The 45,490-nt window shown below is 39.6% G+C and carries 39 protein-coding genes, 1 tRNA gene, 2 rRNA genes and 1 pseudogene (2 of these 43 running past the window's edge); 23 read left to right on the top strand and 20 right to left on the bottom strand.

Annotation, left to right across the window (positions count from 1 at the left end; translation table 11 throughout):
- Together J8Z28_RS17730 and rrf are read left to right on the top strand one after the other, a co-directional pair.
- Positions 1-867: ribosomal RNA gene (locus tag J8Z28_RS17730) — 23S ribosomal RNA — on the top strand; it begins 2,016 nt to the left of the window's first position.
- Between the two features lie 126 nt (positions 868-993).
- A 5S ribosomal RNA gene (rrf, locus tag J8Z28_RS17725) occupies positions 994-1,108 on the top strand.
- A 343-nt stretch (positions 1,109-1,451) separates the two neighbouring features.
- Here the strand turns inward: rrf and J8Z28_RS17720 are convergent.
- The 5 genes from J8Z28_RS17720 to J8Z28_RS17700 form a co-directional block, all read right to left on the bottom strand.
- On the bottom strand, positions 1,452-2,168 hold the full coding sequence (locus J8Z28_RS17720; protein ID WP_062566388.1) for a hypothetical protein: 717 nt from the start codon (positions 2,166-2,168) through the stop codon (positions 1,452-1,454).
- 91 nt (positions 2,169-2,259) lie between these two features.
- Complete coding sequence (locus J8Z28_RS17715) at positions 2,260-3,537, bottom strand: LysM peptidoglycan-binding domain-containing protein (protein WP_062566387.1); 1,278 nt, start codon at positions 3,535-3,537, stop codon at positions 2,260-2,262.
- A gap of 118 nt (positions 3,538-3,655) precedes the next feature.
- Positions 3,656-4,195 (bottom strand): hypothetical protein, encoded by a 540-nt coding sequence (locus J8Z28_RS17710; RefSeq protein ID WP_156426500.1) that lies wholly within the window; start codon positions 4,193-4,195, stop codon positions 3,656-3,658.
- A gap of 85 nt (positions 4,196-4,280) precedes the next feature.
- A complete protein-coding gene (locus J8Z28_RS17705; protein WP_062566386.1) occupies positions 4,281-5,585 on the bottom strand; it encodes a sensor histidine kinase in 1,305 nt (434 codons plus the stop codon).
- Positions 5,586-5,588: 3 nt separating this feature from the next.
- Entirely contained in the window at positions 5,589-6,992 is a 1,404-nt protein-coding gene (locus tag J8Z28_RS17700) for a sigma-54-dependent transcriptional regulator (protein WP_062566385.1), read from the bottom strand.
- Positions 6,993-7,222: 230 nt separating this feature from the next.
- Between J8Z28_RS17700 and J8Z28_RS17695 the strand changes: the two genes are divergently transcribed.
- The 4 genes from J8Z28_RS17695 to J8Z28_RS17680 all read left to right on the top strand — a co-directional run bounded on the left by J8Z28_RS17695 (position 7,223) and on the right by J8Z28_RS17680 (position 12,188).
- Positions 7,223-8,476 (top strand): efflux RND transporter periplasmic adaptor subunit, encoded by a 1,254-nt coding sequence (locus J8Z28_RS17695; protein WP_054552245.1) that lies wholly within the window; start codon positions 7,223-7,225, stop codon positions 8,474-8,476.
- Between the two features lie 11 nt (positions 8,477-8,487).
- Positions 8,488-9,189 (top strand): ABC transporter ATP-binding protein, encoded by a 702-nt coding sequence (locus J8Z28_RS17690; protein WP_062566384.1) that lies wholly within the window; start codon positions 8,488-8,490, stop codon positions 9,187-9,189.
- Position 9,190: 1 nt separating this feature from the next.
- The gene (locus tag J8Z28_RS17685) at positions 9,191-11,587 is read left to right on the top strand and encodes an ABC transporter permease (RefSeq protein ID WP_062566383.1); all 2,397 of its coding nucleotides are present in this window, start codon (positions 9,191-9,193) and stop codon (positions 11,585-11,587) included.
- A gap of 154 nt (positions 11,588-11,741) precedes the next feature.
- On the top strand, positions 11,742-12,188 hold the full coding sequence (locus tag J8Z28_RS17680) for an REP-associated tyrosine transposase (RefSeq protein ID WP_082710967.1): 447 nt from the start codon (positions 11,742-11,744) through the stop codon (positions 12,186-12,188).
- A gap of 232 nt (positions 12,189-12,420) precedes the next feature.
- Here the strand turns inward: J8Z28_RS17680 and J8Z28_RS17675 are convergent, their stop codons facing one another.
- On the bottom strand, positions 12,421-12,948 hold the full coding sequence (locus J8Z28_RS17675) for a sugar O-acetyltransferase (protein ID WP_062566382.1): 528 nt from the start codon (positions 12,946-12,948) through the stop codon (positions 12,421-12,423).
- A gap of 154 nt (positions 12,949-13,102) precedes the next feature.
- Between J8Z28_RS17675 and J8Z28_RS17670 the strand changes: the two genes are divergently transcribed.
- From J8Z28_RS17670 to J8Z28_RS17650, 5 genes are all read left to right on the top strand, one after another.
- Positions 13,103-13,873, top strand: a complete 771-nt coding sequence (locus J8Z28_RS17670; RefSeq protein WP_054552250.1) for a DeoR/GlpR family DNA-binding transcription regulator — start codon at positions 13,103-13,105, stop codon at positions 13,871-13,873.
- 95 nt (positions 13,874-13,968) lie between these two features.
- Positions 13,969-15,789 (top strand): glutamine--fructose-6-phosphate transaminase (isomerizing), encoded by a 1,821-nt coding sequence (glmS, locus tag J8Z28_RS17665; protein WP_250659702.1) that lies wholly within the window; start codon positions 13,969-13,971, stop codon positions 15,787-15,789.
- Positions 15,790-16,197: 408 nt separating this feature from the next.
- Positions 16,198-16,530 carry a hypothetical protein gene (locus J8Z28_RS17660; RefSeq protein ID WP_250659701.1) on the top strand — a complete coding sequence of 111 codons (333 nt, stop codon included), beginning with the start codon at positions 16,198-16,200 and terminating at the stop codon, positions 16,528-16,530.
- A 159-nt stretch (positions 16,531-16,689) separates the two neighbouring features.
- The gene (locus J8Z28_RS17655) at positions 16,690-17,367 is read left to right on the top strand and encodes a hypothetical protein (RefSeq protein WP_250659700.1); all 678 of its coding nucleotides are present in this window, start codon (positions 16,690-16,692) and stop codon (positions 17,365-17,367) included.
- Positions 17,368-17,424: 57 nt separating this feature from the next.
- A complete protein-coding gene (locus tag J8Z28_RS17650) occupies positions 17,425-17,997 on the top strand; it encodes a hypothetical protein (RefSeq protein ID WP_250659699.1) in 573 nt (190 codons plus the stop codon).
- Positions 17,998-18,044: 47 nt separating this feature from the next.
- On the opposite strand, the gene J8Z28_RS17645 is transcribed toward J8Z28_RS17650, so the two are convergent.
- Together J8Z28_RS17645 and J8Z28_RS17640 are read right to left on the bottom strand one after the other, a co-directional pair.
- Positions 18,045-18,746, bottom strand: coding sequence for a hypothetical protein (locus tag J8Z28_RS17645; protein WP_250659698.1), 702 nt, complete (start codon positions 18,744-18,746; stop codon positions 18,045-18,047).
- Positions 18,739-19,314 (bottom strand): hypothetical protein, encoded by a 576-nt coding sequence (locus J8Z28_RS17640; protein WP_250659697.1) that lies wholly within the window; start codon positions 19,312-19,314, stop codon positions 18,739-18,741. Before J8Z28_RS17640 ends, J8Z28_RS17645 begins: the two co-directional genes overlap by 8 nt.
- A gap of 124 nt (positions 19,315-19,438) precedes the next feature.
- Here J8Z28_RS17640 and J8Z28_RS17635 point away from each other — a divergent pair, with 124 nt between their 5' ends.
- From J8Z28_RS17635 to J8Z28_RS17620, 4 genes are read left to right on the top strand one after another with little or no spacing between them, the layout of a single operon-like run.
- Positions 19,439-21,151, top strand: a complete 1,713-nt coding sequence (locus J8Z28_RS17635; RefSeq protein WP_250659696.1) for a type I restriction-modification system subunit M — start codon at positions 19,439-19,441, stop codon at positions 21,149-21,151.
- Complete coding sequence (locus J8Z28_RS17630) at positions 21,144-22,439, top strand: restriction endonuclease subunit S (RefSeq protein WP_250659695.1); 1,296 nt, start codon at positions 21,144-21,146, stop codon at positions 22,437-22,439. The genes J8Z28_RS17635 and J8Z28_RS17630 overlap by 8 nt, the downstream gene beginning before the upstream one ends.
- Positions 22,436-25,378: a type I restriction endonuclease subunit R gene (locus J8Z28_RS17625; RefSeq protein ID WP_250659694.1), complete on the top strand. Its 2,943-nt coding sequence runs from the start codon at positions 22,436-22,438 to the stop codon at positions 25,376-25,378. The genes J8Z28_RS17630 and J8Z28_RS17625 overlap by 4 nt, the downstream gene beginning before the upstream one ends.
- A gap of 11 nt (positions 25,379-25,389) precedes the next feature.
- Entirely contained in the window at positions 25,390-26,226 is an 837-nt protein-coding gene (locus J8Z28_RS17620) for a hypothetical protein (RefSeq protein WP_250659693.1), read from the top strand.
- Positions 26,227-26,307: 81 nt separating this feature from the next.
- Here the strand turns inward: J8Z28_RS17620 and J8Z28_RS17615 are convergent.
- The 5 genes and pseudogenes from J8Z28_RS17615 to J8Z28_RS17600 all read right to left on the bottom strand — a co-directional run.
- Positions 26,308-26,568: pseudogene (locus J8Z28_RS17615) on the bottom strand (energy transducer TonB); the annotation flags it as partial.
- A gap of 741 nt (positions 26,569-27,309) precedes the next feature.
- On the bottom strand, positions 27,310-27,555 hold the full coding sequence (locus J8Z28_RS17610; RefSeq protein ID WP_250659692.1) for a hypothetical protein: 246 nt from the start codon (positions 27,553-27,555) through the stop codon (positions 27,310-27,312).
- 189 nt (positions 27,556-27,744) lie between these two features.
- The gene (locus J8Z28_RS17605) at positions 27,745-27,999 is read right to left on the bottom strand and encodes a hypothetical protein (protein WP_250659691.1); all 255 of its coding nucleotides are present in this window, start codon (positions 27,997-27,999) and stop codon (positions 27,745-27,747) included.
- Positions 28,000-28,468: 469 nt separating this feature from the next.
- A complete protein-coding gene (locus tag J8Z28_RS21970) occupies positions 28,469-28,921 on the bottom strand; it encodes a rolling circle replication-associated protein (RefSeq protein WP_502934613.1) in 453 nt (150 codons plus the stop codon).
- 105 nt (positions 28,922-29,026) lie between these two features.
- Positions 29,027-29,419, bottom strand: coding sequence for a hypothetical protein (locus J8Z28_RS17600; RefSeq protein WP_250659690.1), 393 nt, complete (start codon positions 29,417-29,419; stop codon positions 29,027-29,029).
- Between the two features lie 113 nt (positions 29,420-29,532).
- Here J8Z28_RS17600 and J8Z28_RS17595 point away from each other — a divergent pair, with 113 nt between their 5' ends.
- From J8Z28_RS17595 to J8Z28_RS17580, 4 genes are all read left to right on the top strand, one after another.
- Positions 29,533-29,895 (top strand): hypothetical protein, encoded by a 363-nt coding sequence (locus J8Z28_RS17595; RefSeq protein WP_250659689.1) that lies wholly within the window; start codon positions 29,533-29,535, stop codon positions 29,893-29,895.
- Between the two features lie 13 nt (positions 29,896-29,908).
- Positions 29,909-31,579 carry a recombinase family protein gene (locus J8Z28_RS17590; protein WP_250659688.1) on the top strand — a complete coding sequence of 557 codons (1,671 nt, stop codon included), beginning with the start codon at positions 29,909-29,911 and terminating at the stop codon, positions 31,577-31,579.
- A 209-nt stretch (positions 31,580-31,788) separates the two neighbouring features.
- A complete protein-coding gene (locus J8Z28_RS17585) occupies positions 31,789-33,375 on the top strand; it encodes an N-acyl-D-amino-acid deacylase family protein (RefSeq protein WP_062566380.1) in 1,587 nt (528 codons plus the stop codon).
- Positions 33,376-33,488: 113 nt separating this feature from the next.
- Positions 33,489-34,664 carry an alpha/beta hydrolase gene (locus J8Z28_RS17580; RefSeq protein WP_062566379.1) on the top strand — a complete coding sequence of 392 codons (1,176 nt, stop codon included), beginning with the start codon at positions 33,489-33,491 and terminating at the stop codon, positions 34,662-34,664.
- Between the two features lie 19 nt (positions 34,665-34,683).
- On the opposite strand, the gene J8Z28_RS17575 is transcribed toward J8Z28_RS17580, so the two are convergent.
- Positions 34,684-35,832 (bottom strand): serine hydrolase domain-containing protein, encoded by a 1,149-nt coding sequence (locus tag J8Z28_RS17575; protein ID WP_062566378.1) that lies wholly within the window; start codon positions 35,830-35,832, stop codon positions 34,684-34,686.
- A gap of 404 nt (positions 35,833-36,236) precedes the next feature.
- Between J8Z28_RS17575 and J8Z28_RS17570 the strand changes: the two genes are divergently transcribed.
- From J8Z28_RS17570 to J8Z28_RS17560, 3 genes are read left to right on the top strand one after another with little or no spacing between them, the layout of a single operon-like run.
- Complete coding sequence (locus J8Z28_RS17570; protein WP_062566377.1) at positions 36,237-37,388, top strand: RNA ligase RtcB family protein; 1,152 nt, start codon at positions 36,237-36,239, stop codon at positions 37,386-37,388.
- The gene (gene prfH, locus J8Z28_RS17565) at positions 37,385-38,047 is read left to right on the top strand and encodes a peptide chain release factor H (RefSeq protein ID WP_062566376.1); all 663 of its coding nucleotides are present in this window, start codon (positions 37,385-37,387) and stop codon (positions 38,045-38,047) included. The genes J8Z28_RS17570 and prfH overlap by 4 nt, the downstream gene beginning before the upstream one ends.
- A complete protein-coding gene (locus J8Z28_RS17560) occupies positions 38,022-38,342 on the top strand; it encodes a low molecular weight protein tyrosine phosphatase family protein (RefSeq protein ID WP_062566375.1) in 321 nt (106 codons plus the stop codon). Before prfH ends, J8Z28_RS17560 begins: the two co-directional genes overlap by 26 nt.
- A 19-nt stretch (positions 38,343-38,361) precedes the next feature.
- On the opposite strand, the gene J8Z28_RS17555 is transcribed toward J8Z28_RS17560, so the two are convergent.
- From J8Z28_RS17555 to J8Z28_RS17530, 6 genes are all read right to left on the bottom strand, one after another.
- The gene (locus J8Z28_RS17555) at positions 38,362-39,177 is read right to left on the bottom strand and encodes a nucleotidyltransferase domain-containing protein (protein ID WP_062566374.1); all 816 of its coding nucleotides are present in this window, start codon (positions 39,175-39,177) and stop codon (positions 38,362-38,364) included.
- Entirely contained in the window at positions 39,174-40,430 is a 1,257-nt protein-coding gene (locus J8Z28_RS17550) for a multifunctional CCA addition/repair protein (RefSeq protein WP_062566373.1), read from the bottom strand. The genes J8Z28_RS17555 and J8Z28_RS17550 overlap by 4 nt, the downstream gene beginning before the upstream one ends.
- 15 nt (positions 40,431-40,445) lie before the next feature.
- Positions 40,446-41,474 carry an RNA 3'-terminal phosphate cyclase gene (rtcA, locus tag J8Z28_RS17545; protein ID WP_062566372.1) on the bottom strand — a complete coding sequence of 343 codons (1,029 nt, stop codon included), beginning with the start codon at positions 41,472-41,474 and terminating at the stop codon, positions 40,446-40,448.
- Between the two features lie 2 nt (positions 41,475-41,476).
- On the bottom strand, positions 41,477-42,703 hold the full coding sequence (locus J8Z28_RS17540; RefSeq protein ID WP_062566371.1) for an RtcB family protein: 1,227 nt from the start codon (positions 42,701-42,703) through the stop codon (positions 41,477-41,479).
- Positions 42,704-42,731: 28 nt separating this feature from the next.
- Entirely contained in the window at positions 42,732-43,886 is a 1,155-nt protein-coding gene (locus tag J8Z28_RS17535; RefSeq protein ID WP_062566370.1) for a slipin family protein, read from the bottom strand.
- 233 nt (positions 43,887-44,119) lie between these two features.
- Positions 44,120-44,190 (bottom strand) — tRNA-Ser (locus tag J8Z28_RS17530).
- A 249-nt stretch (positions 44,191-44,439) separates the two neighbouring features.
- Here J8Z28_RS17530 and rtcR point away from each other — a divergent pair.
- Positions 44,440-45,490, top strand: the 5' portion of a protein-coding gene (rtcR, locus tag J8Z28_RS17525; protein WP_244269409.1) for an RNA repair transcriptional activator RtcR. It continues 542 nt past the right edge of the window; 1,051 of the gene's 1,593 nt are visible here — the first part of the coding sequence; its start codon is at positions 44,440-44,442; its stop codon lies beyond the right edge, outside the window.

The following is a 45,490-nucleotide window of genomic DNA, read 5'->3' as shown; positions in this document are numbered from 1 at the left end:
GTGTACCCGCGGCTAGACGGAAAGACCCCGTGAACCTTTACTACAGCTTGGCACTGAACATTGACCCTACATGTGTAGGATAGGTGGGAGGCTTTGAAGCAGAGACGCTAGTCTTTGTGGAGCCGTCCTTGAAATACCACCCTTGTAGTGTTGATGTTCTAACGTTGGCCCCTAATCGGGGTTACGGACAGTGCCTGGTGGGTAGTTTGACTGGGGCGGTCTCCTCCCAAAGAGTAACGGAGGAGCACGAAGGTTGGCTAAGTACGGTCGGACATCGTACGGTTAGTGTAATGGTAGAAGCCAGCTTAACTGCGAGACAGACACGTCGAGCAGGTACGAAAGTAGGTCATAGTGATCCGGTGGTTCTGAATGGAAGGGCCATCGCTCAACGGATAAAAGGTACTCCGGGGATAACAGGCTGATACCGCCCAAGAGTTCATATCGACGGCGGTGTTTGGCACCTCGATGTCGGCTCATCACATCCTGGGGCTGAAGTCGGTCCCAAGGGTATGGCTGTTCGCCATTTAAAGTGGTACGCGAGCTGGGTTTAGAACGTCGTGAGACAGTTCGGTCCCTATCTGCCGTGGGCGTTTGAGAATTGAGAGGGGTTGCTCCTAGTACGAGAGGACCGGAGTGAACGAACCGCTGGTGTTCGGGTTGTCATGCCAATGGCACTGCCCGGTAGCTACGTTCGGAACTGATAAGCGCTGAAAGCATCTAAGCGCGAAGCAGGCCTCGAGATGAGTTCTCACTAGACTTTTAAAGTCTCTGAAGGGCCGTTGAAGACTACAACGTTGATAGGCAGGATGTGGAAGTGGTGCGAGCCATTAAGCTAACCTGTACTAATTACCCGTGAGGCTTAACCATACAACGCCAAACGCGTTTTATGACAGCGTAACGAACAGAAGTTAAGAGACTAAAGTAGACATTTACTTGATATCAGATTTCCAGATTTATTAATTTGCTCAAAAGAGCGAATTAAAACCAAATTTGCTTGGTGACAATAGCGTTTTGGACCCACCTGACCCCATGCCGAACTCAGTAGTGAAACGAAACAGCGCCGATGATAGTGTAGCAGCTGCTATGTGAAAGTAGGTCATCGCCAGGCTCCAAATAAGAGAAAGCCCGATTCGAAAGAGTCGGGCTTTTTTGCGTTTGGAGCTTTCAGCCAGGTAGGTTGGGTAGAGCGGAGCGAAACCCAACATGAGTTAGCGAGTTACAAGTTAGCAAGGGTAAAGTTGAACTGTGTGGTTGTTTAGCACAGAGTCACCCACAGCAACAAACCCCGTAGGAGGCACTTCAGTGCCGAATCTAGACCTTAGCAAAACATTCATGGCTAAAGCCATTCCTACAAGGACACTTTACCTAGAACCTCGGGCAGAGGAAGACGCAGCACCAAACACCCACATCGCGCGGCTGATCGCTGACGGCTGAAAGCTGATAGCTCGGTGTCACTCACACTGCTGTATTTCTCTCACATCACCACGGCCATCACTTAGGTAGCATTGTTCTAGTAAAGAGCAATAGCAGATCTCGGTTTTGATGCTATTACGTTGCTTGTTTACTTTGTCCCATTGAGTTTCATTAAATCCCGTTCGCTTGAAACCAAAAAGTTTAAGTTTACTGCCAGATGCCAGTAACCGGTTATCACTGGCACTCGTCATAATCCAGCCAAATGCTTCGAAAATATTTATGTCGGGAGAGTCATCTTGCAGAGTTTGTAGCTGTGTTTCATATGCTTGTGTATCAAAACAGCATGCAGAAATTACTTTATAGATATCTAAATATGATTGGTCGTTATAAAGATACTTCACATACTTTACTATCGCAGGTCCTGATCCTGAATTAGTGAGTACAAAGGTGATTTCAGATTGATTTTTTTCTTCATTAAAATTCCCCGTCATTACTTCGAGCCATGGCCAGGTTGCGGCTTTTACTTGTCGTTCTGCGGCGCTGGCTTGTAAGTAAGTGGCATAAAAGGAGGCTGCGGAGATAATAATGGCACAGAGTGCTAGAAATAGGTTTAGCCGCTCGTTGGTAAACCATGCCTTGCGCTGATTGCTGGCTTGTTGAGTGTTTTGCTGGGTGGTCTTTGTTTGCTCTTCAACGTTAGAATCTTGCTCTGATTTAACGGTTGAACAGCTTACGTCCTGTTGCTGATTATCCATAATTTTTAATTGTTGTTTTTATAGACTAATAAAGATACAACTTTAATTGGATAGATAAAAGAGACAGGGAGTAAAACTCCCTGGTTTGGTATTAACTATTTGAGATAAATACGGTGAGCTTTTCACCCACTCTTAAGCTATCTCTTGAAAGGTTATTCCATTGTTTGAGTTTAGTGATACTGACTTTGTATTGCTTTGCTATCTTCCAAAGGCTATCGCCAGATTTCACCTTATACTCGATTTGTTGATCAGCCAATTGCGGTAATATCAGTTTTTGACCAATACGAATGGTGTTTGTTTTTAGGTTATTGAAGGTTTTCAGCTGGCTAACTGTTACTTTATAGTTCTTTGCAATTACACTTAAGCTATCACCGCGCTTTACTGTGTAATGTTGCCACTGGCTATAATCATTGCTTTTTTGGTTAGCTAATAGAGTTTGATAACTTGCCTGCTGATCTTTTGGGACCACAATATGTGGCGCATCAATCACCGCGGGATATCGGATAACGCCATGGTTCAGCTCTTCAAGCTCTTGCCATTTCGCTTTGTCTGCCAAGATCACTGCACCAGTTACTGGTAAGGTCGCAATAGCCTGCTCATTCTTAATGGCAGGGAATATCATTTTTTGGTGTTTTAATAATTGTGCTGCGGCCAGTAACTTAGGCACGTATTGTTTGGTTTGCGATGGTAGCTTTAAGCTAAAGAAGTCCGTCGACTTACCTTGTTTTTTATTACGAGCAATTGCCTGTAATACACGCCCTTCACCAATATTGTAGGCAGCAATAGCATGATACCAATCGCCATCAAAGCGTTTATAAAGGTATTCCATAAAATCCAAAGCTGCGCGGGTGCTGTCGATCACATCTTGGCGACCATCATACCAAGGGGTAATTTTTACTTTAAAGTATTTGGCGATTGAGGGGGTGAGTTGCCATAAACCCGATGCATGTTTGTGCGAATAGGCACTGGCATCAAAATCGCTCTCTATAAGCGGCATTAGAGCGAGTTCTATTGGTAAGTCACGGTTTTCTACTTCTGTAACGATATGATACAAATACGGCTCTGCACGGCGGCTTATTTCTTCCATGTAATTTGGATGAGTAAGGTACCAAGCAATGCGCTTTTGCACATCTGGGTGACTTGAATCGCTAAACTGTAGTTGAATGCGAATACGCTGCCATACGTCATCAAGTTCACTTGGTTTGAGCGGTGTCACCGCGTCTACTTGTGCTGTTTTAGCTTCTGCAACCACAGTGCCTGGATTAGCTTTGATGATGGGCTTCTTTTCGGGAAGTGACTCAGGGGCAGTCTGACAGCCTGTTACAATAAAAGAAACAACAACAAGGCCTAAAAATCGATTTAAAAACACGTATTAAAATACTCCGTTAACTTAGGTGCGGGTAAACTAAAGCGCCTAAGCTTAACATAGGGTGAGCTAAAAATGACCATTAGATTAACAGCTCGCTAACTTACTCACCCAATTGAAATTAAAACGAAATACTAACTTGTAACCCAGCATAACCATGGTTTTGTGCTTCCCAATAGCGGCTGTCTATTTCTCGGGCTCTGGCATAGATCTCTATTCTGAATGGCTTTGAGTCCACGCCCATACCCACACCGACATAGCCATCAATATTATTGTGGTCGTCATCATAGCGGTCGCTGTAGTCGTGGTCATCTCGGTCGTCGTATACGGCAAGCTCAATTAAATCTAAGCCCACTTCGCCATAGACAAAAAAGTCACTGAAATAGCCAAATTTGATGCCGCTATCTAAGGTGAGAAATGTCTCCCGATCACCTTTTTTAGTAAATACTTCTGCTGAGCCTAGTGCCGTTGTAAATGCTGCGCCGAAATTACTGTAGTTATTTTTAGCCATAACTTCGATGCCGGCTGAGGTGATTGAATCAGTACTATTATGCTCTGATTTAACAAACAGGTTCATATCTGGGCTGTCATAAATACCAGCAAAGCTTTTTGTAGGAATAAAGGCAAGTGAAGAAAACAGTGCTAAGGCGAGGTATCGCATATTGGTTAGTCCATTAAACGTTAATGGGTACATGATACCAAACAGCGCCTTAGCAAATTGTAAGTAAGTGTTCTAACTATGTAAGTTAACCGAACACGCAGCGAAAGCAGGCTCCTTGCTGGCGTTTGATATAAACCAGATCGCCGCCATGATTGAGCATGATCTGGCGCGATAAACTTAAGCCTATTCCTGAACCTTGTTGCTTGGTAGTAAAAAATGGCACAAAAATCAACTCGATCACATGATCGCTGATACCTGTACCATTGTCGCTGACCTCTAAATACAGTTGCTGATTAGCATTTTGTGCAATGCTTACCTCAATGCACTTTGCTGACTCTGGACTATTTAACTGCTTAAGGACATCAATGGCATTTGTAAGCAGGTTTATTATTACTTGTTCAACTTGGCCTCTATCTATCATTACTAACTGTTGGCTTTGCACCGACAAATTCAACGTAATATTAAGCTGCTTAGCCTGTTGTGAGTGCAAAGCAACAACTTGCTTGGCAAGATCGGCCAGAATATGTGGCTGTAAGTGTGGGGCGGGTAAGCTACTAACCTTTTTAAATTGCGCTATAAACTCTCCTAAATGCTCGGTTCGTGATGCGAGTGTTGTTAGGGCGAGTTGCAAGTCTTGTTTATCTTCCTGATCATCAAAACTAAGCTCAGTTGGCAGCAGTGCCGTACAAGTTTGTGCTAAAGAAGAAAGTGGCGTAATCGAATTAGCAATTTCATGGGTTAGTACTTTGGTAAGGCGCTTATAAGCTTGTTGCTCTTTTAATTGCAGCTGATCATGAATCGATTGCAAACTGATCACTTTACGAACTTTACCTTGGATTTCGGCAATACTGATCTGCACAGATAACGTATCGTGCTGCTCACCATTTTGCCATGGCACGGTATTACGGCTATTTTGCTTTGCGTCTTGGACTAGGTTGGCTATTACACCTAAATCATCGATGTGCTTTACAGCTTGTCCAAGTAAACGGCTGACCGCCGGATTGCTTTCAATAATAGTGCCTTGTTCGTCACATACTAATACTGCTAAATCGATATGAATTAATAGCGCTTGTAAGAACTGGGCTTGTTGCTCTGCATTAAAACGCGCAGCCTGAATTTGTTGTTTAACCTGCTCAAATTGCTGCTGCATAGGGTGTTGGTCGCCAAAGCCTAATGTGCTGTCTCCATTCGCTAAAGCGCGAAACACCATATCTGCACGCCTTGTTTGGCGTTTAAATAAATTAAAAATTTGCGCGGCACATACCAAATTTAAAATAACTAAAAGTGCCGAAATTGCAGAAAACCCGCTTTGCTCTACTTGCCAAAACAAAGCTATTGATAAACCAATTAATGCAGCTAATAGGCAGGCTAAGCTAATAAAATTACGCATCGATTACAGTCCGTATTTTTCTAAACGACGATACATGGCTCCGCGTGTTAGGCCGAGGGCTTTAGCTGCATGACTCACGTTCCCTTGAAAATGCTTTAAAGCTGCACGAACGGTTCTTTGCTCGATGATTTCGAGATCAAAAGTGTCGTAGTCAGTGGCGCTTGAAGAGAGCTCACTTGTACTAACAGCAGCACTTGGTGAGCTTAGCACTGAGCTTATATCGAGCTCTGAGCCTTCTGAGAGGATGACTGCTCGCTCAATTGCATGCGCAAGTTCACGGACATTGCCTGGCCAATGATACTGACTTAAACGTGTCATATCAGATGCCGCAATCGAGAGCTCACGTTTGTATTTATGTGCAAAGTGCTGCAAGTAGTAGTTACACAGTAATGGAATGTCTTCACTGCGCTCGCGCAGAGCTGGCAAACGGATCTCTACGGTATTAACACGGTACAGTAAGTCTTGCCTAAATTTGCCTTCAGTAACTGCTTGTTCGAGGTTTTCATTCGTTGCACAGATCAAACGAATATCAATATCGATGACTTTTGAACCACCAACCGGTGTTATTTGCCTGTTTTGTAGTGCTGCGAGCAGTTTAACTTGTTGGTTAAGCGGTAAATTACCTAGCTCGTCTAAAAATAAACTACCACCATGGGCCAGCTCAAATCGGCCAATGCGATCTTCTTTCGCGCCGGTAAACGCGCCTTTTTTATGGCCAAATAGTTCGCTTTCAAACAGGCTTTCGGCTAGTGAGCCCATGTCTAGGCTTATGAAGGGTTGGCTTTGGCGCAGGCTTGCATTGTGGATTGCATGGGCAGTGAGTTCTTTACCTGTGCCACTTTCGCCACTGATCAATATGTTGGCATCTGTGTTGGCTGCTTTGTCGATAACCGAAAAAACCTGCTGCATGGCATCACTTTGGCCTAAAAACTCAAATGGTTGATTGCCGATTGACTGCTGCAAGGCTTGCTTTTGTTTTGTGAGCTTACCAACTTGCTGTTTGTCTTTAGCGTGTGAAAATGCCGCCGCTACAGCACCGAGTAATTGCTCATTTTGCCAAGGCTTGGCAATAAAGTCAGAGGCACCAGCTTTAATTGCTTCGACAGCTAGCTGAATATCGCTGTAGGCCGTCATAAGCAGTACCGCAATGTTAGCGTCTTGGCTCATGATCTTTTTTAGCCAGTAGAATCCTTCTTTGCCACTAATTGAGTCTTGCGTGAAGTTCATATCGAGTAACACAACATCTATAGCCTGATCCGCTTCATGCTGTGCGTTAATGATACCTTCGATATCAAAGGGGTTATCTGTGGTTTTTACAACCTGATAATGCTGCTTTAAAAGTAATCGTGCGGCGATGAGTACGTCGGGGTTATCATCGACGATAAGAATTGATCCTGCTTGTTTCATAGCTATTTATTATTATTCCTTTATGGGAACACTAAGACTAATTGAAAATAGTAACAGTGTCCATTTATGGACGATATATGGGTTTTGAAGTGTTCTATAAGCGGACACTTGATTATATGCAATCGTATTGATTTTTGTATAAGTCCTTGTAATTTAATAAAAATAAAAGTTGGCACAAGAGTTGTTTTATCTATAGGTAATTAGCACCTAGATAACTTAAAGGCGTCAACATGGATAAGAAAATTACACGCTCAAATAACAAAGCATTTTTTAAGAAATCAGTAATTGCAGCAGCATGTTTAGCTGTTGCGGCAGCAGCTTATGGTTTCACACAAACTGAGCAAACAGGTCGTAGTCAGCAAGTAACCGCGACAAGCTTAACGATTAGCACAGTACAACAAGGTGAGTTTGTTGATGCTTTAAGTCTTCGTGGTCAGGTTATGCCTCGCACTACTATTTACCTCGACACCATTGCCGGAGGCCAAGTCGAAGAGCGACTTGTTGAGCAGGGTGAGTTTGTTAAAAAAGGCCAACCACTTGTGCGTTTAAGCAATACCAATTTGCAGCTTGATGTAATGAGTCGTGAAGCACAGGTGACTGAGCAGCTTAACTTTTTACGTAACACGCAAATGAATATGGAAACCAGCCGTTTAAACTTACGTCGTGATTTGCTTGAAATCGATCTTAAAATTACGCATTTATCGCGTCGCTTAAAACAAACTCAGCCGCTAGTGAAAACGGGTGTGTTAGCACAAGAGCAATTATCTGAAATTCAAGAAGACTTAGCGTATTACAAAGCTCGAAAAGAACTAACCCTTGAGCGTCAAAAGCAAGAAAACAGCATTCGTGAAGTTCAAGTAGCCCAGTTAAAAGACAGTGCCGACATGTTAGAGAAAAACCTTCAGTTTGCGCGTAAGAACCTTGAAAACTTACTCGTAACAGCACCTGCCGATGGTTATTTAAGTGAACTTGATGTTGAAATTGGTGAATCAAAAGGCCGTGGTGCTCGCCTAGGGCAGATTGATATTCCTAATGAATACAAGCTAGTTGTGAGACTAGATGAGTTTTACCTGAGCCAGGTTCAAACAGGTATGCAAGTGCTTATTGAACACGAGCAAGGCGAAATTGCGGCAACAGTTAGCAAAATTGATAGCCGTGTTCAGCAATCACAGTTTCAGGTTGAAGTCGATTTACCCAATGGCACGAGCAACATAAAACGTGGGCAAAGCCTTGATGTGCAGCTGATGCTAGGTGATAGCAAGGGCACTGCTTTATTACTTGAACGCGGCGCATTTTTTACCAGCTCAGGGGGTAACTGGGTTTATGTCATGGAAAAAGATGGCAATCGTGCAGTACGAAAAGATATTCGCCTTGGCAAAAAGAATCAAAACTATTATGAAGTGTTAAGTGGCCTAAGCGCCGGAGATCGCGTGATCACCTCTAGCTACAGCAACTTTGATAAAGCACAACAACTACAATTTTAAGGATAAAAACAATGATTAAATTAACTAACTTATCACGCGTATTCCGTACTCAAGATGTTGAAACAACAGCGCTTAATAACATTAACTTACATGTAAACGAAGGCGAGTTTCTTGCCATTATGGGGCCATCTGGCTGTGGTAAATCAACATTACTCTCTATTTTAGGTATGTTGGATTCGCCATCAGCAGGCAGTTTTGAATTTTTAGGTGAAGACATCGCAGGGTTTGGTGAAAAACAATTAGCGGCACTTAGAAAAGCGTCAATTGGTTTTGTTTTCCAAAGCTTTAACTTAATTGATGAATTAACAGTATTTGAAAACGTTGAGCTGCCACTACAGTATCAAAACATCTCAAAAAGTGAACGTAAGCAGCGAGTAGACGCAATCTTAAAACGTGTTGCAATCGACCATAGAGCAGATCACTTACCGCAGCAGCTATCGGGCGGTCAGCAGCAACGTGTAGCGGTAGCCCGAGCACTGGTGATTAATCCAAAACTTATCTTAGCGGATGAGCCTACAGGTAACCTTGATTCAAAAAATGGTGATGAAGTCATGGCGATGCTGCGTGAGCTAAATCGCGAAGGTACGACGGTAATTGTGGTTACTCACTCAGAAAAAGAAGGCAATTATGCTGACCGTTTAGTGCGCTTACTTGATGGCCAAGTGATGGTAGATAAAGCTAACCGTGTTCAACAAACAGCAGAGGTGGCATAACATGATTTTAAGTTATTTGATCACCGCGCTGCGCGCGTTTAAAAACCAAAAACAGCACTTTATTTTAAATGTTCTGGGTTTAAGTGTGGGCTTAGCTGCGGCAATTCTAGTTGCGTTGTTTGCAAAAAATGAGCTTTCGTACGATAGCCAACAGCCACATGCTGAGCGTGTTTATCGCGTTGGCCAGGACTTCTCAAAACTCGGTTTATCTGTGGTGCCTATTTTTAATTATGTGCAGTCAAAGCAGGCCGAAGATTACAGCCAAGTTGAAGAAGTATTCGGATTAACTATGGTCGAGCTGACCCGTGAAGCCATGGTTGATGTGAGTTACCGCAACCAAGGCTATAAGTTAAATGCCTTATATGGTGCTACAGCAAATATTGAAAACTTTATTGCTATGAAGACGATTGCGGGTGACTTAACAACAGCAATGAGTACACCAGACAGCCTTGCTTTAAGTGAGTCAGAAGCACTGCGCATTTTTGGTCGCACCGATGTGATTGGTGAAACACTTACGCATGAACAAGGACAGTACACAGTGCGTGCTGTGTTTGCAGACTTAGCAGATAACACTCACTTTGCCTTTAAAAACCTTGTTTATGTTAAGCATGATCCAAGCGATATAAACATCAACAGTAGTTATGTTTATATGCGTTTAGCAGAGGGCACCGATACAGATGCATTAGCTAAAACCTTAACAGAGCGCTTTTTTAGTGGTTCGATGCTGGATCAAGTTAGTTTAGAGCTGCATCCATTACTTGATTTGCACTTAACGGCTAAATCACCGTTTGAGATGAAAGCGGGTGGCGCTAAACAAGTGGTTATGATTTGCGTTGGTTTAAGCGTGTTACTTATTCTTATTGCAGGTTTTAACTTCATTAATATGACCGTCGCTCAATCGACGAAACGTGCAAAAGAAGTGGGTGTGCGTAAAGCGCTTGGCGCAAGTAAAGGCCAGTTAGTAACGCAGTTTTTATCTGAATCTGTGTTGGTATCAATGCTTTCAATGGTGATTGCATGTGCTTTAGTGGAGCTATTTTTACCAAGTTTTAATCAACTAGTAGACCGAGAGTTAGCAGTAAACTATGCCTCTGAATTTGGCATTGCCATTATTGTGGTCGCAATTGCTGTGGGCATATTAGCTGGGCTTTATCCTGCATTCTTTATTTCGTCATTCAGTGCAAAACGCGTTTTAAGTGGAGACTTACAGCGTGGTAATACTGCAATATGGGTTCGTAAGAGCTTACTAACCTTACAGGCTTCACTAGCAATAGGTTTAATCATTGCCTCTATTACCTTGTTAAAGCAATTAACTTACTTACAAAGCTTACCTTTAGGCTATGAAACAACACAAAGATTGGTTATTTCAGAGCTACCTGTAGGCGAAGTATTCACAAAAGAAAAAAATGCCTTAGTTAACCGTATTAGTGCAATTCAAGGTGTACAGCAAACAACTGTTATTGATACCCGTTTAACTGTTTCAATCAATAATACACTTATGCCAACTTGGCCAAATGGTGAAGCGTCTGGCAGCTTAACGCCTGTTGTTGGCGCAAGCTACGATGTTGTAAAAACGCTAGGATTAAAACTGGTTGCTGGACGTGACTTTAGCCGTGAATTTGCTGGTGATTGGGCAAGCCGTGCAAATGGAGTAACAAGTACGGGCACCATTGTGACTGAATCTGTTGCAAGGCAAGCGGGTTACACTAACATGAGTGACATTATCGGTAAGGTAATTAAAGACTCAGGTCGCGGCGTAGATATGCGTGTTGTGGGTGTGGTTGAAGATGTAAAAGTAGGTAATGCTAAAGATGCCAACTCAAATATTATGTTCTTATGTGGCTTTAACTTTTTATCACCAGTATCAGAACTAATTTTAACGATTGATCAGCAAAACTTGCCTTACATTAAAGCTCAGATCGCTGAAGTATTAGCAAGCTCAGCCAATATCTATGAGCCAAAAATTAACTTACTCGCAGACAACTACAAAACCCTGTTAAAAGGTGATGAGCGAATTTCGAATGTGGTTTTAATCTTTACCGGTCTTGCTGTGTTCTTAACTTGTTTAGGTACCTTTGGTTTGGCTTCGTTCGCAACAGTGCGTCGTCAAAAAGAAGTGGCTGTTCGAAAAGTGCTAGGTGCATCTCGCATCAGTATCGTAAATATCATTGCTAAAGAGTTCTTAGTGCTGGTGGCGGTAAGTATTGCTATTGCGTATCCAGTGACTTACTTGTTGGTAGGTGATTGGTTAGCAAACTTTAATGACCGCATTGAACAAGCTGTATGGGTGTATTTAGTTGCCGCCGTCGCGGTGGCCGCCATTACTTGGGTTACCGTTGCAAGCTTAGCCTTTAAGGCCGCAAGCACCAGACCATCACTTATCTTAAGATATGAATAACAGTTAACTAACTCCCAACTATAAGCCCAGCAATACAGCTGGGCTTTTTTAGTTTTAAATGTGACGCCATAAATGACAACCTACGGTAGGACGTGCTTTAGCGCGTTAATCTACTATATTTAATGTTCTACAATTTTGTGAAAAAGGATTTTTCATGAGCTGGAGCCATTTAAAGAAAGGACGAGTTTCAATTCAATCAGGTGAATATTTCATAACGTTCAACTGCCATAACAGAAAAGCACTGTTCAGTGATCATAACTTAGCAAAAGTATTTTGTAGGTGTATTGAAATAAATGAACTATTGCATCAATGCTGCTGGTTAACTTGGGTGCTTATGCCCGATCATTTTCATGGTTTATTAAGGCTTAGCGATAGTAGCTTGGGTAAAACAGTTGGTCATCTAAAAGGTCTTTCTGCTAGAGAGATAAACAATATACGTTGTTTTTCTCAAACGGTATGGCAACCTGCTTACTATGACCATGCACTACGTGAAGAAGAAAGTAGAATAGCTGTAGCCAGATATATCGCAGCAAACCCTTTGCGAAAAAAACTAGTTGATAATTTAGGTAGTTATCCATATTGGAATTCTGTTTTCTTGTGATTGATTGTCGCCATAAATGACGACCTACTTAGGGCGTGCTTTAGCGCGTTAGTAAGTATTCTTTGTCGCCATAAATGACAACCTACGTAGGACGTGCTTTAGCGCGTTAATATGTATTCTTTGTCGCCATAAATGACGACCTACGGTAGGACGTGCTTTAGCGCGTTAGCATGTATTCTTTGTCGCCATAAATGACGACCTACGTATCACGTGCTTTAGCGTAAATATAGGGTTAAAGTTCTTTAACCTTCACCGCAGGGTTACCTGCTACTAGGGTATTTGCCGCGACATCTTTGGTAACTATTGCCCCTGCGCCAATCACGGCATTATCAGCAACTTTAATACCCGCAAGTATAATAGCGCCTGCACCAATCCATACATTGTTGCCGATGCTAATCGGTGCTGCAAAGTTAGCTTTTGCTAAACGTTCGGTTGGGTTTACTGCATGCGATACCGCGAGTATTTGCACATTAGGGCCTATTAAGCAGTCATCGCCTATCGTAATTTGCGCATCAGTTAGCGGTGCATCGAGCATAGTAGAGTTAATATTTATGAAGGTTCGATCACCTATTTTAATACCACTGCCATAATCACAATGAAAACCCGCTTCAATAACAACCTGTTCGCCACAGTGAGCAAACATGCCTTTTAGTCGTTTTAAATTGCCTTTACTCGGGCTTTTGGCAAATAAACGGCAAATTTCATGGGTATTTTTTCGTTGTTCGAGTAAGGACTTGTCGAGGCTATTAAACTCTTTCATGGGGCATTTTCATGGTTATATTTGCCAATAGCTTAGCGTGTTGGTGATGAAGATCAAAATAAAGCTGTGTAGGTTAACGATCATTCACTTGCCATTTATATTGTTTCGTTTAAAATCTCAAAACTTTCGAAACGAAACTTATGTGGTTCACTTTATGACAAAACGAAACACTCAACAACGTCGCCATACTATCTTAAGCCAAGTGAATGAACTTGGTGAAGTTGCTGTTGAAGCGTTAGCAGAGCAGTTTCAAACTTCTGAAGTGACGATACGTAAAGATCTGACAGCCCTTGAAAAAAGTGGCTTGTTGCTACGCCGTTATGGTGGTGCTATTGCCTTGCCGCAAGAAATCGTTGCAAATAGCAACGAGAAAAGCGACTCGCTTCGCAAAATGGCAATCGCACAGGCGGCTGCAAAGCTTATTAAAGATCATAACCGCATCATCATTGATAGCGGCCGAACTACAGCGGCGATGATCCCTGAGCTTGCAAGTAAGCGCGGTTTAGTGGTGATGACAAATGCTATTAATGTCGCTAACCGACTGCTTTCATTAGAAAATGAGCCAACACTTTTGATGACCGGCGGAACTTGGGATCCGCATTCAGAATCGTTTCAGGGCCAAGTTGCTGAGAATGTTCTACGCTCTTACGACTTTGACCAGCTCTTTATTGGTGCCGATGGCATTGATATTGATAGAGGTACTACAACCTTCAATGAATTAGTGGGGCTTAGCCAAGTGATGGCTGAAGCAGCCCGTGAAGTAGTGGTGCTGGTTGAGTCAGAAAAAATTGGCCGAAGAATACCGAATTTAGAACTGCCTTGGCAGCGTGTTACCACTGTTATCACAGACAACAACCTAAGCGCAGATAAGCGCGAGGCGATAACAGCATGTGGTGTACAGCTGATCTGTGCAGAAATTGAATAACCCGTAATAAGACCGACAACACCTTATTACGCATCATTTATGACAACACATCTCGCCCAAAGTAAAACACTTTGGCATGTGCAAAAGGAGAGATTATGTGTGGAATCGTAGGGGCTGTTGCAGAACGCCCAGTAAACAAAATACTTGTTGAAGGCCTTAAGCGCCTTGAATACCGTGGCTATGACTCGGCAGGTGTGGCTTTACTTAAAGGTACTGAGCTTAACACTGTAAAAGCAGTAGGTAAGGTTGCTAACCTTGAAGCGGCACTGAATGAAGCCGCTGTTAAAGGCACTACCGGTATCGCACATACACGTTGGGCTACCCATGGTAGTGTAACCGAAGCGAATGCTCACCCACATGTTTCGAATAGCGAAATTGCCCTAGTTCATAACGGCATTATCGAAAATCATGCCAGCCTGCGCGATGCGCTAAAAGGCGATGGTTATGAGTTTTTATCAGAAACAGATACAGAAGTCATGGTGCACCTTATCCACCAACTTCGCCAACAGCACGATACACTTTTAGCAGCTGTACAAGCTGCTGTTAAGCAGTTTGAAGGTGCATTTGGTACGGTTGTTTTTGATAAAGCGAACGACAACGAAATCATCGTAGCGCGCTCCGGTAGCCCACTGGTGATTGGTTTAGGTCTTGGCGAAAACTTTATTGCCTCTGACCAACTTGCTTTATTACCTGTTACTCGCAGTTTTATTTACCTTGAAGAAGGTGATGTGGCTCGTATTACCCGTGACAGTGTTGAAATCTTTGATGCAAACGGTGATGCAGTCGAGCGCGAAGTGATTGAATCAAACATTACGCAAGATGCATCAGGTAAAGGCGAATATCGTCACTACATGCTGAAAGAAATTTACGAACAACCACTTGCTGTGCGTAACACCCTTGATGGCCGCCTAGTTAATGACACTGTCGCGATTGATGCCTTTGGCGAAAGCGCTCAGCAAATCTTTAAAGACGTAAAACACGTGCAAATTATTGCCTGTGGTACTTCATACCACTCAGGTATGGTTGCTCGTTACTGGCTTGAACAGTTCGCAGGCGTGAGCTGTAACGTTGAGATTGCTTCTGAGTTCCGTTACCGCGAATCATTTGTACATGAAAACAGCTTACTTGTGACCATTTCACAGTCTGGTGAAACAGCAGATACACTTGCTGCACTTCTTCTTGCAAAACAGCAAGGTTACATGGCGTCAATGACCATTTGTAACGTACCGGGTTCATCGTTAGTACGTGAATCGGATTTAGCCTTTATGACTAAAGCCGGTGCTGAAATTGGTGTTGCATCAACTAAAGCCTTCACCACACAGCTTGTTGGCTTATTAATGCTAACAGCATCGATTGCCCAAGAAAAAGGCCTAGAGCAAGGTGCGATTGTAAATGCAATCAAAACACTTCCTAACAAGTTAGAAGAAGCACTACTGCTTGCAGAAGGGATTGAAGATTTAGCTGAAGAGTTTGCTGATAAGCACCACTCACTATTCTTAGGTCGTGGCTCACAATACCCAATCGCGATGGAAGGTGCGCTTAAGCTGAAAGAGATTTCATACATTCACGCCGAGGCATACGCAGCGGGTGAGCTTAAGCATGGCCCTCTTGCGTTGATTGATGCCGACATGCCAATCATTGTTGTGGCACCAAACAACGAGCTACTAGAAAAGCTTAAATCAAACGTAGAAGAAGTACGTGCCCGTGGCGGTATTATCTATGTATTCGCAGATAAAGACTCAGCGTTTGAATCTGACGAAACGATGCGTGTAATCAACGTAAACCATGTCGATGACGTGATTGCTCCAGTTGTATATACAATTCCGCTACAGCTGCTTTCATACTATGTTGCGGTTATTAAAGGCACCGACGTAGACCAACCTCGAAACCTAGCAAAATCGGTGACCGTAGAGTAAGTTCCTTTCAAGAGGTTACTAAATTATCCTTAAAATACAAGGTGTTAGTAACCTCTCAATTCTCAGAAGTTCCACTATCTCATTATCAAACCCATCTAATGTCAATAATTTCCAAACTTCACAACGAAGGATGGAATACAGGACAGATTAGTCGATTTCTGTGTGAAAAAGGTTATCTCTCAGTGAGGGGGAAACCGATACTCTCTAATCATATCTGGAGTATGCTAAAGAAACATAGTGTTAGGTCAGAGAGAAATAGTCAAAAACCAAATGTTTTACTTAAGTCTGTAAGTGTAAAAACGGACAAAACTAAGTAAAACTGTTGTCCTAAGAATAAATCCTCAATTTGAGAAAATAGCAATAGTTGGGTTATCCAACAATTACTATAAATTTAATGAGGGAAGTATAATGAAAGATATATCTATGGTTGGTTTGTATGAGCGTGATCTGGAAATGATTTTAACTACTAACAGTATTTATGTTCATAAACTAATTGAAACTACACCAATTCTTAAAGAATTAACAAATAAACATAAAGAGAATATGTTTAATGTGGCTACAGAGTTCTTTGAAATAGTAGATGAAATAGGCTTAGCTGATGACGATGAATTTTGTGAAGTATTTGAGATTTTTGAAATTCGTGAGTTGTGTGAAAATTGGTTTAAAAATCGATATGAATATGATTTTGAAGATATGATTGAATGTATAGGCAATCAAATAAGTAAAGTGAAAATAATATAGCAGATATAGAAAAACCCTTTTTAAAAGGGTTTTTTTTGATCACAAATAAATAGAACGGACAAAACTGAATAAAACCGTTGTCCTAAGAATAAATCCTCAATTTGAGAAAATAGCAATCGTTGGGTTGGCCAACAAAACTAAAAAATTGAGGAAATATATATGATTATAATTAAAGATGAAGGTTCAAATAATTTTTTTAATAGAAAAAATGTAAATACTAATAAATTATTTAACATGGAATATAAATTGATGAGACCAAAAAAGGGTTTTAATGGCAATTATGATGATTTGTGTGAAAATCTAGAATGTATGTTTGATAAATGTGTGAAATACACTAAGTCGGATGAAGAATTATGTTGTGGCTGGATAAAGTCTATGGACATAACAAATTTTATGAATGATTATAAATTAGCTCCAAATGAAATTTCATATAAGACAAGACATACATGTCTTGATTTTGTAACTGTGTTATCTAATATTTTAATCAGAGGAAATTCACAATTAGTCAAAAAAAAATTAAAGAAAGATTACAGCTCTTCCATTATCCGATGTGTTGTAAAATCAATTGAAGGAAGTAAACATCATAAGTCGATTGTAGAATCAATGGTTTGTGGTTATATGTATACAAAGACATATCAAATAGATAAGTCTGATTTAAATACAATTTTAGTAGAGGATATTGATTTTGTTTCTGAATATGGAATTGAATTAAACGAAAAAAGTATTAATTTCAAGGATAATAATATTTCAGCTAGTAAAATTAAGAAGATATTAAAAAATGGTATAGTAATAACCTCTAATTTTAATCGTGATTCTAACAACAAATCCTCGATTTGATAAAGTAGCTGACGTTCAACAGACAAATCCAACTACAAATTTAATGAGGAAATTATTATGGGAATTAATAAAAAAGTTAACTTTTTGTTAGAGATACCAAAAGGCTGGGACACCAAAAGGAATCAAGTATTATTATATGAGCCTAAGAAAAATGACTCATCCAAAACACAAGAAAACCAATTCCTTTATAAACAAAAATTCGCTGTTCGTGAAGAGATGGAATTGTTTCTAAGTTCTATGAGTGATAGTGACGCTGATATAAAACTTTATGAAAATGTTAAATTCATTTTTACAAATAATCAAGTTGGTCTACGTACATTAGTATTTGATGAACTAGTATATATGTACAGAGCGTGGGTTGTTGAAAACTATTTAGATGAGGATATTTTCAATAAAGAGTTTGATTCATTGTTTAGTATTATTGGAAAAGACAAAATAATAAAACATTTTCTTGTAATGAGTGAAGAAATTAATCTAGTAATTTCGATACTTAACTTTAAGCCATCGAAGTTTTTCAAAGGTTCCGATCATCTAAATAATCTACTTCACGAGATAATAGAATCTATAAAATACGATTTAGTTATTTTATTGAAGAGAGCATTACTTGAAAACTGGCAAAATCAAACTTGAACAGAGTTTCAATAAATGTCATTAGATTAATTTTCAACCAAAGTAACCTATAGATTATTTCGACCAGGAAACTGGCCTTTAGAAACGGACTGACAAATCTTATAACCCTTTTTGAGATACCTACGGACCTGACGTAATTGATCGTCTGTGTATCGTAGGTTTCCTTTTCTATCTTTACTCGGGGCAATAGATAACAGATATGGTATCCATTTCGATCTCGGTCTATTCCTCAATCTATTTACAACTTCTGTACAGTATGCTGAGTTAACTGGTGGTTTTCCCATATCTACCCAAATAGTATACATCAATTGTATCTCATACAGAGTCTTACCTCGAATCTCCACCCCTGCGGTAAGTTCATATTGTCCAAAAGATACAGATTTAGTTTTTCTTCCATATTCTTCTAGACCTAATTCCTCTAAACGTTGTTCTTGCCTGTTCTCTATTAATTCCCGTAGTTGTTTGATAGATTTACTAACAGGTTGGTTCAATGGTATTGCGACATTCAAAGCGTTATCATGATTAACCACTTTAGTAACCGGTTCTACTCTTGAAACACCAAATAAATGTTTGTGTTCCTTCCACCAAGGGTCAAAAAGTACATTAGATACATCACCCCAAGGTTTGTAGTAGTCGTTGGATTTTTCTATGTTTTCTTTTAAGTCAGGTTCTCTAAGACTAAGTTTATAAAACTCAAACCACAATCTAAAATGTTGTTTAGATGACTTAATCTGTGGTTGCTTATTCAACCGAACCATCCTCTAACCACTTCCAAAATTCAACTGGCATTTTATCATCCACCACTTCTAGTTCTCTATGAGCAATTGCTTTGGTACAGCCCATATGTGGTACTTCTAGAAATAAATCTGGTATGGTCCAATCAACTTTATACCAACGATGGTTATTCTTGGGTGAGTCAACAATTTTAGTTATAACTCCATGAGCAAAGATTCTCATATGTCCAATTTCTGAATCTTTAGCATTTGTTGAGTTCGTCTTCGTAATAATAATATCACCGGGTAATAACTCGTAATAGTAACCCATTTGTATTTTATCTTCATAGTACTGAAGGTCATAGAAACCACCTTTATACCATTGTTTGTCCGGAGCATCTTCAAGTCTACCAAACGGCTTGAAAGCAACAAATGTATATCTTCGCATTATCTCGGGTACAAAGTTATTTTCAACATAGTCTACAATTTGCCTTGCTTTGAGATTTTGAGGATCCTTTTTAAGTGTATCTAAAGCATTTCTGTGTAAAATGAGAATTTCAGCTCTTGTTTTCTTTCCCTGTTGGATATTTTCGATGATATTCATAGTTAATTCTCTGCTCAGTTAAGGGTTAAGTACCAAGTTTTATTCGAATAATACTTTGCTAATAAAATATAACTTTTATATATTAGAAAACAAGCCATTTTTTCAAGTATAAGGATACTAGACCTTGAACAATACATCTTCACTCTCTTCTTTAATTTGGTCATCAGCAGATGACGTCCTGCGTGGTCTATTTAAACCTTCTGAATATGGACGAGTAATTTTACCTTTTGTCGTTATGAGACGTTTAGATTGTGTTATAGAACCAAAAAAAGACGAAGTTTATGAACTTCATAACAAATTCAAAGATAAACTTGATGATCCCTCTCCTGTAATTTTAAGACAGATTGGATTACCTTTCTTTAACACATCAAAGTTTGATTTATCCCGTATAAAGAGTGACCCGACAAACGTGTTGATGAACTTCAATAACTACGTTCAAGGTTATTCAAAAAATGTTTTCGACATCATTGAAAATTTCTCAATCAACCCATTAGTAGAGAAACTCCATAAAAATAAACGTTTATATCTTTTGATTGATAAATTTACTGAGTTTGACTTACATCCAGATAAAATCGATAACCATCAGATGGGCTCTGTGTATGAAGAACTTCTCCGTAAATTCTCGGAGATGTCCAATGAAGAAAGTGGTGACCACTTTACTCCTCGTGATGTCGTTAAACTTCTCGTCTCGTTTGTGTTTGGTGGGGACAAGGAAGACCTTCAAGGTGAGGGAAAAATTAGATCGGTCTTCGATCCGTGTTGTGGAACAGGGGGGATGTTAACCATCGGTAAGGAGTGGGTTCTAGAGAACATAAACCCGAATCTAAAAATTGATTTATATGGTCAAGAACTTAATGATGTAACGTATTCAATTTGTAAATCAGACCTTCTTATGATGGATGAAAATCCTGAAAATATTAAAGGTCCCACTACATCAATTTCAGATGACCGTCATCAAGGAAGTAAATTCGATTACATGATAACTAACCCTCCATTTGGTGTGAGCTGGAAGTCAGAGGCTGAATTTGTAAAAGAAGAAGCAAAAGACCCCAACGGTCGTTTCTTCGTTGGCACACCTAGAACATCTGATGGTTCGTTATTATTTCTTCAACATCTAATTGACAAAATGAATCCTGAAGGTTCTCGGATTGGTCTTGTTTTTAATGGTTCACCTTTATTTACAGGAGATGCTGGGAGTGGCGAATCCGAAATACGTAAATGGATTATCGAAAATGATTGGTTAGAATGTATCATATCATTGCCTGATCGAATGTTCTTTAATACTGGCATTACAACATATATTTGGATTGTTACTAATAAGAAGTCTCCTGACCGTAAGGGTAAAGTTCAATTAATCGACGGGACCTCTTTTTTTTCTAAAATGAGAAAGAACCTAGGTGACAAGGGCAAATATATTACTGACGACCAATCCCAACAATTATTCGAAATCTACCAAAACAACGAAGAGAATGAATTTTGTAAGATTTATCCAAATAATTTCTTCGGTTACACGAAGGTAGTTATTGAACAACCACTTATCGAAAACGGTGATATCAAAACAGACAAAAAAGGGAATCCTAAACCAGACACATCAAAACGGGATACAGAACGAGTTCCTCTTTCAGAAAGTATTGATGATTACTACGACCGTGAAGTGAGACCCCATGTATCCGACTCTTGGATGGATCGATCAAAAGATAAGGTTGGTTATGAAATCAATTTCACAAAATACTTTTACAAATTCATTCCTTTAAGAGGTCTCGATGAGATTTCTCATGATCTCAAAACCCTTGATGATGAAATTCAAAAGTTGTCGCTGGAGATGACTGATGAATAGATATGAGAATTATCTCGAAACCGGTTTTGAGTGGATTGGTAAAATACCCTATAGTTGGGGATTAGCACGAGTGGGTAAATTTTTTACTGAACGGTCGGAGAAGGTTGATGACGTAACGTATCCACCATTGTCTGTAACAATGAATGGTATCGTGGACCAACTATCTGATGTTGCTAAATCGAATGATAACGACAACCGTAAGTTGGTTAAGAAAGACGATTTCGTAATAAACTCAAGAAGTGATAGGAAGGGTTCTTCTGGAATTGCTCCAAGAGATGGTTCTGTATCACTTATCAATATCGTCCTTGCTCCAAAGAATATTGACCCCAAATACATAGAAAACTTATTCAAAAGTTACTATTTCAAAGAAGAGTATTTCAGAAACGGAAAGGGTATACATTGGGACCTTTGGACAACCCGTTGGGAACAGTTCAAAAATATAAACATTCCTATCCCACCTATCGAAGAACAAAAACTGATCTCTCGTTACCTCGATAAAAAAACCAGTCAGATTGATTCATTGGTCGAGAATATTCAAAAGAAAATTGAAATCCTCAAAGAACAAAGAACCTCTTTGATCAATCACTATGTCACGAAAGGTCTCGATCCCAATGTTGAGATGAAGGACAGTGGTATTGAGTGGATTGGGGAGATACCGAAACACTGGTCGGTTAAGAAACTTAAAAACTTTGCTACGATTTTTGGTCGGATTGGATACAGGGGTTACACCGTTGAAGATATTGTCTCTGAAGGAGAGGGTTCAGTTACATTGGGTCCTGGAAATATTAAAGACAATAAACTAAGTCTTTTGAACAGAACATATATTTCTACTGAGAAATATGAAGAATCTCCTGAAATACAAATCTTTCTAAACGACATAATTTTTGTGAAGACGGGATCTACTATTGGAAAATCTTGTATCATCGAAGAACAATTTGAGACGATGACATTAAATCCTCAAATGATTGTCTTAAAAGAGATTACCATAAACAATAAATTCTTTTACTATCAGTCTATCACTCAATTTTTTCAGAATTACTTTGAAACTGAAAAAGTAGGAGGGTCTACACCAACCATTTCTCAAGATAAGATTAGGAACTTTCCGATGTTGAATGTTCCAACAACAGAACAGAAAGAAATCGTTGAGTTGCTAAATCATAGAACTACACGAATCGAACAAACTATCGGTATCAATGAACAAAAACTCAAACTGATAAATGAATACCGTCAGTCACTCATATCTTCCGTTGTAACAGGTAAAGTTCGAGTTACGGAGGACATGATATGAATGGTTTCAGTCCTACCGAGAAAAGGTTTGAAGAACATATTGAAGACCACCTGAAGAAAGTTGGATATTCGACCACCCACTTTAGTGAATACGATCGTAATCTTTGTTTGATCCGAGATCACGTGATCGATTTCATCAAAAGAACACAACCTGAAGAATGGGGTCGTCTTCAAGAGATTTACGATGTGGATACAGAGAACAAAATCCTTTCTAGGATTTCGTCAGAGATATCCAAACGTGGAATTATTGATGTTCTTCGACACCAAGTCGTTGATCGTGGTGTATATCTTAACCTTTGTTACTTCGAACCTAAGAGTGATCTCAATCCAGATCACTTAAAACTATATCAATCCAATCAATTCACGGTGGTTCGACAACTTCATTACTCCAATCAAAATGAAAATTCGATTGATATGGTTTTGTTCCTCAATGGACTACCGATTGTGACAATGGAGTTGAAGAACCAACTCACGGGACAGAATGTTAAACATTCTGAGAACCAATACCGGAACGACCGTGATCCGAAAGAACCATTATTGAATTTCAAACGGTGTATGGTTCATTTCTGTGTGGATAATAATAAGGTCTCGATGACGACACGGTTAGCAGGACCTAAGACGTTTTTTCTCCCATATAACCGTGACCTTGAAAATCCACCAGTCGATCAAGGATACAGAACAAAGTATCTATGGGAAGAAATCCTTCCACCTTCATCACTACTCGATATCTTAGAAAACTTTGTTCATGTCTCAAAGGAGAAGGAATTCTTCTTCAACGACAAAACACAAAAGATCGACTCAAAGGTTAAAGAACTTCTCGTCTTCCCCCGATATCACCAACTTGATCTGATCAGAAGTTTCAGAAGACAGTTAAAAGAAGATGGTGTCGGTAAAAACTATCTTGTTCAACATACGACCGGATCGGGTAAATCCTATTCTATAGGTTGGTTATCACACACACTTACCTCTTTGTATCGATCAACAGGAGATACAAAAAGGATGTTCGATACGATCATCGTTGTAACCGATAGAACAGTTTTGGATGATCAACTTCGAAATACAATTAGGTCACTCGAGAAGATCGATGGTGTTGTGAATGGTGTGGAACACGGTTCTCAAGAACTAAAAAAATTCTTAGAACAAGGTAAGGATATCGTAATCACGACAATCCAAAAATTCCCATTTATCTCAGAAACAATCGCATCACTAGGTGATAGAACGTTTGGTGTTGTAATTGATGAAGTTCATTCAAGTCAGTCTGGTGAGTTATCCAAAGACCTCAAAAAATCACTTACGAAATCAGATGACGATGAAGACTTTGACTATGAAGAAATGTTGAGACAGGAAATTCAAAGTAGGGGTAAGCAAGACAATATTTCTTTTTTTGGTTTTACTGGAACACCAAAAGAAAAGACACTTGAGTTATTTGGAACAAAAACTAACGAAGGGACCTTCGTTCCGTTTCACATCTATTCAATGTACCAATCAATCCATGAAGGATTTACATTAGATGTACTCCAGAACTACACAACATACAAAAGATATTTCAAAGTAAAACAAACTAAAGATGGTGACATTGAGGTTCCAACTGGCAAAGGAAAACGGGAACTTGTCAGATATGTAGATTCTCATGAAATGACAATCCGAAATAAGGTACAAATAATTTTGGATCATTGGGTCGATAAAGGCTCAAAAGAAATACAAGGTCGTTCAAGAGGGATGATCGTTACACAGTCCCGAAAACATTGTGTTTGGTATTTCAACGAAATTAATCGTCAACTGGAAGAGAGAGGTCTTTCTTATCGTTGTCTTGTTGGATTCTCTGGTGAAGTTTCTATTGATGGAGAGAAGTATTCAGAACCAGGGTGTAACCAAACTCTAGGTCATGAAGGTGACGTCCCGCTAGGTTTGAAGAATCCTAAGTATCGATTATTAGTTGTAGCAAACAAATTCCAAACAGGATTTGATGAACCTCTTGTTCAATCGATGTATGTTGATAAGAAGTTAGGTGGTGTTCAATGTGTTCAAACACTGTCAAGATTAAATAGAACCACTTCTGGAAAGACACAAACTTTCACCTTGGATTTTGTGAATGAGCCTGAAGATATCAGAGAATCATTTCAAAGATTTTATCAATCGACAATCCTCGAAGGCGAGACTGATCCAAATCGTTTATATGATATTCAACGAGATATCTACAATTATCATCTTTACACAAATGAAGATGTAAATCGATTTTGTGAAGTGTTTTATGACCTTAAAAGAGATGAAGGAAATCTCCATCCTACATTAGATAGTGTTTTGGATAAATTTATCTCAATTGAGGATGAAGATGTTAAAGAGGATTTTCGTTCAAAAATACAGTCGTATATTAGGATGTATGGCTATCTTTCTCAAATCATGAATTTTACAGATATAGAACTTGAAAAAAGTTTTGTGTTCTTAAAATATCTGAATAAAAAGTTACCTAAAAGAGATGTCGAACGTTTTGATATTTCCGATACGATTGATTTGGATTCATTACGAATTCAAAAAATTCACGAACAAATAGTAGAAAGTCTTAAGAATGAGACTACTATAATCGATCCGCCTGATTTTGGTAGTGGTTCGGTCATAGAACCAGAATTTGACCTACTTTCTGAGATTATTAATCAAGTGAATACTACATATGGTGTTAATTTGACCGAAGAGGATCGTTTAGATCTTTCAAGATTGAGTAAGAGATTGATTGATGATCCTGAAGTCGGTAAATATATGAATGGTAATAATACTGAAGACAATAAACGGAATTTCTTCAAACAACAATTTGAAGGAATGATGATTGACTACATCAATGAAAGGTTTGATTTTTACAAAAAGATGGATGATAACCCTTCAATGAAGAACCTAATATTTCAAACGATGTATAAGGATTATCAGACCCAACATTCAAAAATTTAAGTAATAAATCAATGAATAATCAATATACTATAAACAAAAAGTTTAAAGTTAATAATCAATACTTGTGTGTCAGAAATGAAACCTTTTCGTTAAATGAAGTTAGTCTAACGTATAGTTTTATAGATTGGGAAAAAGGTATTATATCTAGTTCATGCGATATTTATTTTGATAAAAAATTATATGATCCTCAAATAAAAAAATTGAAGTGGTTTTTTTCAAATGATTTGTCAAAAGAATTCAAAGTTTATTTGTATGAATTATTCGAAAGAGAGTTAGAGGCTTCATTAGGGAAAGAGTTATCATTCATTGAGAAGGTTGATGAAATAAAGTCATTAAATGATGAGAAAGATAGTAAAAAAATTGATTATGTTTTAATGAAATCTAAAGTTGTAGGAGTTCATGAAACGGTATTTATTGGTAAGGAGTGGGTTGAGGGGAATAGTAACAGGTTGGGATTAGATCGTTATGAGAACAAATATGAATATTACTTTACCCCCCACTATCATGTAATTAATTTAGAACTTAAATCAAATAAGGCATCGGTCATTAATGATGAAAGTAGACAGCATTTAGATACTGAAGGATATGATTGGATACACCCATTGCCAATTGAAGATACGTTTAAGTTATTTGAAGAGTTGGATATCCATATTACAAAAGGTAACACGATTTATACTCGTCAACTAGAGCCAGTGAGGCTTATCAAACCCTCCAAAGAATATAATAAAGTAATAAATACACCATTTAAAAAACATAGGATTTTTTATCATTTTGAAGATGTTTTCATTCCATCTTTCAAAAAAAAATTTATAAATGATTGTATGTTTAACATTATAAATAGTAACTAATATGGCTTGATACTTCTGTGATTGCCGAATATATAATTTATATAAAACACAGACTAAATAAGCCATATGGCAATTAAATCATCAACTAGAAAGTTTAAAATCTAGTTTTACTTCCATATTTTTCTGCTTTACAGGTTTACCGTCCTGTATTTTGGATCTGAACTTCCACTTACGTAACGCTCGTTTGGCTTCACGATCGAAAACACGACTTGGCTCAGCTTCTATTACATTTACATCCTCAACCCCACCTACTTCGTTAATAGTAAATGTTAGACGAACCCAACCTTCTTTACCATCACGAGCAGCTTGTACTGGATATTTAGGTTCAATTCTAACAATTGGCTTAGGCTCATCGATTTTTTCATTAGTGTTATTTTCTGTATACTTTGAAAAATAAAGAGACCTATCAGTTTCTAGTCCATAATGAATAGCCTCGACCTCACCTCTTTTAGTATTGATTGAAAAATTATCAACAAAGCTATCACCAAATTCAGGACTTTCAAACTTTCTATCTGAAGACCAGTTTTGTGATTTTAATTTAATTTGTATAACTGCTATGAAGTCATTTCGGTATTCTTTGGCTTTTTCAATTGGAACTTTAATTTCTCTTAATTTTTCTTTAGGGCATGTATATTCTAGCTCATAGATATTTCCAATTTTTTCTTGCCAATCCCATGAAGCACCAAAGCCATTTGTTCCACTTCTAGCTCTGTAAGAAGTATCATCCTTTAATCTTATTTTGCCGCTATAACAGGAAAAAGAGTATGTTTGTGAGTCGGCATCATAAGTTAAGAATTTATCTACATAAAGGGTGATGTCTTTAAGATTATTTTGTTGTGTGAGTTTTCTTTGTTCATACTCAGAAGTCGTCTCGAATTGATCTTTAATCAGGGTGGTTGTTAAAGAATGATTATCAATGACTTCAAAATTTATATTCTCACTGGGTAACTCGAGAAGTTTGTTTTGCTCGGCATATAAACATGGCGAAGTAACTATTAGCAGGTAAAGAAAGTAATTTTTCATTTTAAAACTCCATTTTTATTAGTATTACAGTACATTTTATTTGTTGTCAAATTTACATAATTACTTATTCACACTCTTAATTCGTCTCAATAAAGTCTTATCACTGGTTCCTATAGCAATACCTAATCCATTTATATATGAGATTAACTTGTTCTGTTGAGCAATCATCTTATTTTGCTTGACAGGATCTTGTTCATTTTCAATCGATTTTGATAGGTTTCTAACTTTTAGTACTAATCCACTGACCGTCAATCTTACCCATACTGGATATTTTCCCTCTGATATAAATGTCTTAAACCTCATCATAGTCTATCCTCGGGTAGGATAATGATTGAGATACTGTTTTTCTTGATTAACTGGTTTATATGTTTCATTAATTCCTCTTTATCCTTTTGGGTATAAACATCCCATACTTCTAACTTGTTATCTTTGTGTCTACGTAAGTGAGTAATAACTTCGTCTTTACGAATCTTATTCATTTTCTTTGTAATCATATTATCCCCTTAGGTTTTTATATTCGTTAATGTCCATCCAAGTTTGTGTATTTGGATCTTTGATAAGGTTTCCCCATTGTTCAGGTTCATTTCGTTCAATTGGTTTCTGGTATGTCACTTTTACTGATTCTTTATTCGTAAACTCTTTCATGAACCTAATGAGTTCAGTAGTCATGTAAGTATGATTATTTCGACATATGGATTGGAATTGATTCTTGAGTTCGTCTGGTACACGAATATTCATTAGTACAGTCATAATGGTTCCTTATTGGAAGAATGATTCAAGATTAGAACTAGAATCTGGTTTAATTATTTGAATGGTTAAAGGTTTAAAATATTCATTTATTTCGTTTTTTGTCATTCTTAGGTCATAGGTAAGTAACTGGGATAGTTTATTAATATCCTTTTTCTTGATTGTCTTTTTACGTTCAAGTCCTTCTAGACAATTTCGTATAAATGGTTTCATTAATATGTTTGATTGAGATAGGTACTTTTTACAGTACTTAATTAGTATCAATCGTCTGTGTTCTCTGTCTGTCATTGATATGTCCTTACAGTTAGGTTCAGTTATATTTACTTGGATTGTGTATATGTATTCTTATTGGTCCGTATAGGGATTTAACTGGTTCGTACTGGGATTCAATACATTTCTATCGGACACACAAATAAATCGAGACCCTAATGGGAATCGATACTATTGAGAAGACATAATAAGGAGTATTTACTCAACGAATTATGTGAACGTTTTCCCAATCAACCACATCAGATTTTGAGTGGAATTTAGTAATGTAATGAACCCATCCAAAATCAATAAACTGGTCTAAATGTATTTGTCGATGTCCAAATTGAGTTTTCACCCATTCGGTTTCAATAAGGTGTGTGAAATCGTCTATACACCATTCTGAAGGTCGTTCGATGATCATATGGTAGTGATACCGTCCTTCCTTAGATTTTTCTATGACAGGAAAGATCTGAAGCTTTTTTCCATATCGTTTAAAAGCATTGCCGAAGATTTTCTTATTAATGACATTAGTGAAGTGTCTGAGATTCTGAGTACACCGTTCATTGTTAAGCATATACCCATCTAATCCTTGTTTGAGGGTTAGAGTGAGCCCAACAAAGTTATTGATGTCGATATGTGTTAAGTATTCACGAATGGCGCTTTGTACGTTTGTCACAGACGGTTCTCGGGTAAAGATATTATCTTTATTTATATAAACTCGAGACTTGAGGAGTGGACAAAGGTCCTCTCTAGTTATGTCCTAGAGAGGTTGGGGGGATGATTACTTTACGAATTTTGATCTAAGTTCTTTTGAGATAGATTTTAGTGTGTTATCAAGTTCCCCCTTAATGGTTGCTTTACGAATGAATTCAAGATTATCTTCAACCTCCTCTAACGTATCACAATGTATGGCATACATCCCTTTTGAGAGTTCTAGAGTGACCTTCCCATATTTGATAGGTAAGAAAATAATTCCGTCTTCGTTGACCCAAAACCATTGTCCTGATGTTTTTTCTCCTAAACGGTAATGCTCAAGTATTTGTGATTGACGATTTAACCCCTTAATCATTTTCTCTCTTCTTAAAAGAGCGGGATCTTGTTGTTTTGGTTTAATCACTGATACAAGTTTTAACTGATTAGATGACTTCATAATTTCTCCTGTTAAATAAGTCATCTTTACCGTCCTAGAAGCTGTTAAACGGGACAACAGTTGTTCATTCCTTTGTCCTAAAAGCAAAAGCGCATTATTGAGAAAATAGCGTTGTTCATTAATAAAGGAGAAAAGATATGAACCAAATCACAACACTATTAAATAAATTATTTCTAAACCCATCTCAGTCATACACAAAACCAAGATACGAAAAAGAATCGATGTTGGGATATATCGCCGAAAATATTAACGGATTTAATACCTATACATTTGAATGTATGGAGGTTTTACTACCCTTCCTTTTTGTTAAAGTTTCCATGAGAGATAACCATGAGTTTGAGCATTTATTAGCAAATCTTGATTATTGGATGGATGAGTACAAGTATATTCAAACTGAATACCAAGAAAATGAATACGATCTTGTTTTTGATAATTTGCTTCACTCTGTTTTAAATAAAATAAATGAGTTATCTGTTCGTTGTGATGAAGCCTATAAGTAGGGATAGTCTCATTATGAATAAAGATACTTTACATATATACACTCGTGTATCTTCACTCGTCCAGAGTGAGGACGGTACTTCTCTTGACACCCAGAAAGACGATGGTATAAAGAAGGCAAAGGAGCTTGGGTATGGTTATAAGGTGTGGAATGAAGGTGGTAAATCCAGTAGTCATGATGATCTTAAAAACCGTCCTGTTTTAACCGATTTACTAGCAGAGGTTGATGCTGGTAATGTAAAGTATCTTTATGTTTATAATACTGACCGTTTATCAAGAAACGAACTGACTTGGTCTATGATCCGTTGGAAAATTAAAACTAATAATGTGGTTTTGATTTCTAATTCTGGGGTCATGGACTTAACCAATCCTATGGATAACCTCATGATTGGAGTGTTATCTGCTATCAGTCAATACGATAATAATATTCGTACTGAGCGTTCTCGAAGAGGAAAATTGGAGAAGGTAAAGCAGGGATATTATCATGGTGGACCACCTCCTTTTGGCTATGAAATTAAAGATAAAAAGCTAGTCGTTAACAAGAAAGAAAGTAAGTTTGTTCAAATGATGTTTGAACTCTACGCTACTGGAACATCGGTAAAAGATATTCGTAAAAAACTCAGTGAACATAATGTCATGACCAGAAGAGGTAATCTACTCTGGTCACTTGGTTCGATAGAGAAGATTCTTAAAAATCGAATATATATTGGTTCATATACTTATCATGACAAATCAACAGAAACATCTGTTGAAGTATCATGTCCAGTTATCATAGACCAACAGCAGTGGAATTATGTAAATAAAAAACGTACCAAACGAGGTCAACGTAAACACCAAATTAATAGAACCACTCATTTCTATATGTTGAGAGATTTTATGGAATGTGGTCATTGTGGACAAATGATGTCTGGTCGAATTGGTAAAAATAACAATCATTACTATTGTCCACATAAAGAGCGAAAGTGGGTAAAGGAAGTACAATCCGATACAAAATGGAAGCGTGGGAATGGATGTACCATGATACGTTCACTTAATATAACTAAGACAGATGATGTTGTTTGGAATACAGTCATTAATATTGCGAAAGAATCAAAAACACTTAGAGAGTCATTTCGTTTGGAAGTGTTAGAACAGTTATATGCTAATCGTAAAAATCAAAAAACTGTTTTGAAAAGATTATCCAAGCAGAAAAAGAAACTGATGGTTGAATGTGACCAGATTGAAGAGACGTTAATAAACTTTCAGGTATCTCAACTTACAAAAAAAGTTGATTTAGGTAATCCTGAAAAAATTAAGAAGAAGTTAGAACAGCAGCTTTTTGAGTATAAAAGCCAACTTCAGGATATTATTGATAAAGAAAGTAACTTCGAGTCCGAAATAGGGTGGGTAGATTGGTTGGACCGGTATGAATCTGATATTGAATCCAAGCAAAATATTACGGATGAAGAAAAACGTGAATTCCTTAGTCAACTTATAGACAAGGTATTGGTGTTTTACGATAAAGATAAAAATGAACATTCATTACAAATAGAGTTTTCGGTTCCAATTGTGTCGGACCAACTTATTTACAACAATCCAGATAGACGTTCCGAAGGTTGGACAATCCAAGATGGTGAGCGTACACATAACATCGACAGACTTCCGATTTCAAAAGGTGGTCGACCTTCTAATTTAAACGTAGCATAAGAGGCTTTTATTATGAGTAACAATAACTTACGAGCAAATAAACCTCTTAAAAGGACCGTAAACCATGACGGTTGAGTAAGTTAAAGCATTAAGAGCCGGCTAATTAGCCGGCTTTTTTGTGCCTGTAATTTGCTTAATTACTGTTCGCTGATGCAATTTGTATTGCAATTGATTAGGATGGTTAAACACTCTGGCTAAGGATAATAACAATGAAAAGGCACAGTGTTTTAACCTCTATAGGATTGACTGTATTAGTGCTCAGCTCAGGGATTGCTTATGGGCAATCTTTTGATCTCATCATTAAAAACGCGATGTTGCTCGATGGTCGTGGTGGCAAAGCGGTTCGCGCAGATGTTGGTATTGAAAGCGGCAAGATCAATAAAATTGGTGATTTGGCGGCTGACAAAGCTCAACAAGTTATAGATGCCAAAGGTAAGGTTGTTGCCCCTGGCTTTATCGATTTACATTCCCATGCTGAGCGTTCAATTGCAGAGCTGCCTCGGCTTGATAATTTAGTGCAGCAGGGCATTACCACTATTTTGGGCGGTAACTGTGGTTTTTCTCCTGTCGACTTTAAGCAATTTTTTGCGCAAACCGAGCGTTCACCTCTAGGGCCTAACTTAGCCTTATTAATTGGCCATAATGATGTTCGTAAGGCTGTTATGGGTGAAGAGCAACGACTTGCCAGCGCTGATGAGCTAAAAGCAATGCAAGCACTGGTCGATAAAGCGATGCAGCAGGGGGCGTTTGGTTTATCGACTGGGCTTAAATATGTTCCAGGTGTGTACTCAAACTTTGCTGAGGTAAAGGTGCTTGCCGAAACCGCTCATGCTCAGCATGGATTTTTTGCCTCTCATATGCGGGATGAAGGCGCAGAGATTGTTACGGCGATGAATGAAGTGCTCGATGTTGCAAAAGAGACCGGTATTCCTGTGCATATCTCTCATCATAAGCTGATTGGTCATCCAAATTGGGGTGAGAGTAAGCACACTATTCAGATGATCCGCGATGCTCGTAAAGCGGGTTTAGATGTCACCCTCGATCAGTATCCTTACACGGCTTCTTCTACGCGATTTGCTATTTTATTTCCTGCATGGTCATTGGCTGGTGGCCAAGCTGAAGTTGCAAAGCGCCTACAAGATCCAGAGTTAAGGCAAAAAATAAAAAAAGGCTTGATCAAAAATATCCGTGAAGACAGAGGCGGTGGTGACCCCGCAAGGCTGCAAATAGCGCATTATGCGGCAAACCCTGCATGGGATGGGCTAACCTTTGCTGAAGTATTAAAACGTGAAGGGCGAGCGCAAAGTATCGACGAAGCCGCTGAACTTACCATGGAAATTCAAGCAAATGGCGGTGCTCAGGGGATCTTCCACGCTATTAATGAAGATGATGTTAAGTACATCATGGCTTACCCAATTACTGCAATCGCCACCGATGCGGGTGGTTCAGAACTTGGTAAGGGCAACCCCCATCCAAGAGGATACGGCACCTTCCCCAGAGTATTAGGTCATTATGTTCGTGAACAAGGGGTGATTTCGTTACCTGATGCAATACGTAAAATGACCAGTTTACCCGCAGCAAGAATGGGCCTAACTGACCGAGGAGTGATAGCACAAGGCTATGCTGCTGATATTGTTATACTCGACCCTGCGACGGTTGCTGATAAATCAACGTTTAGCGCACCACATCAGTACGCAGAAGGAATTCAATACGTCATTATTAATGGCCAAGTCATTAAATCACCGGATGGCATGACGGGTAAAAGCGCCGGGCAAATATTGCGACATACGCTTTAGTTAAAATAATGACTTATATGTACTTTTTTACGAAAAAAGTACATAAGTTATCTTTGTTTGTACCTGCAATTCTGTTAGCTTAAAAAATTACCAATATTTCTTAAGGATAAGTCGTGCGACTATTTAAGTTACTCTGTATTAGTGGTTTTTTACTCTGTACTAGTCATGTAATGGCTCAACCCGCTGCAGATGATGCGGTTACACATTACAACCAACATACGCATACTATCGAATCAAGTAATCTTAGTGAGCAACGCACTGTCGTTGTGCAATTGCCAAAAAGCTATCAAACACATCCAAACAAAAGGTATCCCGTTATTTACCGTTTAGATGGGGCCGGTAATTTACCATTGATTAATGCTGTGCTTGAACGCTTACAAGAAAATGATCAAGCGCCAGAGGTGATTGTAGTTGCAATTGAAAGCACTAATCGACTTAGAGATTTTTATCCTACAGTGAACAAAGAACCTCAAGGGCCTGTTGGTGAAGGCGGTGGTGCTGCAAAGTTTTTAGCTTTCTTAGAGCAAGAACTGATGCCTTTGGTTAATAAACAGTATCGTACTCATGATTATAGAGTTATCGCAGGAGCCTCTGCTGCGGGTGTATTTGCTCTTTACGCAATGCAGGCTGATCCTGAGTTATTTCAAGCGCACATTGCTTATAGCCCTGCGGTATGGTGGAACTATGGCGCCCCTGCTAAGAGTCTAAATACCTTTGTTACTAAAGCCAAAAGTATTAACAGCTATGTATATATGAATATCGGCGAAGAAGCCGGCATTATGCGCGAAAGATACGATGATATGCAGCAAACGATGCAAAATAGTAAGGTGCAAAATCTGCGCTTTAAGAGCGACGCCTTTGCAGGCGTTTCGCATAACCTAACCTCAGCTGCTGGGGCATTTAATGCGTACCATGGCTTATTTTTATCTAAATATATGCCTTTGAGTGCACTAGGCGATGATGTTTCATCAATTGATGTTTATTATCAACGTTTATCTCAGCAATGGGGCGAGCAAATAGCGCCACCAGACCGCGCTGTTAGGTTGCTGGGTTACAGCTTAACGGATAACCAGCAATTTGAGCGGGCTATTGAGGTGTTTAAGTACAATATCAAAAACTACCCAAAATCAGCGTATGCACTGTCAGCTTTGTCATATGGCTATGAAATGCAAGGTAATACTCGCCAAGCATTAGTTCAAATTGAGGCTGCAATAGCTGTTGCCGATGACTCGTATCCCTACCCTGATTACTTAAAAGAGACAAAAACGAGGTTACAAGGGCAGCTATAGTTAAGCTGCCTTAAACAAATCAATGGTCTTGGTGATAATAGCTTAGGGTTTGTAGGGCAAGCGCAAATACATCTGCGCTGTTATCACCATTAACGTTTTTAACCACAGTCACCGCGCGTTGATGATCAACACACATAATGGTCATGGTAATGCCACCCATACTACCGCCAGAATGCATCACTGCGTGTGGCATGTCGGCCATCAAGGCTTGTAGTTCAGTATCATGTTGGTATTTTTCTCTTTGTTGATAGTTTTTGAAACCTGTCATCCAACCAATACCAAAATCGACCTGTTCACCATTATTGAGTGTGGCTGGGGTAAACATTTCATCCACTGTGGCTGCTTTTAGATAATTGCCCTGCGTGTGAGCTACTGCAAACTTGACGATATCACTTGGTGTTGCAATAAACCCACCGCCTGCCCATTTATAGCTGTGATCGGTCTGCGGTGAGTTAATTAAACGGCCCTGATCAACGCTATAAGGTCTTGCTCGATGTGGGATCAGGGTAAACTGCTCATCAAAATATGTGTCGTTTAACTTGAGTGGCGCGAAGACTTCTTGTTCGATAATTTGTCGAAAGTTGCGTTTCTGATCAGCGCCTTCCATCGCAGCGCTAACTAATGTCCAAGCAAATGTTGAATACTGCTGTTTGGTGCCCGGCTCAAACAGTAGGGGATCATTTTTAAACATGGCTAAAGCGCTATCAATATCGCCATACCATTTGTTGAGTAAAAATTCATTGGCGCCTTTTTTGTAATGGCGGATCCCTGCGGTATGTGACGCGAGCTGGCGCAGTGTTAAAGCTGCGTGTTTTTCTGGCCAGTTAGTTACATAGTCGGTTACAGGTTTGTCTAAGTTAATCAATCCCTTGTCGTAAAGGCGCATCATAGCAGCTGTGGCAATAAGCTTAGAGACACTGCCAATGCGAACCTTATGCTCGGGACTCATTAAAACTTGGTTTTCGATATCGGCAAAACCATAACCCTTTGCCGCGATTATTCCTGATTTATCGGCCACCGCGACAGTAATGCCCGGTACTGTTTTCGCACTCACCGCCGATTGAAAGGCGGCATCAATCGCTTTTGGTAGTTCAGCTGCGCTAGTGACATGGGCAGCAATCAACAGTGGTAAGCTGATGAGTGAGCGAGCTATACGGTGTTTGAGCATGGCGGCATCCTTTTTGAGTAACTTTGCAGTCACTCTTGTTATTATTTTTAAGGCATTTTTAGATTGCTCAAATTTTCTCTAGATGACAACCCATAGTCGCTTAATTGCACATTTTTCACGTTGTGATGAACATTTAAAAAGGGCGTAAATAACAACGATTGATTATTTTTTAGTTGCTTTCACTTTTTAAGCTGTTTACAATCGCCGCGATTTTAACCATTCACACACTGTAGAGGAGTAAACAATATGACTTATACAACTTGTTCCTTTGCAGGTCGTTTTCTTGCCTAGCTCGAAGCTATTTCTTTATTAGCTTTTCAAAGCTAAGCCTGATCAATTAATCAAAGACCTGCCAAATCATTTTTCGTTAGCATTTTTCTATTGCAGAGAAAGGAATTGGTATTATGGGCAAGTCCGTCCAAAAACTTACTGATAACGTTAGCCTTATTGCGTCTAAAGAGTCGTGGATTGAAGGGCTAGCAATACAACAATTAATTAAAACTTCTGAATTACCTGGTATGTACGCTGTAGCGGGTATGCCCGATTTACACCCAGGTCGAGGTTACCCCATTGGGGCAGCCTTTTTTACAGAAGGTAGAATTTACCCCGCTTTAGTGGGGAATGATATTGGCTGCGGTATGTCGCTTTGGCAAACCAATACTAAGTTAGCCAAGTTAAATGTAGATAAGCTCGCAAAACGCTTAAGCGATGTTGAACTGCCGCTAGATGAAAGTTGGCACACATTGATTAGCGAGCGAAAACATGAACTAGCTATCACACAAACTGGTTTTGATAGCGCCCTTGGCACCATAGGTGGTGGCAATCATTTCGCTGAATTTCAGGCGATTGAAGAGGTGTTTGATCAACAAGCCTTGCTTGCTTTAGGCCTACAATCTAAACAATTGCAGCTATTGGTGCATTCTGGCTCTAGAGGGTTAGGACAAGCTATTTTAGTTAAGCATATTGCAGAGCATAACCATGATGGCCTTGAGGTAGAAAGTGGTGCCTTTACAGATTATATGGCCAAACATGACGAAGCACTGCGTTGGGCTCAGTTAAACCGAGAACTGATCGCACGGCGTTTTTTACAAGCTATTCGCGCTGGTGGCGAAGAGGTTTTAGATGTAAATCATAACCTTGTAAGTCAATCACAGATTGCAGGACAAGCAGGCTGGTTACATCGAAAAGGCGCTACACCTAGCGATCAAGGGGCTGTGATGATCCCTGGCTCTCGCGGTGATTACAGTTACTTAGTTAAGCCAACGGCTGAGCAAAACGTAAACTTACGCTCCCTTGCACATGGCGCTGGTCGCAAATGGAAGCGTGGAGAATGCCAAGGCCGTTTGAGTCACAAGTTTAAAAAGGAAGATTTATATCGCACTGCGTTTGGTAGCAGGGTGATCTGTAATGATAAAACGCTGCTTTATGATGAAGCACCACAAGCTTACAAAGACTGCCAAACAGTTATTGATGACCTTGTTGATGCTGGGCTGGTTACTGTAATTGCCAAATTAAAGCCTGTGCTTACCTTTAAAACACAAGGAACGTGCGGATGATCTTAGTGCAATTATCGTCAGGGGCGGGTCCTTTAGAGTGCTGTAAAGCGGTGGCAATGGCTGTTAAGCGCCTTGAGTGTGATGCTAAAGCGTTAGCTATTAAGGTGAATACTCTTGCAGTAGAGCAAGCTGAGCTTTCAGGCTGCTACAAATCGTTATTGCTTGAATTAACCGGTGCTGAGCCGCAAATTTTAAAACAGTTTGCGCAGCAATGGCATGGCTCGATGTTGTGGGTTTGTCAAAGCCCATTCAGAGCAAGGCATAAGCGTAAAAACTGGTACTTTGGCGGTCAACTATTTGAAATAGCAGAGCAAACTTTTGATAGCGAGATCCGCTTTCAGCAATGCCGTGCAAGTGGCGCGGGAGGCCAACATGTAAACACCACTGATTCGGCTGTTCGTGCTACCCATGTTGCGACAGGAATTACTGTTCGCGTAGAGAGTGAAAGAAGTCAGCATGCGAATAAGCGTTTAGCCCGAGCTTTGCTAATGCAAAAACTGGCAGAGCAAGCTCAGCAGGCTGCAAGCCAGCAGCAAAAGTCGCGGTGGCAACAACACAATGAGCTGCAACGGGGTAATCCGATTCGTACGTTTAAGGGCCCTGAGTTTAGCCAGACTCACAAAGGAAAAGGACATGGAAAACTTACTGTTTATATGTAGCCGTAACCAGTGGCGTAGCCCAACGGCTGAAAAGGTATACAACCAATACAATGGCATTAAAGCCCGCTCTGCAGGCACAAGCCCACGAGCAAGGCACACGGTAACAACTGCTGATATTAATTGGGCAGATATAATTTTTGTGATGGAACATAAGCATAAACAACGCATTAAAGCGCGGTTTAGCCGTTTATTACAATACAAGCCGATTCAGGTACTCGATATACCCGATGAGTACCAATATATGGATGAGGCACTCATTGAAACTTTAGTTGATGTCGTAAATCAATACTTGTAGAAAAACAGATACAGTGAGCTTAGGATTCACTGTATCTTGCTAATGTTTCTTTAAACAACTGATTTAAAGCATCAAAATCGACGACTTTCTTCTTTACGTTAGCTGTGTAGTTTTCATGCCGTGTTAACTCTGCTTCGATAAACTCATTAATTACAGGCACAGCTGGCGCGTATTCTTTTTCTAAGCTTACCCTTTTTCGGGCGAGCAAATCTGAAATCGCAGCATCCAATGCAAGGTTCTCTTTGACAAGCTCCCTTAGTTTATCAAACTCAATCGGAGCTGGTTCATCGTATTTTTCGAGCCACATAATCGCCAGTAGTGGTCGTAATACGTAAAAGTATTTTTTCAGCGGAACGCGCTCTTTTTTCAGATACTCTCTAAAGTTACCTTTTGCCATATGCAGGTAATGATAAATGCCTTTATGAGATGACACTATCTGTGGCATTAGCCGCTTTGCATGTGCAGCAAAAAAGCCATCATCAACATACACTATGGGGGATTGTAACCACTCAATAAACGCGGGATTTGATTTGCTGAATAGTTTGAGTGCTTTACGAATATCCCAACCATTTATATCGATTTCATCGACGATTGGGTATTCAATTACATCTCTTTGCTCTTCAACATCAATTGCTACATACCAATCTTTAGCATGCGCATAGATAAAGCGCACATCATAATCACTGTTAGGACTTGCAAATCCCCATGCTCGGCTACCCGACTCAATAGCAAATAACACTTTAACGTTATGTTCTGCTTCTGCCGTTTTTATGCGTCGCATTATTTCAGCTCTTACACTGTCATCGATTGCTGAGTGTGCTGTTGTGTTATTCATTTTGTTTCCTTACTACTTTGCTCTGTGAGGTAATCTCGTAGTTGCTTTATTTCTGCTTCGCGAACTTCTTTTCCGATGGCTATGCCGCTTTTACCTTGCTGTATTGCTTGTTGCACAAGTGCTTTTTTATTTAGTTTGTTTAGTTGTTTTACTAAATCCAGTGCAAGTGTTCGTTGCGCATAAGGCCGATGTATAAAGCTTGGTCCCCGTCCTTGCGCATCACACTGACACGCATCCAAAAACTGCAAAAACCGCGCAGGCTTATTTTGCGCATTTAGCTTGTCGACAAGTAATTTATGTAATGTTTTTGGTGTTAGCTTTGCGATTTTGTGACAACGCGTATGATTGTCACTGGTTAATGCTGCCAGCTCATAAAACCGTTTAGGCACTTTTAAACGCTGACAAAACGCCTTGATAACTGTCACGCCGCGTTGTTCATGGCCATGTAAATTACCGTTTAGCTCAAAGCTCGTCGCCTTGCCAAAATCATGCGTTAATGCGGCAAAGCGAGTTTCTACATCAAAATTTAGCTGAGCCGCTCTTTGCAAAACTAACAGTGTGTGGGTGTAAACATCGCCCTCAGGGTGGTGTTCTTTTGGTTGGGGAACACCACTCATTGCATCTATTTCTGGAAACACACCTAAACCATACAACGTCTTGAAGTAAAGCTCAGGGTGAGGCTCAGCAAGTGCTTTTTCGGTTTCTTTCCAAACCCGTTCTGGCGTTAAATAAGCTAATTCACCTTGTTGGTGTATTTGCATCATTAATGCCTTGGTTTCCGGGTGTATACTAAAGCTTTCACCAAAACGAGCTAAAAATCGAGCTACTCTCAAAACACGTAATGGATCTTCAGCAAATGCGGCTGATGTATGTCTAAGTACTTTGTTATTTAAATCTTGTTGGCCGTTAAATGGGTCTATAAGCTCGCCATCGGCACTCATCGCCATTGCATTGATAGTTAAGTCTCGTCGCGCAAGGTCGTCTTCTAAAGTTACGCTGGTACTGGCATTCACCGTGAACCCTTTGTAGCCACGACCTTGCTTTCGTTCAGTGCGAGCGAGGGCATATTCTTGCTTGGTGGTTGGATGTAAAAATACTGGAAAATCTCTACCAACAGTTTCAAAGCCTAGGGCTAACATGGTTTCTGGTGTTTCACCCACAACAACAAAGTCTTGATCAGCTGCCGCTCTGTTTAGCAATTTGTCGCGAACTGCACCACCGACTAAATAAACATGTTTTAATGTGTTTTCCATTGCCGATCATCCTAATTAGGTATCAGTTAATGATACCTGCCAAAGGTTATCATCAAGCTGAGTAAACGTTATCTCTACATGCAAAAGCGTTTTTATGACCTCTGCATTGGTTAAGCTGTGCAAGCTTGGTTCATTGGTTTTGAACTCGCCTTTACCGGCCAAAGCTAATGGCAAAAGCAGCTGATCTGCCAGATGTTCTTCTACTGCCGCTGCTGATTGGGTAAATTGTGTAACTTGTTCTACGGCTTTCAGAGCCACCTTTTGTGCTGCAACGCCATGTTGACCAATAACTTCAAAAATACTGTTATGAGTGTCTGATGTTATATGTAGCTGCAAGCTGTTTCCTGCTCCAATACTTTCTACTTGAGTGATCGTGGTTTCAGCGTTTGTCCAACCAAGGTTTTGTTTTACAGTGCTAATTTCACGCTTCGCAACATGCCCCGGTAACTTGTTAACAAGTACTTTAATCGACTTTTTGGCATCCTTAGTTGGCGGTGCAAAATGCGCAAAGGGCTTTAATGTTTCACACGGGTAAACGGTTAACTGCCATTTGCCACCACCGGCAGGGTAAAAGCCATACTTGGTAACTGTAAGCTCACAATACACCCCCATTTTTGCTAAAGCTGGCAAATAACAGTGCTCAAAAAAGCACAGTGAAGGTGACATGCCATTATGTGTGCCACCTTCAAAGGTTATGGTAGAGGGCTGCTTTGCTGTCGCTAATGTCAGTAATACAGTTTGGCATACAAGAGTTGTACTGCCTGCTGTGCCAATCGCAAAGTGATAATCACCCGCTTTTATTTGTTTAGGCGCAAAGCGAATATGGTTTGAGCCTAGTTCAACTCCTGCTGTTTCGGCATCACAGATTTGTTGTGCTGCTAACACACAGGTTAGGTGCTGGCGTAACAGGCCAGGCTTTTTTCGCTTGGCCCGAATATTAACAACTTCAATGGCTTGCTTGGTTAACATTGATAAGGTGAGGGCGGTGCGAAGTACTTGCCCTCCGCCTTCACCTTGTGCTCCATCGATTATTAAATAGTTCATTATCATCCTTTTACGCAGACTATTTGTTTTAGCGTATGCACAACCTCAACCAAGTCTTGCTGTGCTGCCATAACCTTTTCAATATCCTTGTACGCATGCGGAATTTCATCAATCACCGCAGCATCTTTGCGGCATTCTACCCCTTGGGTTGCCGCTATTTGATCTTGAATATTAAAGACATTTTTAGCTTTTGTACGAGACATGACTCGGCCGGCTCCATGACTACAGCTATTAAAGCTATCTGGGTTTCCTAAGCCGCGAACAATAAAAGAGCGCGCTCCCATACTTCCGGGAATGATCCCCATTTCACCTTTTTGTGCACGTACAGCTCCTTTGCGTGTTACAAAACAATCTTTGCCAAAGTGATGCTCACGCGAGATATAGTTATGATGACAGTTAACAGCAAGCTCCGCGGTTTCAAAAGCGATAGGTATTTGCTTTTTAAGCGCTTTGATAGCGTTAAACATCATGATCTCTCTGTTTTTAGCTGCAAAATCTTGCGCCCATTCCACAGCCTCAACATAGTCATCAAAGTATTCGCTTCCTTCTTTCAGATACGCAAGATCCATATCAGGTAAGTTGATTTGATGACGCTCCATCTCTTTTTTAGCCAGCTCGATAAAGTAAGTGCCTATGCGGTTACCAACTCCTCGGCTACCTGAGTGCAGCATGATCCAAACAGCATTGTTTTCATCTAGGCAGAGCTCTAAAAAATGATTGCCTGTGCCCATCGTACCTAGGTGATTTACATGATTACTGTTTTTAATTGCAGGGTGCTTAGCGCAGATTTTTTCAAACCGCTTCTCAAGTTTTTGCCACTCACCTGCAACAACATCAGGAATATTATGCCAAGCACCTCTGTCGCGAGCCCCTCTACCTCGGCCCGTTCGACCATGTGGTACCGCAGCTTCAAACGCATGACGAATTGCCGCCAGATTATCGGGCAGTTGCGAAGCCGTTAACGTTGTTTTAGTTGCAACCATGCCGCAACCAATATCAACACCTACCGCTGCGGGGATCACTGCATCTACAGAGGGAATGACGCTACCTATTGTGGCGCCTTTGCCCATGTGAACATCTGGCATGACCGCGATATGAGAATGAACTAGCGACATTTGCGCAATATTATTTAATTGAGCAATAGCTGCATCTTCAAACGGTACGCCTTTTGTCCATGCCTTTATAGGTACCTGTCCTTGTTGTTCGATTGTGTTGTAGTTATTACACATAATTTGATTCCTTACTCGTCCTAGCCTGTTAGGCTATTTTTACGACCCCGCTCATTAGCCCTTCAAGGCCGCCATAAACAGTTAAGTTATTTATTTTTTCTGCGACTTTCTCTAATGCCTCTAACTCTTTAAGGCGCATTAGCGTCGGGTTGTTCTCAATTACTTTCGCGGTGTTGTGTAAGCTGCGTGTTGCTGATGTTTCTTCACGTCGCTTTATTACATTTGCCTCAGCTGCTTTTTGCGCTTCGACTACTTGATTTAAAATGGCTTTCATCTCGCCCGGTAAAATAATGTCTTTCACACCAACGCCAGATAGAGCAATACCAATCTCCTTCAGCTGTTCAATCACCAGCTCTTTCACTGTTTCATTGATATACAACTTATCTAATAAGATATCATCGAGCGTTTTTGTACCAACCGCTTCTCTGAGTGCTAGTTGTAGAGTTTTGTAGATGAATTCATCCAATTTATCTACGCTCTTTGCTGCAAGCTCAGCATCCATCAGCTTGATATTGGCAGTCAAATTAATGCGTAGGCTAACACGGTCTTTGCTGAGAATTTCTTGCCCAGATACTTCTACGCTTTGTGTTCTACAGTCATAACATTTCACTTCAATATCATGGTTAAATTGCCAATAGGCATGAATACCAGGCTGCAACTTCCCAATAAAATGGCCGTTAATGTAAAGTAAGCCTACATGCTCTTTCGCGACTTTAAACTCGGCGATCGGTTTGATTGCGACTGTTTTTTCGCTTCTAATTAAGCGAGTTGCGCTATTTGCACCAGCTCGATTAACTAAATTTAATAATTGCTCAGGCACCGCTTGAGTGCTGTTGAGAGTAATTCTTTCAAGTTTTATAGCCCCTGCATCTTGCCAAATATATAAGTGCTCACCAGGAGCGACGATCCCTTGTAGTAAATCATCAACATACAACATACCTAGTTCGTTGTTCTCAAGTTTCCAATGACTTATATGCTGTTGCAAGATTGGATTATTGCGGTACAAACGTTCAGTATTTCGCTCTGAGAAATACAGTGAGTTAATATCAAAGGTGACAAACTCAAGCTGCTTCTGAAAATCCCAATAACGATGCTTTCCTGGCGTTAACACGTCTGTTAGTTGCTGGTCTTTAAAAACGAGCACTCTTTGGTTCTCTGCTACTAATTGTGTTTTTCTTAACATGTTCTATTTCCTTATTGATTGTTAGCAAGTGTGTATTTGTTATCTGAAAAAGGCTTTGGGCGTCGCAATAACAGGGAGCATCCGGCTTGCTGTTATCGTTCATGCTTAAGCGTTTATCAGTCAGCGCAAACAACGACTTACTAACATTTAAAGTTACGATTTTGACTAAGGCGGGATTTGAACCCGCAACATCCAAATTGGTTTTGGTGCTCTACCTGTTTGAGCTACTTATGGTATTAAGATGGGAATCGAACCCATGGCCGACGAAATCATTTCGCTGCTCTACCTCTGAGCTACATTAATAGTTTTGTGATTAGGCATACGTGTTCACAGTGTGTAACGCACCAGGGTGATATTTGAATCACTCCTAATTAATCACACTTCTCTATTCCAAGAGCTGTGCCACAACTAAAAAAGAGTGTTTTTTAGTTTCTAACGCACTGATTTTTATGTTTTTATTATATTTTTGTAGTTTGTGTTGGGTGATGAGGTACTTGACGATAGTGTTACTTGGTATTTAAATAGATACAGTTTCTATCTATAAGGATATATTTTGAAAAGTACGATTGTGGTGAGTATTCTCGGAACTCAATTAGACTATGTGGGTAAGCGTGTTGATCGTTGGGCAAGATGGCGACCCAATGTCAGTTTATGTAGTCAAGAAGAGTTCATCGTTAATAAGCTGTATATGATGCATGATACTCATAGCTCGCGTTTAGCGAATAATGTTGCAGTAGATATTGAGTCAGTTTCCCCAGAAACCACGGTATGCCTTGAAAATATTAACTTTATAGACCCTTGGGATTTTGAAGAGGTTTACGCCAAGCTTTATGATTGGTGCCATCAACAGCGTTTTGATGCTGATCAGCACGATTACTTTTTTCATATCACGACTGGCACCCATGTTGTGCAGATATGTATTTTCTTATTAACCGAGAGTGGTCATTTTCCTGGGCGTTTAATTCAAACATCACCCAATAAGCATAATCAAAATAAAGCGACAGGTAAGATTCAAATTATTGATTTGGACTTATCTAAATATGATCAACTTGCCACTCGTTTTGATAAAGAGCATTTAGAAGGTAATGCATTTTTAAAAGGCGGTATTCAAACTAAAAACAGTGCATTCAATAAGTTGATTGCGCAGATTGAAGTTGTGGCTATTCGTTCAGATGATCCTATGCTTCTGACGGGTCCTACGGGAGCTGGTAAAAGCCAGTTGGCAACGAGAATTTATAAACTGAAAAAGAAGCGCGCCATTTTAAAAGGTGAGCTTGTGTCGGTTAACTGCGCCACATTACGTGGTGAAAATGCCATGGCTGCTTTGTTTGGCCACACAAAAGGAGCTTTTACAGGTGCTCAAAAAGAGCGAAGCGGTTACTTACTCACTGCAAATAATGGTGTGCTGTTTTTAGATGAAATTGGCGAGCTTGGTTTAGAAGAGCAAGCAATGCTGTTACATGCCATTGAAAATAAGACCTTTCATCCAGTGGGCAGTGATCAAACTGTTGCGAGTGATTTTCAACTCATAGCTGGCACTAACAAAGATTTAAAAGCCGAAGTCGAAAAAGGGCTGTTTCGTGAAGATTTATTAGCGCGTATCA

This window comes from Pseudoalteromonas sp. SCSIO 43088, assembly GCF_023650795.1.
Taxonomy (GTDB): Bacteria; Pseudomonadota; Gammaproteobacteria; order Enterobacterales; family Alteromonadaceae; genus Pseudoalteromonas; species Pseudoalteromonas shioyasakiensis.
Note: the sequence above shows the minus strand (reverse complement) of the source record. Positions and strands in the feature narration are given on the sequence as shown.

Excerpts from the sequence above, each read along its gene's own strand:
- J8Z28_RS17720 (WP_062566388.1), bottom strand. The coding sequence starts at position 2,168 with ATGGATAATCAGCAACAGGACGTAAGCTGTTCAACCGTTAAATCAGAG.
- J8Z28_RS17710 (WP_156426500.1), bottom strand. The coding sequence starts at position 4,195 with ATGCGATACCTCGCCTTAGCACTGTTTTCTTCACTTGCCTTTATTCCT.
- J8Z28_RS17705 (WP_062566386.1), bottom strand. The coding sequence starts at position 5,585 with ATGCGTAATTTTATTAGCTTAGCCTGCCTATTAGCTGCATTAATTGGT.
- J8Z28_RS17700 (WP_062566385.1), bottom strand. The coding sequence starts at position 6,992 with ATGAAACAAGCAGGATCAATTCTTATCGTCGATGATAACCCCGACGTA.
- J8Z28_RS17695 (WP_054552245.1), top strand. The coding sequence starts at position 7,223 with ATGGATAAGAAAATTACACGCTCAAATAACAAAGCATTTTTTAAGAAA.
- J8Z28_RS17690 (WP_062566384.1), top strand. The coding sequence starts at position 8,488 with ATGATTAAATTAACTAACTTATCACGCGTATTCCGTACTCAAGATGTT.
- J8Z28_RS17685 (WP_062566383.1), top strand. The coding sequence starts at position 9,191 with ATGATTTTAAGTTATTTGATCACCGCGCTGCGCGCGTTTAAAAACCAA.
- J8Z28_RS17680 (WP_082710967.1), top strand. The coding sequence starts at position 11,742 with ATGAGCTGGAGCCATTTAAAGAAAGGACGAGTTTCAATTCAATCAGGT.
- J8Z28_RS17675 (WP_062566382.1), bottom strand. The coding sequence starts at position 12,948 with ATGAAAGAGTTTAATAGCCTCGACAAGTCCTTACTCGAACAACGAAAA.
- J8Z28_RS17670 (WP_054552250.1), top strand. The coding sequence starts at position 13,103 with ATGACAAAACGAAACACTCAACAACGTCGCCATACTATCTTAAGCCAA.
- glmS (WP_250659702.1), top strand. The coding sequence starts at position 13,969 with ATGTGTGGAATCGTAGGGGCTGTTGCAGAACGCCCAGTAAACAAAATA.
- J8Z28_RS17660 (WP_250659701.1), top strand. The coding sequence starts at position 16,198 with ATGAAAGATATATCTATGGTTGGTTTGTATGAGCGTGATCTGGAAATG.
- J8Z28_RS17655 (WP_250659700.1), top strand. The coding sequence starts at position 16,690 with ATGATTATAATTAAAGATGAAGGTTCAAATAATTTTTTTAATAGAAAA.
- J8Z28_RS17650 (WP_250659699.1), top strand. The coding sequence starts at position 17,425 with ATGGGAATTAATAAAAAAGTTAACTTTTTGTTAGAGATACCAAAAGGC.
- J8Z28_RS17640 (WP_250659697.1), bottom strand. The coding sequence starts at position 19,314 with ATGAATATCATCGAAAATATCCAACAGGGAAAGAAAACAAGAGCTGAA.
- J8Z28_RS17630 (WP_250659695.1), top strand. The coding sequence starts at position 21,144 with ATGAATAGATATGAGAATTATCTCGAAACCGGTTTTGAGTGGATTGGT.
- J8Z28_RS17625 (WP_250659694.1), top strand. The coding sequence starts at position 22,436 with ATGAATGGTTTCAGTCCTACCGAGAAAAGGTTTGAAGAACATATTGAA.
- J8Z28_RS17620 (WP_250659693.1), top strand. The coding sequence starts at position 25,390 with ATGAATAATCAATATACTATAAACAAAAAGTTTAAAGTTAATAATCAA.
- J8Z28_RS17610 (WP_250659692.1), bottom strand. The coding sequence starts at position 27,555 with ATGATGAGGTTTAAGACATTTATATCAGAGGGAAAATATCCAGTATGG.
- J8Z28_RS17605 (WP_250659691.1), bottom strand. The coding sequence starts at position 27,999 with ATGACTGTACTAATGAATATTCGTGTACCAGACGAACTCAAGAATCAA.
- J8Z28_RS17600 (WP_250659690.1), bottom strand. The coding sequence starts at position 29,419 with ATGACTTATTTAACAGGAGAAATTATGAAGTCATCTAATCAGTTAAAA.
- J8Z28_RS17595 (WP_250659689.1), top strand. The coding sequence starts at position 29,533 with ATGAACCAAATCACAACACTATTAAATAAATTATTTCTAAACCCATCT.
- J8Z28_RS17590 (WP_250659688.1), top strand. The coding sequence starts at position 29,909 with ATGAATAAAGATACTTTACATATATACACTCGTGTATCTTCACTCGTC.
- J8Z28_RS17585 (WP_062566380.1), top strand. The coding sequence starts at position 31,789 with ATGAAAAGGCACAGTGTTTTAACCTCTATAGGATTGACTGTATTAGTG.
- J8Z28_RS17575 (WP_062566378.1), bottom strand. The coding sequence starts at position 35,832 with ATGCTCAAACACCGTATAGCTCGCTCACTCATCAGCTTACCACTGTTG.
- J8Z28_RS17570 (WP_062566377.1), top strand. The coding sequence starts at position 36,237 with ATGGGCAAGTCCGTCCAAAAACTTACTGATAACGTTAGCCTTATTGCG.
- prfH (WP_062566376.1), top strand. The coding sequence starts at position 37,385 with ATGATCTTAGTGCAATTATCGTCAGGGGCGGGTCCTTTAGAGTGCTGT.
- J8Z28_RS17560 (WP_062566375.1), top strand. The coding sequence starts at position 38,022 with ATGGAAAACTTACTGTTTATATGTAGCCGTAACCAGTGGCGTAGCCCA.
- J8Z28_RS17555 (WP_062566374.1), bottom strand. The coding sequence starts at position 39,177 with ATGAATAACACAACAGCACACTCAGCAATCGATGACAGTGTAAGAGCT.
- J8Z28_RS17550 (WP_062566373.1), bottom strand. The coding sequence starts at position 40,430 with ATGGAAAACACATTAAAACATGTTTATTTAGTCGGTGGTGCAGTTCGC.
- rtcA (WP_062566372.1), bottom strand. The coding sequence starts at position 41,474 with ATGAACTATTTAATAATCGATGGAGCACAAGGTGAAGGCGGAGGGCAA.
- J8Z28_RS17540 (WP_062566371.1), bottom strand. The coding sequence starts at position 42,703 with ATGTGTAATAACTACAACACAATCGAACAACAAGGACAGGTACCTATA.
- J8Z28_RS17535 (WP_062566370.1), bottom strand. The coding sequence starts at position 43,886 with ATGTTAAGAAAAACACAATTAGTAGCAGAGAACCAAAGAGTGCTCGTT.